Here is a 55,306-nt window from a genome sequence, read left to right on the forward strand (position 1 = left end):
CCCGGGCCGGTGCGGCGGTCCTCGTCACCGACATCAACGGCGACGCGGCCGCCGCGGTGGCCGAACGCATCCGCACCGCGGGGGGCAAAGCCGACAGCGCCGCGCTGGACGTCGCCGACCGCGCGTCCGCCGACGCCGCTGCCGAGCAGGCGGCCGGCCTCGGCGGGGGGACGCTGCACATCCTGGTGAACAACGCGGGTGTCACGGCCCCCGCGATGTTCCCCAAGCTGACCGACGAGACGTTCCGCCTGACCTTCGACATCCATGTGATGGGGACCTTCCATTGCACGCAGGCGGCGCTGCCGTACCTGCCGACCGACGGCACCGGCCGCGTCATCAACGTGACATCGTCGGCAGGCATCACCGGCACGCTCGGCCAGGTGAACTATTCCGCGGCCAAGGCGGGCATCATCGGCTTCACCAAGTCGCTGGCCCGCGAGCTCGCGGGCAAGAACATCCTCGTCAACGCCCTCGCGCCGCTGGCCGCCACGCCGATGACCGAGACCATCCGCACCAACGAGAAGTTCGCGGCCAACATGATGGCGCGAATCCCGTTGAAGCGCTGGGCGGAACCCGACGAGGTCGCGGGTGCGTTCGTCTTCCTGGCATCCGACGCCGCGTCCTACATCACGGGCCAGGTGCTGCCGGTCGACGGCGGCATGGTGATTTGACGTCCTCCGCTGAGCGGCCAGCAGATTACGACCCGGCTGCCTACCTATGCAGCAGGAGAGCTGAGTTGAGGTTCACGGTTCGTAGACCGGCTAGCGCCAAGGTCTCCCCGTGCTGTCACCGCCCGTCCGGCGGCGATGTTGCGTGCGGCGTTCACGTCAGCATTGCATGGCCCTGCGTCGCAGGAATCACACTCGAAAACCGCTTGGCTCTCGCGGTTCCCGGGTGCGACGTGCCCGCACGCCGAGCATCGTTGCGACGTGTACGCGGCCGGAACCTGCTCGACCCGACCCGAAGCTTTGTGCTGCAACCGCTCGGCCAACAGGCCCCATCCGCTTCGTCTGATGCCACGGTTGAGGCTGCGCTTGTTAGCCACGTGCACACCAGGGTGCTCGACCGTTCCGCGCGCTGCCCGGGTCATAGACCGCACGTCAAGTGCTTCGAGGCGGATCGTATCGAAGCGGCGCGCAATGTCCGTGGTTGCCTTTTCGACCCAGTCCTTGCGCCGATCGCTTTCACGCGCATTGAGCTTCGCGATCGCGAGCCTCGTGCGTACCCGTCGCTTGGAGCCGCGCTCGGCGCGCGCGAGGCGTCGCTGCAACACCTTCAACCGCTTCGACTCACCTGGGGTAAGACTGGGGGCGTGCAACAGTTCACCGGTCGACAATGCCGCCGACACCACAACACCACGGTCAATACCCACCACACTGCCCAGGCCCGGACCCGCGATCGGATCGGGGATGTGGGCGAAGGATATAAACCAGCGGCCGGCCCGATCTCGGGTAACCCGGTACGACTTAGCATCCGGTGGGACCGGCCGCGAAAGACGGAAACGCACCCAGCCGATCTTGGGCACCCGTACGCGACCGAACCTGCGATTAAGGCGCTCGATGTGGTGCGGTTTCACCGCGACCTGCCGGAATCCTTCGTGTACAACGGCTTTACGCCATGTCGGGCGGCGGTGTGTTCCGGCGAAAAAGTTTCTCATCGCCTGGGCGAAGTCACGCAACGCCTGCTGCTGCACGGTGTGCGACCCGGCTGCGAGCCAGTCGTACTCGGCACGGATAGAGGTCAGCTGAGCGCATTGCTCGTTAAAGCCTGGCGCGCGGCGTCCGGGCTGCCAGTACCGTTGCTGCTCGACGGCCAGGTTCCATATGTAGCGGGCTTGGCGACAATACTCGGTCAACACCACAGCCTGCTCGTCGGAAGGAAGCAGTCGATATCGCGTCATGTCAGCAACATAAACGCCACCTCTGACAAGTCGCCGGAGGTCGAGGTAGCCCTTTCTCGACCGGCTAGAGCCAGGTCTTTCTCTGTCGAGGTAACCCGATGACTCATTCATCGCAGGCCCCCCTGTCCGGCGTCACCGTCGTCGCCATGGAACAGGCCGTCGCCGCGCCGATGTGCACCAGGGTGCTCGCCGACTTCGGTGCCCGCGTCATCAAGGTGGAGAACCCCAACGGGGGGGACTTCGCGCGTGACTACGACGACGTCGTCAACGGCCCCGGCGGTCTCGCGGCGCACTTCGTGTGGTGCAACCGCGGCAAGGAGTCGGTGACGTTGAACACCAAGTCACCCGCGGGAATGGAGTTGCTGCACCGACTGCTGGACCGCGCCGACGCGTTCGTGTCCAACCTCGCTCCTGGCGCGACCGCACGGTTGGGCATCGCTCCGGCCGACCTCGCCGTGCGGCACCCCCAGGTCATCCCCGTCGAGATCGACGGATACGGACCCGGGGGGCCGATATCGCACAAGCGTGCCTACGACCTCCTGGTGCAGGCGGAGTCGGGCTCGTGCGCGATCACCGGTTATCCCGGCATGCCCGCAAAACCCGGGCCCGCGATGGCCGACTTCAGCACGGGTCTGTACGCCGCCATCTCGATACTGGCGCTGTTGTTCGGCCGCAGCAACCGGCCTGCCGGGGCTGGGACTTTCAGGGCACCGGCCGTCGAACTGAGCCTGTTCGACGTGATGACCGACGTGATGGGCTATGCGCTCACCTATACCCAGCATTCCGGGATCGACCAGCAACCGCTCGGCGTCGGCTCGCCTGCCGTGGCGCCGTACGGCGCGTTCCCCACGCGCGACGGTCAGACCGTCGTTCTCGGCACCACGAACGACCGCGAATGGCAACGGGTCGCCCGGGAGATCATCGACCGCCTCGACCTCGCCGACGACCCGCGGTTCGCCACCAACTCCAGCCGCTGCGCGCACCGGGAGATCCTCGACGAGGCCATCGGCGCGTGGTGTGCCCGCCACGATCTTGCCGACATCCAGAAGACCGCCGACGAAGCAGGGATCGGCAACTCCCGCTACAACGTCCCCAGCGAAGTGGTCGTGCATCCGCAACTGACGGCTCGTGACAGATGGCGGACCGTCGCCACCCCCCGCGGCGACATCCAGGCGTTGCGGCCGCCGCCGGTGATCAGCGACTTCGAGCAGCCGATGGGTGCGGTGCCCGGCCTGGGACAGCACACCGACGCCGTGCTGGGCGAACTCGGCGTGACACCAGAGGAATTGGTCCGGCTGCGGGCCGAGGGCGCGATCGGACCGGCCTACTGATGTCCAATTCCTCCTCGCGTCCGGAGATGTCCAATTCCTCCTCGCGTCCGGAGATGGCTCGCGATCAGGTGCTGCTGTCGTCGGACCGCGACGGAGTGCGCACGCTGACGCTCAACCGGCCCCAACGCAAGAATGCCCTGGACGCTCGGCTGTGGGTGGCGCTCGCCGACGCGCTTCGCGACCTCAAACGCGACCGGGACGTGCGCACGGTGGTGCTCACCGGCGCAGGCGGGGCGTTCTGCTCCGGTGCCGACATCGCCACCGGTGAGGACGTCCACCCGCGCTACAAGCTGGACCGGCTCACCGACGTCGCATTGGCGCTGCACGAACTCGCGGTGCCGACCATCGCCAAGGTCACCGGCGTCGCCGTCGGCGCGGGCTGGAATCTGGCGCTGGGCTGCGACCTCGTCGTGGCCACGCCCGAATCGCGCTTCTGCCAGATCTTCGCCAAGCGGGGCCTGTCGGTGGACCTCGGCGGATCCTGGCTGCTGCCCAAGCTCGTCGGACTGCAGCAGGCCAAGCGGCTGGTGCTGCTGGCCGACATGATCGGCGCCGAGGAGGCGCACGCACTCGGCCTGGTCACCTGGGTGAAGGCCGCTGACGAGATCGACGCCTTCGTCGAGGCCCTGGCCCGCCGGCTGGCATCCGGGCCGCCGTTCGCGCTGGCGCAGAGCAAGGCGCTGCTCAACGACGGAGCCAACGCCACCCTGCGGGAGGCGTTGGCCAACGAGGCCAGGGCGCAGCCGGGTAACTTCGCAACCACAGACTCAGCGGAGGCCTACTCGGCGTTCGCCGCCAAGCGGGACCCGGAGTTCACGGGTCGATGGGCCGTCACGCCCAGATCGGAGCAGAGATAATGCGGGAAACAGTCATCGTCGGAGCCGTGCGCACACCCGTCGGAAAGCGCAACGGCGGCCTCGCCGACCAACACGCCGCGGACCTTTCGGCGGTGGTGCTCAACGAACTCGTCGAACGCACCGGCGTCGACCCCGACATCATCGACGACGTCATCTGGGGATGCGTGTCCCAGGTGGGGGACCAGTCGAGCAACATCGGCCGGTACTCCGTGCTCGCCGCAGGCTGGCCCGAACACATCCCCGGCACCACGGTGAACCGGGCCTGCGGATCGAGTCAGCAGGCGCTCGACTTCGCCGTGCAGGCAGTCATGTCAGGGCAGCAGGACGTGGTGGTGGCCGGGGGAGTGGAGGTGATGAGCAGGGTGCCGCTGGGAGCGGCACGCGCCACCGGGATGCCGTACGGGCCGAAAGTCCTTGCCCGCTATGACGACTTCTCGTTCAATCAGGGCATCTCGGCCGAGATGATCTCTAAAAAGTGGGGTTTCTCGCGGACCCGGCTCGACGAATACTCCGCGCAGTCGCACGAGCGCGCGGCCGCCGCCCAGGACGCCGGCGCGTTCAAGGACCAGATCGTGCCGGTCTTCACTCAGGCTGCGGACGCGAGGAGCAATTCAGGCGGAAGTGTGGTCACCGACGACGAGGGGATCCGTCGTGGCACGACACCGGAGAAGCTCGCCGCACTCAAGCCGGCGTTCACCGAGGACGGCGTGATCCACGCGGGCAATTCGTCGCAGATCTCCGACGGCGCCGCGGCCCTGCTCGTCATGACCGCAGAGAACGCGGTGACGCTCGGCGTGACCCCACTGGCGCGCTACCGCGCCGGCGCCGTCACGGGCGCCGATCCGAAGCTGATGCTGACCGGGCCCATCCCGGCGACCGAGAAGGTCCTGCACAAGGCCGGCGTCGGCCTGTCCGAGGTCGGCGTGTTCGAGGTGAACGAGGCGTTCGCTCCCGTCCCGCTGGCGTGGCTGGCCGACACCGGCGCCGACGAAGCCAAGCTCAACCCGCTCGGTGGTGCCATCGCGCTGGGCCACCCGCTCGGTGCGTCGGGCGCGGTGCTCATGACGCGGATGATTCATCACATGCGGGACAACGGAATTCGCTTCGGGTTGCAGACCATGTGCGAGGGCGGCGGCACCGCCAACGCCACGCTGGTCGAGCTCATCGCTTAACGAGGAGATTGCAGTGCGCCGAGATCTGTTCACCGAAGACCACGAGGCATTCCGCGAACTCGCCCGCGACTTCGTCGAGAAGGAGGTCGTTCCCCACTATCCGCAGTGGGAGAAGGGCGGCCGGATGCCGCGCGAGGTCTTCGAGCAGATGGGCTCGCTCGGGATGCTCGGGATGGCCATCCCCGAGGAGTACGGCGGCGCGGGCATGCCCGACTACCGCTACAACGTGGTGCTGCAGGAAGAAGCGGCCCGCGCGCTGGTCACCCTGTCGACGGTGCGCACGCAACTCGAGGTGATCCTGCCGTACTTCCTGCACTACGCCGACGCGGAGCAGCGCGAGCGTTGGTTCCCCGGGTTGGCGGCGGGCACGTTGCTGACCGCCATCGCGATGACCGAACCCGGCACCGGATCCGACCTCGCCGGAATGCGGACCACCGCGGTGCGTGACGGCTCGGGGGACGACGCAGACTGGATCGTCAACGGCGCCAAGACATTCATCACCGGCGGTATGCAGGCCGACCTGGTGATCGTCGTCGCCCGGACGTCCACCGACCCCGAAAACCGCCGCAAGGGCTTGACGCTTCTTGTCGTCGAGGACGGCATGGAGGGTTTCACCCGCGGCCGTGAACTGGAGAAGATGGGCTGCAAGGTGCAGGACACCGCGGAGCTGTCGTTCGTCGACGTGCGGGTCCCCGCCTCGAATGTGCTGGGGGAGGTGGACGAGGCGTTCGGCTATCTCGGCCACAACCTCTCGCAGGAGAGGCTGACCGTCGCGGTCGGGTCGGTCGCCCAGGCCCGCTCGGCGATCGCTGCGGCGATCGACTACACGAAGGACCGCAAGGCCTTCGGCACGCCGGTGGCATCGTTCCAGAACACCAAGTTCGAGCTCGCCGCCTGCTCGACGGATGTCGAGGCCGGGCAGGCGATGCTGGACCGGGCGATTGCGCTGCACGTCGAGGGCGAGCTCTCCGGCGCCGACGCGGCCAGGGTCAAGCTGTTCTGCACCGAGATGCAGCAGCGGGTCGTCGACCGGTGCCTGCAGCTGTTCGGCGGCTACGGCTACATGATGGAGTATCCGATCGCCCGGCTGTACACCGATGCCCGGGTGGCCCGCATCTATGCGGGTACCAGCGAGGTGATGAAGGTGATGATCGCGAAGTCGCTCGGCCTGTAGCGACGGGCGTCGATTTCGCAGTGCCAAGCCCGCGGGTGCTGCAGTATCAACCCCGCGGGTGTTTAGGGCTGACCCGGAGGTGGCACACCCGCTGCGGCGATCCGTGCGGATCGCATCGTGGCGTTAGGGGTGCTGGGTGTGACTGCAACAGGACGCACGACGGCCGTGGCCGCGGTCCTCATGCTCTTCCTGTCCTTCGGCCATGCCTCGGCGTCGGCGCTTCCCGGCGGTGACTTTCCCGATGCGGTGACGGTCGCCGGACTTCAGCGCAGCTACCTCGTCCATGTCCCCGCCGGAATCGAACAACCGAACGGTCTGGTGATCAACCTGCACGGCGCCGGCATGACCGGAGGGCAGCAGGCGGCGGCGACGAACTACAACGCCATCGCCGACCAGCACGGGTTCGTTGTTGCCTATCCCGACGGCATCGACCTGAGCTGGGCCGACGGGCGCGGTGCCTCGGTACCCGACCGTCAGGGAGTCGACGACGTCGGCTTCCTCGTGGCGCTCGTCGATCGGCTCACCCACGATTTCGGCATCGACCGCGGCCGGGTCTTCGCCACGGGGATGTCGGCGGGTGCGTTCATGGCCAACCGGCTGGCTTGCGAGCGGGCCGATGTCGTGGCCGCGATCGCGCCGATCGCGGGGACACTGGGATCCACGTTCCCGTGTGCCCCGTCGCGACCCGTTTCGGTCCTCGCCGTGCACGGGACCGGCGATCAGGTGGTGCCATTCGTCGGTGGGCCGATGCTCGGTCGCGGCGGACCAAGTGACATCGTGGGTGCGCCGGCGCTGGCCCAGCGGTGGCGCGAACTCGACGCATGCCCGGCGCCCATCGAGGATTCCCCGGCGCCCGCGGTGCGCCGCTTCACCGCGTCGGGTTGCGCTGACGGTACCGAGGTCGCCCTCGTTCAGGTCGACGGCGGAGGTCACACCTGGCTCGACGCGTCGCCGGCCAGCGCGCAGTTCTTCGCCACCCACGGCAGGTGAAGACGCGCTCCGGCGGCGCCTACATCACGAACCGGTATGGCTTTCGGCACCGGGGGCTGCAGGCCCTGCCCGGCAGGCCTGTCCTGCCCGATTCGGTTACGGAGCGAATATTTCCTGGGCCGCATCGAGCAGCAGGCTCGGGGTGCGCTCGATCCGTCTCTGCCACGTCCGCCAATTTTCATGCATTCCTGTATTTGAAATACAAAGACGTATATTCTCGGCAGGGGGTTGTGACGTCGCTGCGCACCAACCCCGGTCATCGTTTCTCCCAAACCGCCGATCATGAAGTGTCTCAATGGATCAGAAGGAGTCTCCTGCAATGAAGCTGGAAGATCGCATCGCCAAACACCGCCGGATGGCCGAGAGCTACCGAGACAAATATGTGCTGCAGAAGGTCCAGGACGGTGAAGCCTATGACGAGTGGGTGTTCACCGACGATGCTGTGTACACCTCGCCGTACTTCGTCGCCGAACAGGAGCTGGTCCTCAAAGACGTGGCGACGCACTGGGATACCGCCGCCACGGTGGAGGCCAAGGCGTACGGCATCACCTTCCCCGACTGGAAGCCCGTCGGCCACAAGTTCTGGCCGGCCGAGAACGGCTTCGTCATGCGTTATCGCTGGGAGGGGACCAACGTCAACGACGGCAAGGTCATGGGCTTCTACTCAATCAGCTTCGTCGAGACCAACGAGGAAGCCGAGATCGTGCACTGGTCGACCTACGTCAACGACGAGGAGTACGGCCCGTTCCTGGAGGCGGCCATCGGGGCGCGGGGTCCATTCCACGGAGATGAGTACATGCAGGCTCTGGCAAAGCACTTCGAGAAGCACGGACTCAGTTTCTGAGGACACGACGATGACAACAGCGCCACCGGCAAGCTCCGCACGCCAACACCTCCTCGTGGTGAATCAACAGACCTCCGGATGACTCGCGTTCGACACCGGGCGTGGGCGTGCGTCGGCGCCAAACCCGCAGGTGAGATGGCCGTCAAAAGATAACCTCGTTGAGACCCTTGTCACATGCCGCAAACCTACCTACTGTGTGTTCACTAGGTTGGTTGAACAAGGGAGCTCAGTGAGTACGCCGGACGCCGCAGTGCGGCCCTACGCCACGCTGCTCGCGAAGGGAGAGGACCGCAAACAGCGGATTCTCCAGGTCGCAGAGCGGTTGCTGGCGCGTCACGGATGGCGCAACACCTCGCTGTCGCAGATCGCCAGGGCAGCGGGCGTCACCCCCGCGGGCCTGCTTCACCACTTCGAATCCAAGGAACAGCTGCTCAACGCGGTGCTCGACGCGCGCGATGCGGACGACGACACGCACGCCGACCGTTCCGGAGACCTGGTGACCGAGATCTGCCGGGTTGCGGAGCGGTTCGATCGGGCCCCGGAACTGGTCGGTACCTTCACCGTGCTGCTGATCGAGAACATCGCGCCCGACGCGCCGCTCCACGACCGTCTGCTGACAAGGCAGCGCGAGGCCGTCAAGATCGTCACCCAGCTGATCGAGAACGGTCAGCGTGCGGGCCGTTATCGCACCGACTTCGACTCGGCCATCAAGGCCGTCGAGATTCTCGCCTTCATCAATGGAATGGAGACCGCATGGTTGCTCGATCCTTCGATACCCCTGGCGGAAGTGTTCAAGGGGTACGCCGAAACACTCGCCTGGGACTTCATGCCGCGGACGGAAGACCATCCGGAGGAAGCAACCTCGATCGGATCCCCGAGATGAGGTACCGGCTCGACGTAGTCGCGCGAGACGTCTCCGAGGTGGTCAGGTTCGCCGGCGGGTGGCTCGTCGACCGGGTGATGGCCGGGTGGGACGTCACGGTGCTGATGTACGACGCCGACGATGTGCGGCCGCTGGAGATCCTCGGCGTGAAAACGCACGACCTCGACGCAGCCCTCGAGGAGTGGGCGGACCGTCCGCACCCCCAGACCGTCGCCGTCGCCGCGGATCTGTTCGCCACCGACGAGCGTGTGCGCCGCGGGGTGCTCACCGCGCTCGATCAGGGCATGACCGAGGTGACGCTGTGGGGCGAGCACTGGCCCGACGAGCTGGACAGCACCATCGGCTCGGTGCGCCACCAGCTGAGCGCAGCGGCCCGCGCGTTCAAGTCCCAGGCACTTGCCGCCACTGCGGACCCGCACGTGGGCACGGTCGATGACGTCGAGACATTCCGGTGCGGACTGGCGGCGTTGCCGTCGGTCGCCGCCGATCTCACCCCGGCGAGCTGAAGCCCTTCCCCTTCCTCACGTCCGCGGTGTCCTTTTTGCTCCTCACGTCCGCGTGTCGATCAGCACCTTTCCGATGGCGCGCCCGTCGGCCACGTGACGCAGCGCCGCGGCGGCCTCGGCCAGCGGGTACACGGCGTTGACGTGGGCGGTCACGCGCCCAGACACCAGCAGATCGCGGAGCTCGGATTCGTTGCGGTCGAACTCCGTCGGCGGCACATCCTGGAACTGAAAGCCCAACACCTGGATCCCCTTGATCAACACCAGGTTCAACGGGATCCGGGGGATGACACCCGACGCGAAGCCGACCGTCACGAACCGGCCGCCACGCCGCAACGCGCGCAGCGCCGGCTCGGACAGCTCGCCACCCACCGGATCCACCACCACATCGGCGCCATCCGGAAGAACCTCACGCAACGCTGCTCGAAGCTCCCCGGTGCGGTGGTTGATCAACCGAGATGCGCCGTAACTGGCTGCCGTATCGAGCTTCTCAGCTGACGACGCGACCGCCGTCACCCTGGCGCCCAACACCACACCGAGCTGCACGGCGGCCAATCCGACGCCGCCACCCGCGCCGAGCACCACGAGTTCGTCCCCGGCGCGCAGCCGGGCCATCGAACGCAGCGTGTGATACGCCGTGCGGTGGGCGACGCCGAACGCCGCAGCGGTGGCGGCGTCGACACCGTCCGGGATGGGCGCCAGGCTCGCCGCGTCGACCACCACCCGCTCGGCGAACGCGCCGGACATCGCCGTGCCGGTCACGCGGTCTCCGACCGCGAAACCAGTTGTCTGCGATCCGACTTCATCGACGACCCCGGCGAACTCGCTGCCCGGCACGAACGGGGTCGGGATGCTGACCTGATACGAATCGGCGACGAGCAGCACATCGGGGAAATTGACCGCCGCCATGTGTACCCGCACGCCGACCTGGCCGATGCCCGCCGTCGGCACCGGGTACTCCTGCACGCGGACGACCTCCGGCGGTCCGTATTCGCCGCAGACCGCGGCACGCGACATTCGCCTAGCCCCGGTAGTCCGTGGACTCGGCCAACTCCGCGGCCGAGGCCATCAGATCGGTCACGACGGGACCGAACGCCAGCAGCTTCTCGTCGTCTCCGGCCCGCTGGAAGCCCTGCTCCAACACAATGGCCAGCTTCCACTTGGCCAGCACCAGGTAGTAGTCGAGGTCGTCGACCTGCCGGCCCGACACGGCGGCGTAATGCGCGACCACCTGGTCGCGCGACGGCATGCCGCGCATGTCGACGTAGCTCATCTCGGACTCGGCCGGGTTCGCCGTGTCCTCTGGCCAGCTCTGCACCATCCAGCCGAGGTCCAGTTTCGGATCGCCGACCGTGCCCATCTCCCAGTCGACGATGGCGGCCAACTGCGCCGGCGCCCCGTGGCGATACATCACGTTGGCGAACTGGTAGTCACCGTGCATCAGGCCCGGGATGAAGTCCAGCGGCCGGTGTGCGCGGAGCCAGTCGGTGGCCACCTCCAGGCCGGGAATGTCCCGCTTCCTGATCCGCTCGAGGAAGCCGATCCACCTGTCGACCTGACGCTCGTGGAATCCGTCCGGGCGGCCCAGGTCCTGTAACCCCCTGGCCTTCCAGTCCACCTTGGACAGCAACGCAATGCCTTCGGCCAATTGGTAACTGAGCTCCGGGCGGGTGTCGAGTTCGCTGTTGAACGGCTCGGGCCACACACCGTGCGTGTCCATCGGGGACCAGCCGTCGACGAAACCCATCAGGTAGAACGGCCGGCCGAGCACGTCGGGGTCCTCGCACACCCCGACCGCCGCGGTGTGCGGCACGTCAGTACCCTCGAGCGCTTCGATGATGCGCCACTCGCGCAGGATGCCCTTGTCCCGGTCGGGGGGAGCGCCGGGCGGTGGCATGCGGACGACGCAGCGCTGCTCGCCCCGGGCGATCTCGTAGATGACGTTCTGTGTCCCGCCGGACAGGAAGCGCGTCCGCACCGGTTCACCCTTGCCAGGCAGGATTGCGGCGTCGTCCAGCCACTCGGCGAGCCGCGCTGTGTTGAGGCCGGTCAACTGTTCCCCACCTCCAGGTCGAGGTACTCGGCGAAGCGTTCCCGGGCCGCATCGCGCTTGCGCGGCAACCACTCCGAGGGCCAGATGTCGTCGCTGGCCCGGTAACCGCGCAGCACCTGCTTGGCGACGGTGGTCTTGTGCACCTCGGTGGGTCCGTCGGCCAGACCCATCACCGCTGCACCGGTGACCATGCCGAGGAACGGCATCTCGTTGGTGACGCCGAGCGCCCCGTGCACCTGCATGGCTCGCCACGCTATGTCGTGCAGCACGGTCGGCATGACGACCTTCACCGCGGCGATGTCCTTGCGAACCTTCTTGTAGTCGTTGTACTTGTCGATCTCCCACGCGGTGTGGAGCACCATCAGCCGGAACTGCTTGAGCTGCGCGTAGGAGTCCGCGATGTACTCCTGCACCGCCTGTTTGTCGGCGAGTCGGCTGCCCGCGGTCTCGCGGCTCAGCGCTCGTTCGCACATCATGTCGATCGCCTTCTGTGCCAACCCGATCGTGCGCATGGCGTGATGGATGCGGCCACCGCCCAGTCGCGTCTGAGCGATGACGAACGCCTGACCCTCACCGCCCAGCAGCGCAGAGTCCGGGACGCGGACGTTGTCGTAGTGGATCAGCGCGTGGCTGCCTTCGCCTTCCCGCTCGCCGTACAGTCCGACGTTGCGCACGATGTTCACCCCGGGGGTGTCCGTCGGCAGCAGGAACATCGACATGCCTTGATAGGGGCTGACGTCGGGGTTGGTCACCACCATGACGATGAGGAATGACGCGGTGTTGGCGTTGGAGGAGAAGTACTTCCAGCCGTTGATCACCCAGTCGTCCCCGTCGCGAACGGCAGCGGTGGTGAACTGGGTGGGGTCGGAGCCGCCCTGCGGTTCGGTCATCGAGTAGCTGGAGAACAGTTCGCCCTCGAGCAGCGGACGCAGATACCGTTCCTTCTGCTCCGGCGTGCCGTAGTGAGCGATGATCTCGGCATTGCCCGTGTCGGGGGCCTGACACCCGAAGATGATCGGCGCCCACTGCGAGCGGCCGAGGATCTCGTTGAGCAGCGCCAGCTTGAGCTGGCCGTACCCCTGACCACCGAGGTCGGGCCCGAGATGCGTGGCCCACAGCCCCTTTTGGCGGACCTGCTCCTTGAGTGGGTCGACGACCTTGCGCCTGGTCTCGTTCAACGGGGTGAACTGTAGATGCGGCCAGATGAGGTCGAGAGGCTCGACCTCGTCGCGCACGAATGCATCGGCCCAGTCCAGGAGTTGCTGGTATTCAGGGTCGGTCTCGAAGTCCCACATGCGGCCTCCTTGCCGGTCAGGGTTTCCTGTGTCGGTATCCGTCGATGAGTGTGGAGATGTCGGAGGTCACGACCTCGGCGAACGAACGTGTCCCGAACGCGCCCGCCGCCCAGTGCCGGGCACCCTCACTGACCATCGTCTGAGCCAGGTAGGCCAGGTGTGTGATCTCTTCATCGTTCAAGTCGGGCAGCTTGCCGTCGACCGTGGCCCGCGCGAACAGCTCGCTGAACATGTCGGCGTCGACGCCGGAGGAAGCGCCTTCGGCCAGGATGCGATGCTCGTGCCGGTAACCCTCGAGGATCGTCTCGATGACGAGTTCCTTCGGGTTGCGTGCCATCGATCGCTCGAAGGTCGTCAGGGCGGCGGCGATGACGGCTTCGATCTCGTAGGGCCCTTGCAGCAGCTTGTGGATCGCTCGGTGCGCCGATCGGGTGGACATGACCCCGACCTCGAAGAGAACGTCCTCTTTGCGCGGGAAGTAGAAGTAGAACAGTGCCTTGGAGACGCCGGCCGCCGTGCAGATGTCGGCAATCGTGGTGGTGGCGTAGCCCTTGGTGCGCCACAGGGCCATCGCCGCCTGGACGAGGACACGCTTGGTCTCGTGAGACCGGGCTCGCTGAAAGGACGCTCGGCGCTGACCGCGGTCAGCAGCGACGACGGCGGCGGTCTTCGGCATTCACCGGACATTATCAGAGCTGCGCAGGACTGCCTATAGCTGACCGGTGTCTAACTAACTCGGAGGCGGTGGCGACATGGTCTGAATCGCGGACAATGGCTTGATGGGATGGCTTCGCGTCGCGGCACTGGCGTTCGCCGCGTTGGCGCTGATCGCAGGTGGGTTGCAGGTGGCGGCCTTCGTCTCATCGGGTTTCGTGCGCCATCTCGTCCTCGGGGTGTTCGCGTGCTCCGTCGGAATCTGCGTTGCCGGTGCCGTCGTCGCATCGGTGATGCGGTCCCGGCGCTGAGGCGCCCCACGCAGGAGCCAGACGTGGGCTACAAAGTTGACCGAATCGATGCCAGGAACTCCTGTGTCCGTCGTCGTGACGCGCGACGCGCTTCGGGGTCGTTCCCGAGCGGCACAATGCGTGCCGCGAAGTCTGTGACGCCGGAGTCCCGGTGACTCCTCAGCCGGTCGGCGACGGTCGTCTCGCTCCCCGCCGCCATCGTGTCGCCGATGTCCTCGGCATCCCCGTGCTCCAGCAGTCGAACGTAGTTGGGGGAGAAGTGGGCATGGCCGAGAACCTCGCTGGCGAGGGCACGGGCCTCGTCGACCTCGGCCTCGGCACACACGGCGACGGGAACACCGGCGACGATGCGGGGCGCGGGCCGTCCGGCCGCCTCGGCGGCCGCGGTGATGCGCGGAGCGACGTGTTCGCCGACCGCGCGCTCGTCGGCCATCCACAGGATGGTGCCGTCGGCCCGCTCTCCCGCGATCCGCAGCATGGTGGGGCCCAGGGCTGCGAGCAGGACGGGGGGAGCGCCGATGTCGGTCACGTCAACGGGGCTGTGGACGCGGAAGCCGTCGTTCTCGACGTCGACGGTGCCCGGCCCGGCGAATGCCGCCGAGATCACCTGTAGGTGGTCGCGCAGCGCGCGTACGGGCCGATCATACGGAAGCCCGAACTGCCCGTTGATGATCCAGTCGTGCGAGAGCCCGAGGCCGAGGGCGAACCGGCCACTGCACGCGGCGGCCGTGGTCAGAGCCTGCTGGGCCAGGGCGAGCGGGTGGCGGGTCTGGATGGGGACCACCGCGGTGCCGAGTTCAATTGTCGTGGTGGCCTGGCCGAGCAGTGCGACGGCCGTCATCGCGTCGAGGTAGCCGGGTACCTGCGGGAACCAGAACGACGCGAAACCCTGACCCTCCGCGGCTTTTCCGTCATCGAGCAGCCCGGTCAACCGGTCGGCGCGCGGGCGCTCCCTGTCCGATCCGACCATTATGCCGATCCGCATCACACCCTCCACTCACGGCACATAGCGGTCCCATTCGTACGGTACGACGGGATGAAACGGCGCTGCGAAGAGCGGTTCGACGCCGTCGTCGCTCCAGCGCTTGTTCAGAACGGGTCGCAGTCGCTCGGCGGTGACGACCGGATCGTCATCCAGGAAGAAGTACGAGATGGTCTGTCCTGCTTGTGCACTCGCCAGGCGGGCCTCGACGGACAGCGACGTCGCCGTCCACACCCCGGCGACGCCGTCGACATCGAGCAGATCCGCCGGCGCCGGTGCGGCCGATTCCAGTAGCAGGTACACGCCTCGGGTTGGCCACCACGGCAGGACGTCGGCGCCGACCTTGACGCGTGGTGCCGCGGTCTTCTCGCCGACGTCGTAGACGCCGCGCTCGACCGGTGGCAGCAGCGGCAGCTTGCGGCCGGCGTCGCCGAGTGCTTTGGACAGCGAAAGGAACGGCTCCATACCGCCGGGATCGGCGAAGAAGTAGGTCATCACATGGTCGATTTCGTCGTAGCGGCCACGACCGCATGCGCGCACAGATCGACACGCGGGAGTCGAGACCAGCCGCAGTGACGCGCGGACCGCGGACAGACGGTGCTGCTCGGGGCGGTGGTCGAGGGTGTGCCAGCGCAGGTAGTCGGCGTCGGCGCCGTCTGGGTGTCGCCTCGCCATGGATACGAACAGGGTGGTGACGTCCCCGTGGCCTTCGGCGAGGACTCCGGGCACCTCGTCGGACGGCGTGCCGGGTAACTGCATCGCGATTCCTTCAGTCCGTCGTCACTCGAAGAAGTTCCGGGTGCCGTGCCTCGATCATCCGCCGGAAGCCCTCGCGCCACGGGACTTTCGTCGAGCCCAGCACCTCGTGCATGTAGGTGACATCGGGCCACAGCGGGGTGTGCGCATCGGGCGTGTAGTCGAACGTCGGCTCGACGCCCACCAACTCACCCATGTACGCGCAGTACTCCTCGACACTGACCGTCTCGCTGCCTGCCCAGTTCACCACGAGGGGCGGGGTGGCCGCGACCTCCATGGCTCGGATACCGAGTTCGACGTAGTCGTCCTCGTAGATCGGGTTGTAGTTGTTCGGCTTGTCGGGATACAGCCGAATCGGCTTTCCCGCCAACATCATCTCCAACCGGTCTGCGGGTGCGCCCCCCTCGGGTCCGTAGGTCGAGCAGATCCGGATGACCGTCAACGGGACGCCGTACTGGTTGGCGACCCACGTACACACGGCCTCCGCCGCGATCTTCGAGAAGCTGTAGTTGGCGCGCAGGGGCACGCCCGGAGGATCGGATTCCCTCAGGGGGCGCCGGCCCTGGTAGCCATAGACCGAACCGGTGGAACAGAGGACGAACCCTTTGGCGGTGCGGCAGTGGTACAACAGGTCGCCGGACCTCTGCGCGTTGGTGTCGACACACCGGCTCCACTCGCCTTGGCCGGTGTCCACCGCCGCATGGAAGACATAGCTGAAGTCCGAAGGCAACGCGGAAAAGTCGCCGGCACTCACGTCGAGTGCGATCGGGGTGATGCCGGCGTCGGCCAACCTGTCTCGGTCCGCAGGGTTTTGAAGGCGCGCCGCACCCCACACCTCGTTGTCCTTCGCGAGCGCGCGGGCGAGGGGGAACGCGATCTTGCCGGTCGCGCCGGTGATGAGGATCTTCTCTGCGTCGAGCATCCCTTCAGTCATAGCGCACCGAACCGCATATGTTAAGTACTTGATAAGCTCAGTTGCGTGCAGCTGACGTTCGATGCCGACGTCGAGACGTTCCGGACGGAATTCGCCCGTTTTCTCGACGAACGCCTGCCCGCCGAGGCCGAGGCGGCGGGCGAAGGATCCCGTTCGACGTCGCACGTGCCGGCGTGGGCGCGGCGCTGGCAGCAGGTCCAGTTCGACCACGGGTGGTTGCTGCCGGGAAACCCCCCGGAGTTCGGCGGGCGAAACGCCGGCATCCTGCAGCAATTCGTTCACCGCGAGGAACTGTCACGGCGCCGCATCTATCACGCATTCAACCCGCAGGGCGTCGGCATCATCGCCGCCTCGCTGCTGTCATTCGGCACCGAAGAGCAGAAGCAGCGCTGGGCGGTGCCGATCCTTCGCGCGGAGATGACCGCCTCGCTCGGCATGAGCGAACCGGGAGCGGGTTCCGACCTGGCCGGTCTGAGCACCCGCGCGACCGTCGACGACGGCGGCTTCGTCGTCAACGGCCAGAAGGTGTGGACGTCCGGTGCTCATGACGCTGACGTCATCCTCGCCTTCGTGCGAACCGACCCGAATGCTCCCAAGCACAAGGGAATAAGCGCGCTGCTCGTCCCGACCGACAGCCCCGGAGTGGTGTGCCGCCCCTTCGCCTCGGTGTACGACCGCGAGGGCCTGGACTTCAACGAGGTGTTCTTCACCGACGTGCGGGTTCCCGCGGAGAACCTGGTCGGAACGCTGCACGAAGGCTGGCGGGTGGCCAACGGTTCCCTTGGGCACGAACGCACGCTGATGTGGATGTCGTTCGCCAACCGGCTGGAACAACTGCTCGAAGACTTCCGGCCCGTCGGAGCGGTGAACCGCGACCGCTATGCGACCATCGCGATGGACTACCAGGCGCTACGGTTGCTCGGTTCGGCGGCGCTCGGGCAGGCCGCACGCGGCGAGCGCGACATCCCTGCCGTGTCAGTGCTCAAGGTGCTCGGCTCGGAGGCCGAGCAGAACGCCATGAGGCACGCGCTCGACGCAGCGGGTGTCGACGGGCTCACCGATCCGGCGCTGACGGCCCCGTACAACCCCTACGCGCCAGACCTTTTCACCGCCAGTTGGTTCGCGCGTTACATCAGCACCTACGCGGGTACCATCGCCGGCGGCACGTCGGAGATCCAGCGCAACATCATCGCCCAGCGGGTCCTGGGTCTGCCCGCGCGCTGACGCCGAGCAGGCGGTCAAGCGGGGCCCGGTGCGGGGATCGCCCTGTCTTGTGCAGTCCGCCGTGGGAGAATATCGGCTATGACTTTGGTTCTCGTGCACGGTAATCCGGAGACCGACGCGGTCTGGGGTCCCCTCGTCGATGTCCTAGGCCGCACGGATGTGGTGCGGTTGTCACCGCCCGGATTCGGTTCCCCGCTGCCCAGCGGATTCCCGGCAACCTTTCTCGCCTACCGTGATTGGCTCGAAGCCGAGCTGGAGAGTATCGGTGGACCCGTCGACCTCGTCGGGCACGACTGGGGCGGATGTCACGTGGTCAACGCGGTGATGCATCGACCCGACCTCGTACGCAGCTGGGCCAGCGACGTCGTCGGCCTGTTCGACCGCGACTACGTGTGGCACGACATGGCTCAGGCGTTCCAGACCCCCAAGACCGGTGAGCAACTGGTCGAGATGATGCAGCACGGTTCGCTACAGGACCGGGCGCAACAGCTGGTGGCCTTCGGCATTCCCACAGACGTCGCGACTTCGTTTGCGGCAGCGCAGGGTACGGACATGGGGCAGGCGATCCTGGCGCTATACCGCTCGGCACGCCAACCGGCTCTGGCCGATGCCGGACGCGCACTCGAGAACGCCGCGGCCCGGCCGGGGCTTTCGCTTTCGGCCACCGAGGACCCGTTTGTCGGCACCGACGAGATGCGGCTGCGGGCCGCCGGCCGGGCCGGCGCTCGGACCGAGGTTCTCGACGGGCTGGGGCATTGGTGGATGGTCGAGAACCCGGCCATCGGGGCCGCTACGCTCACCCGGTTCTGGGAATCTCTCGACAGCTGAGGTGCGTGCGTCGGATCTCAGACCCTCGATGGTTTCGGCGCGGCGAGCTCGGCGAGCGCGGACATGAACAGCTCGTCCATCTGCGGGCTCAGATCGCTCAGGAGCGGCGCGCTGGCGAAGCTGGCGGAACCGAAGACTCGTTCGAGCACATCGGTTTCGGTGGTGGCGCCGATGGCAAGGCACAGGCACGCAACGCCTTCCGATCGGAGCTCTTCAAGGGCCTTGCTGGCGTCGGCTTCCGCGTAACGACCTTCGTACCCGTCGTCGTAGGGGAAGCCGTCCGAAAGTACGAGCAGCAGCCGGTTGGGGGTACCGGCCTGGACCTTGAGAACCTCGCCGGCACCCCGGATTCCGGCGCCGAGACGGGTGTAGCTGCCCGGCTCGAGCTGGTTGAGCCGGGCACGTCCAACGGCGCTGAAACTCTGGTCGAATGTCTTGATGGCCGGCAGATGGACGGCGTGGCGACCTTGCGACCGGAAGGCGTAGACGGCCACGCGGTCGCCGAGCTCTTCAAGCGTGATGGCCAAGGTGGCCGCCGCCCGTCGCTGGTGGTCGTGCACCGCGAGGCCGTCGGAATCGGCATCGACGGCAGACCCGGAGGCGTCGATCAGGATGAGCACACCGAGATTGCGCGCGAGTTTACGGCGCTCCAGGTAGACGTGCTCGGGTGAAGAGAAGCCGGATTGCAGATCGACGAACAGATCGATGAGCGCTTCGATGTCGAGGTCGTCTCCGTCGGCACGGGCGCGCAGCACTTTCGGCCCGAGTCCGACGCGAGCCAGGCGGCGTCGCAGTACGTCGTCGCGCGCGACACCGGCATCGGCGACGTCGGCGTCGACGGTCAGCGGAAAGTCGATGACCCGGCACCAGTCGGGCTTGTACCGGTCGTTGAAGACATCCCACTCTGGATACAAGGCGCCGCCCACCCCCACCGCAGCCCCGGGCTTGCCGTCGTCGGTGAACTGGATTCGGGTGGGCAACGGGCGGGCATCCGGCCCGATCTCCTGGACCCGCCGGGTGGAGCGGACGGTCATCTCCGCGCCCGCGGCGCCCTCTCCCGGGGAACGTGAACCCCCGAACATCTTGCGCATGTAGTCCGACATCGACTGGTTGTTGAAGATGGGACTCTCGAACAACTTGAGGATTTTGCTGTCCCCGGACTTCCCGCCGTCATCGTCGTCGTCTTCGTCGTCCTCGTCCGATTCCGGCATGTCGATCGGATCGAACTGCAATTGGAGGTCTTTGTCGGTGGCCTTCCCACCGGGACCGGGCGGGGCCGCCATCAACTGGGAAGGTTTGATGGCGCCGAACCACGCCGGCGGATCGGCGATCACGGTTCGGCTCTTGGCCACTTCGAGCGACTCGTCGGCGGTCGAAGTGCTCGGCTGTCCGCCGTCCAGGAGCGCGGCGTCGAGCGGAATACGGACGGCGAGTTCTGCGAGGACGCGACGACCTTCGAGCGCCAGGTAGCGGCGGGCCAACGTGGCCCGCGCCCGCAAGCCCTTCACCAATCGCGGGTCAAGACTTCCTGCGCCGAGAAGTGCGGCCTGAAGCAGCATCTCTCGGCGCTGCTCCGCCACGGTGCCACTGGCCGAGACGAAGATGAACTGGCCGTTGGTGTATGCCGGCCGGCCGGCCGGAGCCTCGGTGACATCGACAGACCTGCCTGCGATGTAGGTGGCGAGGAACCGGAACCGGTCAGGATCTCCCGGCGAAGCGACGGGGACGGGCACAGTGCCGGAAGCGTCGGTCACTTGTCGGGCAGGACCGTGTTGACGAGTTCATCGAGAGCGCGGATGACGTCGGCGTCGTCGGAGAGCACCTGGACGACGGCTGCGTGAACAGCGCTGCGCAGGTTCAGCCCTTCAGCGGCGAGGCCGCCGGCGAGAATCAACATGCGGGTGGATGACACTTCGCGCAACGGTGAGCCGTCGAGGTTGCGAATGGCGTACGCCAGCTTGACCAACGAACGTGCGGTCTCGATGTCGATCCCGGCCTCGTAGGCAACCACCTCGGTCTCGACCTCGGGGGAGGGATAGCCGAGCTCGATGGCGATGAACCGTTGGCGGGTCGACTCCTTGAGGTTCTTCAGGACGCTCTGATAGCCGGGGTTGTAGGAGATCACCAGCTGGAACCCGGGCGCTGCCTGCAGCGTCGTTCCGAGCCGGTCGACGGGCAACTCACGGCGGTGATCGGCGAGGGGGTGGATGACCACCGTGGTGTCCTGGCGCGCCTCCACCACCTCGTCCAGATAGAAGATGGCGCCCTCACGCACCGCGCGGGTCAACGGCCCGTCCACCCAGACCGTCTCACCACCCTTCAACAGGAACCGGCCGACCAGATCCGCCGACGTCATGTCCTCGTGTCCCGCAACGGTGATCAGATCCCGGTCCAGCTGATGGGCCATCGCCTCGACGAATCGGGTCTTCCCGCAACCTGTGGGGCCTTTCAACAGGACCGGCAGGCCTCGGCGGGCCGCCGCGCGGAAGACCTCCACCTCGTCGCCCACCGCACGGTAGAACGGCGCGGTCGAAACGGGGGTGACCACCGCGGCAGTGCTGTTCAGCATTTACTCTCCTCGCTCGAGCGGAACGTTCTTGGGAAGCTCGACGCCGTCGGGCAGGACGAGCTCACCGTCGTGATTGATGTAGCCGGAATTCGTCAGGGGCATCGGCAGCGCGGGGTCGGGGCATGGCCGATCGGTGTCCTCACCGCAGATGCCCATCAGGAAGTAGGACCGCTTCAGGATGTCCTCAGGCCAGGGATCCTGGTGCATGGCGAAGAACTGTGCCGGAATGTTGTAGAACACGAAGAAGAAGGCGCTGCAGGCGGCGAAGATCGCCAGGAAGCGGGTGAGCTGCTGTTTGACGAAACCGCCTCGGACCTGGTCGAGTCCCCGCTCGACGAACGTCCGGCCACGGTCGTCGGTGAAGTAACGCATGCAGCACAGGCCGGCCTGCACGCCGCCCCACATGAGCCCTTCATAGAGTGGCCACTGGTAGTAGGTGCCGGCATTGACCGACAACGCCTGGATGGCGCCCGGATAGGTGAACAGCCCCATCGGCATCAGGAACAGGCCCTCGATGACGAAATCGAAGAAGAAGGTCCAGGCGATCACGACGCCGATCAGCCCGAGGGTGTTGATGTTGGGAAACCGCTTCTTGGCCAAGCGCATCACCGCGCAGCCGAGCATCGTGCACAGCAGCACGAAGAAGTAACCCGGGGCGTTCATCAGGACGGGCTCTGCCATCATGGCGCCCGGCTCCCCGAACGACACCCAACCCGGAACGTCCTGGACCCATGAGCCCATGTTCCACATCCAGGTGTTGTAGGTGCTCCACGTGCTGAAGTAGTTCAGCAGCGGGTCCTGGAACCACAGCAGGCCGCAGGACACGAAGAGCATGCCGTCCAGGGTGATTCGCCGTTCCCGGCGCCACGGTCGAATGAGGAACCACCAGATGGCAATTGGTAGGCTCACCACGATCACGGCGGTCCAGGTGAACAGGATCGCCTTCATGAACGTCGGCGGGTCGGTGGGGCCTGCGGGCACCCGCTCGAAGTGGGGCCCGGTGACCCATTTGCCCCATACGTACAGCTGGAAGGCGAGGATCAGTCCGCCGACGGTGGCCCACACGCGCACCGGCGTGATCTTCTTCTGAGGCTGCGCACCGAGCGTTGCGTCGCTGAGCGATTCGGTGAGAACTGGCTTCTTCCTGCTCGACAGATCGCTCACGACACCGTCTTCCCTGCACTTTTCGATCTCATGGACCTCAGAGCTCCTCCCGAAGTGGCCGATGCGTCGAAAATATACCAGTGAGTATCTGGATGACCAATAGTCCGAGAAAAAAACTGTGGCAATATTGCCGCATGGTCGAGCCCTGGACGCGGGAGCGGCGCCTCGAGCGCACGCGCTCCCTGCTGCTGGATGCCGCAGAGCAGGTGTTCGCCGAAAAAGGTTTCATCCCGGCCACTCTCGACGACATCGCCAAGGCGGCCGGCTATTCCAAAGGCGCGATCTACAAGTACTTCGCCACCAAGGAAGAACTATTCCTGGCCGCGAGCGACCGCTACTGGCGCCGATACTTCGACAACTTCGCCGAGGTGATGTCCTCGGCGGACCACATCGGGGCACGCGAGCTCGAGGACATCGGCGAGAGGTGGCGCCAGCTCTCTCGAGACCGCGGCGCCGAGCACGCAGCACTGGGCCTCGAGTTCAATCTGTACCTGCTGCGCAACCCGGAGGCGCGGGAACGCGTGGCCGCCAAGCGATCAGAGGTCGTCGACCAGCTCGCCCGCTACATCGTCGAGGGCATCGACAGCCTCGGCGCGACCCTGTTGATCCCGGCTGCGACGTTCGCCCACATCATCATCGCCACGACAGACGCCGTCGAACTGGGTAGCCACCTCAACGACATCGATCTCTACCAGCCGATCGTCGAGATGTACGTCTCGGCCGTCAAGATGCCGTAAGCGGCACGTTCCTGCGGTCATCGCTGCACCCTGATTCTCTCGGCGGCAGTCCGGTCACCGTCGAGTAATGCCCGGTATATCGACGGACGTTCGGCGAGAGCGTCAGGCAGGAAGAAGAAGATCGGGTAGGCGTGCATGTACCCGTTCCGCAGCTCGAAAGTGATGTCGGCGCCTTCGGCTACCGCCCGCTCACGAAGTCGAAGAGTCTGGGGCGACAAGAGATCTAGCGAGCCCGAGTAGACCGTGATCGGCGGTAGCCCATCGAGTGCGCCATTGATCGGGCTCGCCCACCGGTGAGCCGGACCGAGTCCGCCGGCCCACAGCCGTCCATCTCGTCTCAGGCTCGACACATTGAGCAGCGGGTCGAAGAACGATGTGCCGGCACGATCACTGACGGTCGCGTCGAGCCAGGGCGCGATCAGCGCCATCCGGCGCGGAGTGGCCGCGCCACTGGCGACCAGCATCTGTACCGCAGCCAAGGCCAGCCCGCCGCCGGCCGAGTCACCGAGCACATAGGTATGCTCGGCGCCGCGAGTCGCGATCACCTCCGAAATGACCTCTGCGGTCTGCGGTACCACGACGTCTGCCGTGCCGCCCGGCTCGCCGATCAACGGGTAGTCCGGCACGATGACGGTCGCTCCGGTCTTCCGAGCCATGTCTGCGTACATCTCCCAATGGAAGATGCTGGCTTCAGCGACATAGGCGCCGCCGTGCAGGGCGACGACCGTGGCATCCTGCGGCGTGGGCGGCGTCAGGATGTACACCGGCATCCCGGCGATGGTGTCACGCTGAACGTCCAGGCCCGATGTCACAAACCGTGGCGGAACACCATCGGCCAGTATCGGCACCTTCAGGCCTGTGAACGCGAGGATCCCGCCGAATGGACTGAGCACGGCATTGACCGCCCGTAGCACGAACACGACGACCCGCTGGACGGCCGATGGCTGACCGGTGTACACCGCCGGCGCGGCTACATCGGGCCCAGCGGCCGCATCGGCGGCGGTGGTGACCACGGGGGTCGTCGTCCCTTCGCGCTGCGCGATGTCGACAAGGGTCTCGACGGCCGACACCGTCGCCGGGGCGATGGTCAACTCGACCACCGAAGAATTCTCACCGGCGAACTCCGACGGTGACTCCGCCGAGGCGGTGGTGACGCCGGCCGACTCCTCGACCGGTGCCGCCGGTTCCGCGGCCGATGCGGCGTTCACGCTCGCGGGCGCGGGATTCGGACTTCGTTCGATGACCTCTGTGTCGAGTTCGCCGTGCGGCTCCTCGTCCCGGTGGGCGGCCTTCGTCGGCGCCGTCACCACATCCGGGAGCTGACCCGTGGTCGCCGGCGCGGCTGTGGGCCCGAGCTGGGGAACCTCGGCGTCGGCGTCGTCTACCAGTCGTCGGCCCTGCGACTCGGCTAGACCATCACTCATCCGATCGGCGGATTCCGGCTCCGAGTCCGCGCCTTCGCCATCGTCGTCATCCGAGCCTGCGGCGGCACGTTCCGACGCCGACGCCGACGCCGACGCCGACGCCGTCGGCTTCGCGTCGCGCCGTTGTTGATCATCGGTTGTGTCATCGGAAGACTCCGCCCGGTGCGGGCTCGACGAAGACCGGTCGGCCCCTGAAGCACCGTCGCCCGCCGGATCAGCCCAGGCCGTACCGCAGCCGAGGCCACCGACGACCATCACCGAGACGCTCGAAGCGAGAAACCAACTCGCGCGTCGACCGGCAGGCTCGTGGGTGAACTGATGAAGCAAACGCATGTCGCGGTCGGGTCACTGGCCGTGTTCGATGGGAACGACGGGCGGGATCTCGGCGCCGTCCGGGGCGACGAATTCGCCGTCGTGGTTGATGTAGCCCGAGTGCTTGGTCGGATACGGCAGCAGTTCGGGATTCGGGCACGGTCGGTCGGTGCCCTCACCGCAGATGCCGGGATTGAAGTACGAGCGCTTCTGCACGTCTTCGGGCCACGGGTCGCCGTGCATGCCGAGCCAGGTCGCGGGCACGTTGTAGAAGAGGAAGAAGCATGCGCTGACGCCCCCGAAGATCGCCAGGAAGCGGATGAACTGTTGTTTGATGAACCCGCCGCGGATGCTGTCCAGTCCGCGTTCGACCAGGGTGCGTCCTCGGTCATCGGTGAAGAAGCGCAGGCAGCACAGCGCCGTCTGGACGCCGCCCCACATCAGCCCCTCGTAGACGGGCCACTGGTAGTAGGTGCCGGCGTTGAATGACAACGACTGGATGGCGCCGGGGTAGGAATAGAAGCCGACCGGCAGGAGGATGAGCCCCTCCATGATGAAGTCGAAGACGAAGGCGATCGCATAGGTGACCAGGATCAGCCGCAGGTTGCTGATCGTCGGCCAGCGGTTCTTGATCTTGCGCATGATCGCGCACCCGACGATGGTGAGCAGCAGCACGCCGTACATGTAGCCGGGGATATTGGTCAGCAGCGGTTCGGGCACCGTATGGCCGGGTTCCTCGTGTGCCACCCAGCCCGGAAAATGCGGTGCCCAGGAACCCTGGTTCCACAGCCAGGCGTTGTACGTACACCAGGTGCTGTAGTAGTTGAGCATCGGATCCTGGAACATCATCAGGCCCATCGAGACCAGCAGCATGCCGTCGAGCGTGATGCGCTTCTCCCGCACCCAGGGCCGGATGATGAAGAACCAGAGGGCGAATGGCAGGCCGATCCAGAGCACGGCCGCGTTGGCGATCAACGGGATCTTCATGTACAGCGGTGGCTCGCTCGGGCCTCCCGCCACCGACTCGAAGTAGGGTCCGCTGACCCACCGGACGATGACATACACCGTCAGCGCCAGGAACACGGCGCCGACTGTGGCCCAGATCTTGACGGCCGCCGCCTTGGGCTGTACCTGGGAACCGAGTTCGGCCTTCGCGCCGAGTGACTCGGTGACCGCAGACTTCTTGTTCGACAGCTCGCTCAACACGCCCTCCTGGACCGCCGCGTCCGCACGCGGCTCACAGCGAAAGATACCAGTCAGTATCTGAATGTCCAGAGGGTTTCTCAGATTCTGTGGCACACTTTCGGTATGGTCGAGCGCTGGACGAGGGAACGACGCCTCGAGCACACGCGCTCGCTCCTGCTGGATGCAGCCGAGGATGTGTTCGCGGAAAAGGGTTTCGCCCCAGCAACTCTCGATGACATTGCGCACGCCGCGGGCTACACCAAGGGCGCCATCTACAAGCACTTCGCCACCAAGGAAGACCTCTTCCTGGCGGTGAGTGACCGGTACTGGCGCCGCTACTTCGACAACTTCGCCGAAGTGATGTCGTCCTCGGAGCAGGTCGGATCGAGCGAGCTCGACGAAATTGCCGCGCGGTGGCGGCAACTCAGCCGTGACCGCGGCGCCGAGCACGCCGCACTGGGGTACGAATTCGCGCTTTACCTGCTGCGCAACCCCGATGCGCGCGAGCGCGTGGCGGAGAAGCGGTCGGAGGTCGTGGAGGCGCTCGCGAAGTTCATCGTGGAAGGCATCGACAGGCTCGGTGGAGCCTTGCTGATCGCACCGTTGACCTTGGCTCAGGTGCTGGTCGCCACCAGTGATTCCGTCGTGCTGGGAAGCGAACTCGACGATGTCGACCTCTACCGGCCGGTCATCGAGATGTACATGTCCGCGATAAAACTGCCAGAGAACCCCGGTGACAACCGGCGAAAGGAACCTCGGTGACGATCGCCGCAGCAGAGGGCATCTATTACGACCCGTGGAACATCGAGCTGAACGCCGACCCGTATCCGATGTTCGGCCGGATCCGCGAACAGGCGCCGCTGTACTACAACGCCGACCACGACTTCTACGCCTTGAGCCGCTTCGACGACGTGAATCGGGCCCTGGTCGACCACCAGACGTTCAGTTCCGCGCGCGGTGCAGTGCTCGAAATCATCCAATCCGGCATGGAGATCCCGCCCGGGACACTGGTTTTCGAGGACCCCCCACTGCACGACATCCACCGCAACCTGTTGTCCCGAGCGTTCACACCGCGCAAGATCAACGCGATCGAGCCGGAGATCCGGGAGCTCACCCAGCGCTGTCTCGACCCGCTCGTCGGCGCGGACCACTTCGACTTCGTCACGCACCTCGGCTCGGTCATGCCGATGCGTGTCGTCGGGATGTTGTTCGGAATTCCCGAGGACTACCAGGAACTCGTTGCCGAAGACGGCAACAAACACGTGCGGGTCGAGCGCGGCGGATCGATGACCGATAATCCGGACGGCGCCTTCACCGACGGGCAGGTGTTCGCCGAGTTCATCGACTGGCGACTGAAGCACCCCGCCGATGACCTGACCACCGAACTGCTGCACGCCGAGTTCGAGGACGAAACCGGCACCGTCCGTCGGCTTCACCGCGAGGAACTGCTCATGTTCATGAACGTCGTCGCGGTCGCCGGCGCCGAGACGACGACGCGCTTGATCGGTTGGACGGGCAAGCTGTTGTCCGACCATCCCGACCAACGGAGACGGCTCGTGACCGACCGCGCGCTGCTTCCCGGGGCGATCGAGGAGATCCTGCGCTACGAACCGCCCGCGCTGCAGGCGGCGCGCTATGTCACCTGCGACGTTCACTACCACGGGCAGACGGTGCCCGCGGGCTCGGCCATGCTGATGCTCATCGGTGCCGCCAACCGCGATCCCCGTCGCTTCGGCAAGAGCGCCGAGAGCTTCGACATCGCCCGTCCGGCCCGCCAGCACCTGACGTTCGGCGTCGGCGCGCACTACTGCCTGGGCAATGCGCTGGCACGGCTCGAGGGCCGGATCGCCTTGGATGAGATCTTGATTCGCTTTCCCGACTGGGAAGTCGACATCGACAACGCCGTGCTGTCACCGGCCTCGGCAGTGCGCGGCTGGGACAGCATGCCGGCCCGTATCTAGCCGGTCCGAGGTCGGTTTGTCTGCAGATGAATCGCGTAGCGGACCGGCGGCGGCTCCAGCGTCGTCACGCTCCCTTGCCCGCGGCCGCGGTGGCCGGATCCTGTTTCGCCGCAACCGAAGTTGGATTGTGGCCTACGGCCACGGAAATCGATTTGGTGTCGGTGTAGCCGTCGATACCCTCCCGGCCGAGTTCACGCCCGTAGCCGCTGGCCTTCACCCCGCCGAACGGGGCGAACGGATCCATCGTGTAGCCCTGGTTGACGCCGAACGTGCCGGTGCGGATCTTGGCGGCGATCGCCAGTCCGCGGTCGGTGTCTGCGGTGAACACTGATCCGGCCAGGCCGTAGTCCGAGTCGTTGGCGATGGCCACCGCCTCGCCCACATTGTCGTAGGCGATGACAGTCAGCACCGGTCCGAAGATCTCCTCGCGCGCGATGACCATCGAGTTGTCCGCCTGGTCGAACAGCGTCGGTTTGACGTACCAACCCCGATCGCAGCCGTCGGGCATGCCACTGCCGCCGGTGACGACGCGGGCACCCTCGCGGACGCCCCGCTCGAGGTATCCGGCCACGCGCTGCTGTTGCCGCTGGGCCACAAGGGGGCCGACCTGCGTCCCGCTGTCGGTGGGGTCCCCGACGACGAGGGCGCTCACCTCGGCCGCCAGCGCGTCGGTGAATTCCGCTGCGCGTTCGCGTGGGACGAGGATCCGTGTCAGCGCGTTGCAGATCTGCCCGCTGTTGCTCAGGCTGGCCGACCGCACGCCGGTCGCGACGGTAGCGGGATCGGCGTCGTCGAGCACGATCGCGGCCGACTTGCCGCCGAGTTCGAGGCTGACCCGGCGCAGGTTTTCGGCGCAGGCCGCGGCGACAGCCTTGCCCGCGGCCGTCGAACCGGTGAATGACACCTTGTCCACGCCCGGGTGTCTTACCAGATGTTCGCCCACGGCACCGTCGCCTGGCAGCACACTGACGACACCGGGCGGCAGCTCGGAGTGGGCGATGAGCTCCGCGAGCAGCAACGCGTTCAGCGGGGACTCGGGTGCGGGTTTCAGCACGACGGTGCACCCGGCGAGCAGCGCCGGAATGAGCTTGGTGGCGATCAGAAACTGCGGCATGTTCCACGGAACGACTGCGGCGACGACGCCGACCGGCTCACGCAGGATCGTGATGCCGGAGCCGTACAGGCCGGGGCGGGTCTCCTGCCACGGATAGGTCTGGGCCAGATCGCAGAATGCCTTCATCATGGTCCACGGCAACGCCACTTGAGCCCGTTGCGCGAAGCTGATCGGCGCGCCGATCTCGGACGTGATCAGCTCCGCCATGTCGGCACGCCGTGCTCCGTAGATATCGGCGAGCCCACGCACGACGTCGATGCGCTCGGCGGGGGAGGTCCGCGACCATGGTCCACTGTCGAACGCGGTCCGCGCGGCTTCGACCGCCAGGTCCACATCGGCGGGCGCGGCGGCAGCAACGTGCGCGATGGTCGTCTCAGTGTGCGGCGAGACGACCTCGATGCGCCTGTCGGCGCTGGGTCTTTGCCATGCCCCACCGATGAACAGCTCGTCGTAACGCACGCCGCCTGCCTCCGTTCTGACGTCGACACCCGAATATCAACTACTTGCGATTGCTTCTGGAAGCATATACCGTCGGCATTGCCGTCTCCTCCGAAATGGCGAAAAGGCATCTGCGCCTAATTGTTTGCCTGAGGGACTTGTCCCGGCGCTACGCGAGCGGGCGGCCCCGGCAGTGAATGCAGTCAACAGGAGACGATGATGGCCCGATTTCCCAAACCGCCAGAAGGCAGCTGGACTCAGCACTACCCGCAGCTGGGGACGGGGCCGGTGTCCTACGAGGACTCGATCGACCCCGAGTTCTACGAAGTCGAGCGCAAGGCGGTGTTCAAACGCGCGTGGCTGAACGTGGGCCGCGTGGAACAGGTTCCACGCAAGGGCAGCTACTTCACCAAGGAACTCAAGGTCGCCAACACCTCGATCATCGTGGTGCGGACCACCTCCGGCGGGCAGGAGCGAAGCGACGGGGGAATCGGGTCCGGTGAGGTGAAGGCCTACCACAACATCTGCCGGCACCGGGGCAACAAGCTGGTGTGGAACGACATGCCGCTCGAGGAGACCAGCGGCGTCTGCCGCCAGTTCACCTGCAAGTACCACGCATGGCGCTACGACCTCGACGGCAACCTGACCTTCGTGCAGCAGGAGGGCGAGTTCTTCGATCTCGACAAGAGCCGCTACGGACTGGTTCCGGTGCACTGCGACGTCTGGGAAGGCTTCATCTTCGTCAACTTCGCGCCCGAACCGGAGCAGACGCTGCGGGACTTCCTCGGTCCGATGATCACCGATCTCGAGGGCTATCCGTTCGACAAGATGACCTCGCGGTTCCACTACCGCTCGGAGGTGAAGGCCAACTGGAAGCTGTACATGGACGCGTTCCAGGAGTTCTACCACGCACCGGTCCTGCACGCGAACCAGTCGCCCACCGCCTACTCGAAGGCCGCCGCGGAAGCCGGCTTCGAGGCGCCGCACTACCGCATCGAAGGGCCGCACCGCCTGGTCAGCACGTCGGGTGTGCGGGCCTGGGAGATGGCCGCCGAGATGCGCAAGCCGATTGAGGACATCTGTCAGAGTGGGCTGTTCGGACCCTGGGACAAGCCGGATCTGGGGGAGATGCCGGTCGGCCTCAACCCGGCGAAGTGTGACCCGTGGGGCCTGGATTCGTTCCAGCTGTTCCCCAACTTCGTCATCCTGTTCTGGGGCCAGGGCTGGTACCTGACCTACCACTACTGGCCCACATCCCACAACACTCACATCTTCGAGGGCACCGTGTACTTCCCGCAGCCACGCACGCCCCGTGAGCGCATCGCTCAAGAACTCGCCGCGGTGTCCTTCAAGGAGTACGGCTTACAGGACGCCAACACCCTGGAGGCCACCCAGTCGATGGTCGAGTCGCGCGTGCTCGACGAGTTCGTGCTGTGCGACCAGGAGGTGCTGATCCGCCACCTGCACAAGGAGACCGCCGCCTGGGTGGAGGACTACCAGCGCAAGACCCAGCACGTCGGGCAGGGGGTGTGACCGTGGCCGATACCGCGACCGCCAAATTACCGCCCGAATTCGCCGACCTGGAGCCATATTCCGATTGGTGTCTCGGCACCGAGCAGGAACGGTACGCCAAGCGCCTCGGCACGTCGATGCGGGAGATGCAGGCCTTCTACGACGCCATCACCGCGCGCGCCGAGGAGGCCATCGCCTACTGCGACAAGTTCAGCCTCGATGACCTGCCCGAGGACGTCCTGAACTTGATGCATCTGCTCTACTCGATGATCCAGGTGTCGTTTCCGGTGGAGTGCTGGAAGCAACCGAAAGTGCCCGACACGGGGGCGACGACGCTGGACTGCGACGTCGAGCCCGTTCCATGACAGCAGGCCCGACGGGGGACGTGACGATCCTTCGCGCAGCGCGGTGGGCCGACATCGAGGCCGGCGAGGTGCGGTCGCCCGCTGTGGTGGTGATCGGGGGTAACCGGATCACGGCGGTGAATCCCGCTGTCGTGCCGGATGATCCAGCCCTCGACCTCGACCTCGGCGACGTCACACTGCTGCCGGGCCTGATGGACATGGAGCTCAACCTGCTCATCGGCGGCCCCGGTGGTCCGGAAGGACTGCCCAGCCCCATGCACGGCGTGCAAGACGATCCCGCGTATCGCACGCTGCGCGGCGCGGTCAACGCACGAACGACGCTCGAGGCCGGCTTCACGACGGTGCGCAACCTGGGTCTGATGGTCAAGACCGGCGGCTACCTGCTCGACGTGGCGCTGCAGCGCGCGATCGAGCAGGGTTGGCACGTGGGGCCGCGGATCTTCCCGGCCGGGCACGCGGTGACGCCCTACGGCGGGCACCTCGACCCCACGGTGTTCCAGCGGCTCGCCCCGGGAATCATGCCGCTGTCGGTCGCGGAGGGCATCGCCAACGGCGTCGACGATGTGCGCGCATGCGTGCGCTATCAGATCCGGCACGGAGCCAAGCTCATCAAGGTGTCGGCGTCGGGCGGAGTGATGTCACACAGCACCGCGCCCGGCGCTCAGCAGTACTCCGACGACGAGTTCGCCGCCATCGCCGACGAGGCGCACCGGGCGGGTGTGCGGGTGGCCGCGCATGCCGTGGGGGACAGGGCGATTCGCGCGTGCATCCGGGCCGGGATCGACTGTATCGAACACGGCTTCCTGGCGACCGACGACACGATCCAGATGATGGTCGACCACGGCACGTTCCTGGTGTCGACCACCTACCTCACCGAGGCGATGGCCGTCGACCGCATCGCGCCCGAACTGCGGAAGAAGGCCGAGGAGGTCTTCCCGCGGGCACAGGCGATGCTGCCGAAGGCGATCGCGGCGGGTGTGCGGATCGCCTGCGGCACCGACGCGCCCGCCGTACCCCACGGGCAGAACGCCAAGGAACTGCGTGCTCTGGTGGCGCGGGGGATGACGCCGATGCAGGCGTTGCGGGCAGCGACGATCACCAGCGCTGAGCTCATCGAAGCCGATGACGAGCTTGGCCGGCTCGCGCCCGGCTACCTCGCCGACATCATCGCGGTACCGGGCGATCCGTCACACGACATCGAGACCACCCTCGATGTGCGGTTCGTGATGAAGGACGGCGTGGTGTACAAGCGCTAACGTCAAGGAGTGGAGGCGCACATGGACGGCGACGCGGAGTCGGGCATCGAACTGACCGACAACATCTTGTGGCTGCTCAAACAGGCGTTCTATTTCACGCTGACGACGGTGAACGAGGCCGTCAGCGAGCACGGCGTGAGCACGGCCCAGATCGGTGTGTTGCGGCAGCTCTCCAACGAGCCCGGGCTGTCCGGTGCGGAGCTGGCAAGGCGGCTGCTGATCAGCCCTCAGGGTGTGCAGCTGGCCCTGACGGCGCTCGAGCGGCGGAACCTGGTTCAGCGCAAGCAGGACCCGCAGCACGGCAGAATCCTGCAGGCGTTTCTGACCGACCAGGGTCGAAAGGTCGCCGGAGCAGTGGTGAACGACGCGATCGCCGCCCACGACAAGGTCTTCGGTGTGTTGAGCAAAGCCGAGCAGAAGACGTTGCGGGAGCTGCTGGGCCGGGTGGTCGAGCAGGGCACCGGGCACGAGCTGTACGCCGACCACGTTGACAACTGACCGCGACACCGTGGAACCCGCCAGATAACAAGTACTTGATGATAATGACAAGTACTTGATAACATAGACGGTGATGGCTGAGGAGAGCACCACCGACGGATTCGCACCGCTGCGTATCAAGCGGGTGGTGCGGGAGACCGCCGATGCGGTGTCGCTGGTACTCGACGTACCGGAACACTGCTCGCACCGCTTCCGGTATGAGGCCGGTCAGTTTCTGACCGTGCGGGTCACCGTCGACGGCAGGGACCTCCGCCGCTGCTACTCGATGTCCTCGGCGCCGCTCGAGGACGAACTGCAGATCACCGTCAAACGCGACCCCGGTGGCGTGGTGTCGAATTGGATCAACGACACCGTCGTCGCGGGGACCGAGCTGCATGCCGCCCCGCCAGACGGCAGATTCGTTCTGCGCGAGGTTGATTCGGACTCGGCCGACCTGGTCGCATTCGCGGGTGGCAGCGGGATAACGCCGATCATGTCGCTCGTCCGCACGGCGCTGGCCGATTCGTCGCGGCGCATCAAACTGTTCTACGCGAACCGCGCTCGCGATTCGGTCATCTTCTCCGACCGGCTGGCCCGTCTCGCGGAGGCCAACGGCGATCGGTTGGTCGTCGAGTACCACTATGACGAGGACGGCGGCGTGGTCACGCCGGCCGCCGTCGACTCCTTCACCGCGGGTGTGGGCGACGCCGAGTACTACATCTGTGGGCCCGCGCCCTTCATGGCGACGGTCGAGAACGCATTGCAGGCGGCCGGCGTGCCCAGGGCGCGACTGCACCTCGAGCGCTTCACGGTGGCCGAGGTCGTACCGGACCTCACCGCCGATGACGCGCAAGTCACCGAAGAGGTCGTCATCGAGCTCGACCGTCGCGTGACGACGGCCGCCTACCGGAAGGGTGACACCCTGCTGCAGACCGCCCGTATGTCCGGGCTGCGGGCTCCGTCGTCGTGCGAAACGGGTTCGTGTGGAACGTGTATGGCGCGAGTCGTCGACGGTACCGCGCGCATGCTGAACAACGACGCGTTGGATGACGACGAGGTGGAGGAGGGCTGGGTGCTGACCTGTCAGACGCTGCCCACCAGCCGCAGTGTCCGTGTGGTCTACGAGTAGGAGTGTTGGAGCGTATGCGTGTGAAGGGGATGAGCCGATGACCCGTGTGGCGGTGGTGACCGGGGGCGCCTCCGGCATGGGCGAATCGACCTGTCGGGAGCTCGCCCGGCGAGGGCACAAGGTCGCGGTGCTCGACCTGAACGGCGCAGCGGCACAACGGGTCGCCGAGGAACTGCGTGCCGACGGTGGGGTCGCGCTCGGCGTCGCAGTCGACGTCACCGACCGCGCCGCGGTCGAGGAGGCCTTCGCCAAAGTACGGACCGAACTCGGCCCCGTACACATCCTGGTGACCAGCGCCGGGCTGGTGGACTTCGCACCCTTCGTCGAGATCTCGCCGCAGACCTGGCAGCGTCTCATCGACGTGAACCTCAACGGAACCTTCCACTGCGCCCAGGTGGCGGTACCCGACATGCTCGAAGCCGGGTGGGGCCGCATCGTGATGATCTCGTCGTCGAGCGCACAGCGCGGCTCGCCCGGGATGGCCCACTACGCCGCATCGAAGGGTGCGCTGCTGTCGTTGACCAAATCCCTTGCCCGGGAATACGGCCCAGTGGGCATCACGGTCAACAACATCCCACCGTCGGGGATCGAGACGCCGATGCAGCATCAATCCCAGGCCGCGGGCCACCTGCCGCCCAACGAGCAGATGGCCGCCAGCATCCCGGTCGGCCACCTCGGCACCGGAGACGACATCGCCGCGGCCGTCGGGTTCCTGTGTTCGGAAGAGGCGGGTTTCATCACCGGTCAGACGCTCGGTGTCAACGGTGGATCGGTGATGTGATGGGAACGGGTAAATCGAGAAGCGCACCACAACAGGGAGGTTCACATGGCTCGGTGGCCTAAGCCGGCAGAGGGCAGCTGGACGGAACACTATCCCGAACTCGGCACGGGGCCGGTGTCTTTCCGTGACTCGACGTCCCCGGAGTTCTACGAGCTCGAGCGGGAGGCGATCTTCAAGCGGGCGTGGCTCAATGTGGGTCGCGTCGAGGAGGTTCCCCGAGTCGGAAACTACTTCACCAAAGAGATCGAGGTGGCCAAGACGTCGGTCATCGTCGTCAAAGGCCGTGACGAGCAGATCCGAGCCTTCTACAACGTCTGCCGCCACCGCGGGAACAAGCTGGTGTGGAACGACTACCCGAACGAGGAGGTCAAAGGCACCTGTCGTCAGTTCACCTGCAAGTACCACGGCTGGCGTTACGCGCTCGACGGCGAGTTGAAGTTCGTGCAGCAGGCGGGCGAGTTCTTCGATCTCGACCAGCAGCAGTACGGGTTGAGCTCGGTGCACTGTGACGTCTGGAACGGGTTCATCTTCATCAACCTCGACAAGGAACCGCGTCAGAGCCTGCGCGAGTTCCTCGGACCGATGGTGACCGCCCTCGACGACTACCCGTTCGAGATGATGACGGAGCGTTACGATTTCGTCGCGCACAACAACAGCAACTGGAAGATCTTCGCCGACGCGTTCCAGGAGTACTACCACGTGCCGTCGCTGCATTCCCAGCAGGTGCCCGCAGAGGTGCGCCAACCCAACGCATCGTTCGAGTGCGGGCACTTTCAGATCGACGGGCCACACCGGCTGGTGTCGACCGCGGGGACCCGGCGCTGGTTACTCGCGCCCGAGTACATGTACCCGGTCGAGCGCGCCACGCGCAGCGGTCTGGTCGGGCCGTGGCGGACTCCGGAGACTCATCAGTCGGCCGGGTTGAATCCGGGCGGTATCGAGCCATGGGGTATCACCAACTTCCAGATCTTCCCGAACCTCGAGATCCTGATCTACCACGGGTGGTACCTGCTGTACCGGTACTGGCCTACGTCGCACAACACCCACAAGTTCGAGGCCTACAACGCATTTCACCCGGCGAAGACGGTGCGGGAGCGCGTCGAACACGAAGTGGCTTCGGTGGTTCTGAAGGAGTTCGCGCTCCAGGACGCCGGCATGCTGGGCGGTACCCAGGCCGCGCTGGAGTACGGCCTGGACGAGCCGATAGTCGACGACTATCCGCTCAACGACCAGGAAATCCTTGTCCGCCACCTGCACAAGGTGGCCGTCGACTGGGTCGAGCAGTACAAGAACGAGCGCCGTCCGGTGGGAGTATGAGCGTGTCAGGACAACGACTGCCCAGCGCATTCGCCGAACTCGAACCGTTCGCCGAGAAATGGTGCCTGCCAACCGAACCGGAACGGTGGGAGACCCGACTGACCACGCCGATGCCGGAGATCCACCAGTTCTACGACACGTTCTCGCCTCGTTTCGAGGAGGCGATCGACTTCTGCGACAAGTTCCCGCTCGACGATCTGCCCGAGGATGTGCTGAACCTGCTGCACCTGATCTACTCGATGATCATGGTGTCGATGGCCGTCGAGGTCTTCGGCACGCAGAAGCCCGCCGACTCCGCCGACGCCGTGATCGACCGCGTCGGCGCACCGGTGCCGTGATCCCACCTTCATACGCTCCATCGGGAAAGGACGGGCGATGAGCCTGCTGACGATCAACAAATTGACGGAGTCAGTCGGTGCCGAAGTGGTCGGGGTCGACCCCGACCGCCTCGTGAGTGACGACTCGCTCGCGGAGGCGGTGCTCGATGCGCTCGAGCGCAACGGGGTGCTGGTCTTTCCGAACCTGCACCTGGATCCTGAGGCCCAGGTCGCGTTCTGCCGGCGACTCGGCGATGTCGACCACTCCTCAGACGGGCACCACCCGGTCGCCGGCATCTACCCGATCACGCTGGACAAGTCGAAGAACGCGTCCGCCGCCTACCTGCGAGCGACGTTCGACTGGCATATCGACGGGTGCACCCCGACCGGTGACGAGTGCCCGCAGAAGGCCACCGTGCTGTCCGCGGTCCAGGTGGCCGAGCGGGGCGGGGAGACGGAGTTCGCCAATTCCTACGCCGCTTACGACGCGTTCAGCGACGAGGAGAAGGAGCGGTTCGGTGCGCTTCGTGTGGTGCATTCGCTGGAGGCATCGCAGAGCCGGGTCAACCCGGACCCCTCGCCGGAGGAGCTGGCGCGGTGGCGGTCCCGCCCCACGCATGAACATCCGTTGGTCTGGACACACCGCAGCGGCCGCAGGTCCCTCGTGCTGGGGGCTTCGGCGCACTACGTCGTCGGCATGGATCGCGACGAGGGACGGGCGCTCCTGGCCGAATTGCTCGAACGTGCCACCCAGCCGCACCTGGTGTACAGCCATCGGTGGTCGGTCGGCGACACGGTGATCTGGGATAACAACGGCGTCCTTCACCGCGCGGCGCCGTACGACCCCGATTCGCCGCGAGAGATGGTGCGCACCACAGTGCTCGGCGACGAGCCGATCCAGTAGGGATGGCATCCATCCCGCGTCTGGAGCCGCTGCCCGCCGAGGAGTGGGACGACGACGTCCGCAGCGCGTTGAGCCCGCTGTTGCCGACCGAGCGGGCCAACCCCCGCGACGCCGGCAACATCGTAAGCACGCTCGTTCGTAACAAGGGACTCACGCGCGCGTACCTCGAGTTCAACGCGCACCTTCTGCTGCACTCGACAGTGTCCGCCCGGGTGCGCGAGGTGGCGCTGCTGCGCGCGGTGCATCTGCGTGGGTCCGAGTACCTCTGGGATCACCACGTGCCCATCGCGCAGCGCGCCGGCCTGACGGTCGCCGAGATCCAGGCCGTCCGCACCGGTGAGGTGATCGACCAGGTCGACGCAGTCGTCGTGCGCGCCGTCGACGAACTGGAGGGCTCGAGCACACTGACCGATGCCACCTGGTCGCACCTGCGCGAGCAGTTCGACGAACAGCAGGTCCTGGATCTCGTTTTCACCGTCGGCTGTTACCAACTGCTGGCCGTCGCGGTGCGTGTCTTCGGCATCCAGCCCGAGGAGCATTGAGACCGGTCTTCGTTGACGGCGCGCAGCCGGTGTGAAAACCTGATACCCAGGAATGAGAATCGCGTTCTCGTATCGAGAGATCGTCGGAACGGAGCAAGCATGTCGGAAGACCTCACAACGGTCGACTTCTTCAGGGACAGTCGGCTGACGGACGACCCCTATACGTTCTACGAGGCGCTCCGCAACAAGTGTCCCGTCAGCCGCGAGGACCACTACGGTGTCACGATGGTCACCGGCTGGCAGGAGGCCGTGGACGTCTACAACGACGCGGACACGTTCTCGTCGTGCATCTCGGTCACCGGGCCGTTCCCTGGCTTTCCCGTGTCCCTGGAGGGTATGGAAGACGGGGACATCACCGACCTGATCATCGAGCACCGCGACGAGATCCCGTTCAGCGACCAGCTGCCCACGCTGGACCCGCCGACGCACACCAATCACCGCGCCTTGCTGATGCGGCTGATCACGCCCAAGCGCCTCAAGGAGAACGAGGACGCGATGTGGCAGCTGGCCGACGACATCCTCGACGACTTCCTCGCCCCGGGTGAGGGCGAGTTCATCAAGGGCTTCGCCGGTCCGTTCACGCTGCGCATCATCGCCGACCTCCTCGGCGTGCCCGAAGAGGATCGGCCCGAGTTGCTCGAACGCCTCGCGCGGGGAACTCATGGCAGCGGCCTGGGCAACGCGGACAAGGAGCTCACCAAGACGCCGCTGGAGTACCTGTACGACGTCTTCGCGACCTATGTCGAGGAGCGTCGCGCCGAGCCTCGCGCCGACGTGCTGACCGGACTGGCGACAGCGACGTTCCCGGACGGAACCATGCCTGAGGTCGGTGACGTGGTGCGCGTGGCCACCAATGTCTTCTCCGCAGGCCAGGAGACGACGGTTCGACTGCTCAGCACGGCGCTGAAGGTGCTGGGGGAGCGCCCCGACGTCCAGGCCAGGCTGCGGGAGGATCGCAGCTTGATGCCGAACTTCATCGAGGAGTGCCTGCGCATCGAGAGCCCGGTGAAGGGCGACTTCCGGCTGTCGCGGGTCCCGACGACCGTCGGCGATGAGGCGCTGGCCGCCGGCTGCACCGTGATGGTGATCAACGGCGCTGCCAACCGCGACCCGCGCCGCTTCGAGAATCCCGACACGTTCGATCCCGAGCGCAAGAACGCGCGCCAACACCTGGCATTCGGCCGTGGGATCCACAGCTGCCCCGGCGCACCGCTGGCGCGCGCGGAAACTCGGGTCGGGCTGGAGCGACTCCTCGACCGCACGACCGACATCCGGATTTCGGAGAGCAAGCACGGCCCGGCCGGCGACCGCCGCTATCAGTACATCCCGACCTATATCCTGCGCGGGCTCACCGAACTGCATCTGGAGTTCGACGTCAAATGAAGGTCGCGGTAGACGAAAACCGTTGCGCCGGCCACGGAATGTGCCTGACGCTGTGCCCCGAGGTCTTCGAGCTGACCGACGACGGATGGGCCGTCGCCGACCCTGCGGAGGTCCCCGCCGGTCTGGAGACTGCCGCCCGCGAGGCCATCGACAACTGCCCCGAACATGCGATCGCCGAGATCGACTGAGAAGAAGGAGATTCGAGTGCCCAAGGGCTATGTGATCATCACCGAGGACGTCAAGGACGCGGCAGGCATGGCCGAGTACGGCAAGCTGGCCAGCCAGACGATGGGCAACGCGAAGGTACTGGCGTTCGGCCCGGCGGCCGACACGCTCGAGGGGGAGTGGCACGGCACCCAGACCGTGCTCCTGGAGTTCGAATCGGTCGAGGCGGCGAAGGAGTGGTACTACTCCGACGAGTACCAGGCGGCCGCGAAGCTGCGCCAGGCAGCGGCGGACTGCAATGGGGTCATCGTCTCCGGCTTCTGACGGGCATCCCCTTGGGTTCCGCGCAGGGAATTCAGTGAGGGGTGAGCGGGGCAACGGGCGTCGTCGTGGTCGCGTGCACCAGCAGCTCGGCGAGTTCGCGTGGCCGCGACAGAAACGGCGAGTGTGAGGCGTCGATCGACAGCTGCTCAACACCGAGCCTGCGGGCGACGGTATCGGCGAGCCAGCGGGGCATCGACCGGTCCTGCTCGCACACGATGAAGCTGCGGGGCAGGTCGGCGTCCCAGAAGCGTGGCACCGACACCGGGGTCACCGTGGTCTCGCCGAACCGCTCGGGTCCCAGCCGTTCGAACGCCCAGCGTGCGGTCGCTTCGTCACAGTCGTGGTAGAAGTACTTCCAGGCGCCGTCGAAATCCGCGAAGGTCATGGCGCCGTCGGCGTCGAAGTGCAAGTGGCTCAACATCTCTCCGACGTCACCGTCGAATTCCTCGCCGAGCTCGTCGTCCGGGTCGCGCATCGCCATCGCCTCGGGATACGTGCGGCCCTCGCGGGGTAGCGCCGCGGCGAGGTAGACGATGTGTGTCACCAGGTCCGGCCGCGCATCGGCGGCCAGGGTCGCGTCGAAGCCCCCGCCCGAGTGCCCGACCAGCACGCTCCTGGTGTCGCCCGCATCCTGCATCGCCGCGACGATGGCGTCGCGCCGATTGGCCAGCGTCGACTCCTGATCGACCAGCGCGCCGTGCCCGGGGAGGTCGACGGCGACGCCGTCATGCCCCAGTGATTCGATCTCGGCGATCGTGCGTTCCCAGCACCAGGCGGCATGAAATCCGCCGTGCACGAACACGAATCGCACGGGTTAGCCCATCACCCGCACCGGGACGTGGGACCAGCCCGCGACGTTCTGCATCGCCACCCGCTGGCATTCGTCCCAGAGCACCTCGTAGCGCGGCATGGTGTCGAGCAGTCTGTCCAGCGCGATCGCGGTCTCCATCCGGGCCAGCGCCGCCCCGAGGCAACTGTGCACGCCGTAGCCGAATCCAAGGTTCTGCGCCTCGGTGCGGTCTCGGTCGATGTCGAACGCGTCGGGGTCGGTGAACGCCTCAGGATCTCGATGCGCCGAGCCGCCCAGCAGGAACACGGGCTTGCCCTCGGGGATGGTGACGCCGTGCAGTTGCACCTCGCGCATGGATCGTCGGACGTTGTAATGCACGGGCGGCTCGTACCGAAGCAGCTCCTCGACCGCAGCCGGAATCTTGCTCCGGTCCTCGAGCAGCTTCTGCCACTGGTCCGGGAAGCGCGCGAACGTCACCGCCGCATTGCCAACCAGCTTGGTGACCGTTTCGGCACCCGCCCCACCCAGAAGCGTTGCGAAACCGGCGATCTCGAAGTCGTCGAGCGACTCCATCTCACCGTCCTCGCGCTCGATCTCGGCGGCGACGAGACGACTGAACATGTCGTCGCGGGGCTCGGCCCGCCGCTCCTGAATAAGGCTGTAATAGAGCCCCATGGATTCCGCGATCGCCTGCATGCCTTCCTCGGACATGTCGATCTGGCCGGGTTCGCGGTGCAGGGAGGTGTCCACCCATTCGCGCACCTTTTGCCGGTATTCCTCTGGCACCCCGAGCATCTGGGTGATGACCTCGACCGGGAAGAACGCCGAGAAGTCTTGCACGACATCGAATCGACCCGAGTCGACCTGCGCGAGGTAGCGGTCGATGGTTTCGGTGACCATCGACCGCATCGCCTCGATGGCCCGCGGAGTGAACACCTTGTTGACCAGGCTGCGCATCTGCCGGTGCTCGGGCGGGTCCATCAGGATGATCATCTTTGCGGCCATCGGCTCTTCTGACCGTATCGTCGCGAGGTCCAGGCCGTAGGCCGACGAGTAGGTCGCGAAGTCCTTGTAGGCGGCGGCGACGTCCTCATGCCGCGACAGCGCGTAGAAGTCCTGCTCGGCGTTGTAGTACACCGGCGCCTCCTCACGCATGCGCCGGTAGATTTCCCAGGGCCCGTTGAAGAACTCCTCGGAGAACGGATCGAAGACCAGCTCGGTTGCCGTCATTCGTCTCTGAGGAATATCGCTTGGCGCGGGCACTGACGGACGGCCTCCTTGACCTGCTGTTCGTTCTCCGGGGTCACCTCGTCCTGCAGTACGTGCAGGTAGTCGTCGTCGTCGAGATCGAAGACCTCAGGGATGATCCCCATGCAGACCCCATTGCTTTCGCAGAGCCCGAAGTCGACCTCGATCTTCTGGGTCATGCGCGATCCCCTTTCGCTTCTCGCTTGGTCATGCGCGATCCCGCTTCGCTTCTCGCTTGGTCATGCGCGATCCCGCTTCGCTTCTCGCTTGGTCATGCGCGATCCCGCTTCGCTTCTCGCTGGGTCATGCGCGATCCCGCTTCGCTTCTCGCTGGGTCATGCGCGATCCCGCTTCGCTTCTCGCTGGTGTCACTTCAGCACCTTCACAGGGACGTGGTGATAGCCGGCCACGTTCTGCATATTGGTCCGCTCCAGTCCGTCGAAGTCGACCTCGAAGCGCGGCATGAAGTCGAGCAGGTACTCGAGGGCGATCGCGCTTTCCATGCGGGCCAGCGCTGCGCCGAGGCAGCTGTGAATGCCATAGCCGAGGCCGAGGTTCTGCGCCTGGCTGCGGTCGCGGTCGATGTCGAACGTCTCGGCGTCGTCGAACGCCCGCGGATCCCGGTTGGCGGAAGCGCCCATCAGGAAGACCGGCTTGTGTGCCGGAATCGTGCCGCTGGGCACTTCGACTTCTTTGAGGCTGTAGCGGACGTTGTATTGCACGGGACCGACGTAACGCAGCAGCTCCTCGACCGCGGCAGGGATCCTGCTGCGGTCGTCGAGCAGCTTCTGCCACTCGTCGGGATGCCGCGCGAACTCCACGACGGCGCTGCCCATCAGCTTGGTCACGGTTTCTGCCCCCGCGCCGCCCAGTAGTGCGGCGAAACCGGTGATCTCGATGTCGTCGAGCATGCGATTGGTGCCGTCGGGACCGGGGATCTCCGCTGCGATGAGCCGGCTGATCATGTCGTCCTGGGGGTTCCTGCGGCGCTCCTGGACCAGACCGTAGTAGTAGATGCCCGACGCGACGTTGGCCTCCATCGCCGTCTCGCTGAGCTCGTTCTGTCCCGGCTCGCACTCCAGGCCCTTGTCGATCCAGTGCCGGACCTGCTGGCGGAACTCCTCGGGTACCCCGGCCATCCGGGTGATCACCTCGACGGGGAAGGGGCCGGAGAAGTCCTGCACGACGTCGAAGTTGTCGGGATCGACCTTGCTGAGATAGTGCTCGACGAGCTCGACCACGGTGTCCCGCTGCGACTGGATGGCGCGGGGGGTGAACGCCTTGTTGAGCAGGCTGCGCATGTGGCGATGGTCCGGCGGGTCCATGAAGATGATCGATTTCTGGGGCGGCTCACCGGCGCGGATCTGAGCCAGATTGCACCCATAGGCGGACGAGAACGACTCATGGTCCTTGAACGCCGCCGCCACGTCGGCGTGCCGGGTCAGCGCGTAGAAGTCCTGTTCCTCGTCGTAGTAGATCGGGGCTTCATCCCGCATCCGCTGATAGATCTCGTACGGATTGTCGAAGTACTCTTGGGCAACCGGGCTGAACACGAGTTTGGGCTTGGTCACTGCGTCCTCCTCGGCGCTGCACACAGGGCCGGATACATTACGGAAACCTGGGAAATTGTAACGCCTATAGTATGCGGCAGATCGTCTCGAAAGTCAGCCGAATCGCAGAGCGGGCATCGGCGCGTCATGCCGACACCGCGCCGTTCACCAGTGCCTCGAGCCGGCCGAGGTCGCCGCCGAGTTCGGCGACGGTGTTGCGCACGACCGCCACGTCCTTGCCGATGAACTCGCCGACGGCGGAGATGAACGCGTCGACCGACCCCGCCGAGGCGATCATGGACAGGACTCGGCTCTGCGCGCTTCCGTGCGTAAGCGCGTTGAGCAGCGGGCCCTCGTCGATTCCGAGCCGCGAGCCCAGCTGAACACCTTCGGCGACCAACCCGATCTGCGCGGCGAACATCGTGTTGTTGACGAGCTTGACCAGTTGTCCGGATCCCGTGCGTCCGGCATGCAGGATCGGGTCGCCGTAGGCGGCGAGCAGTGGCCGAACTCGCTCGACCGCGTCATCGGAACCCCCGACGAACAGCGTCACCGAACCCGCGGCGATGTCGTGGGGGCCCCCGCTGACCGGCGCATCGACGACGTCGACGTGGTCGAACCGTGCGGCGATCGACTGAGCGGTCCTGGGGCTTCCGGTGGTGTGTAGGACAAGGACGGCCCCCGGCCGCATCCGTCCCACCAGATCGCCGTCGAGGCACACTTGTTTGACCTGATCGTCGGTGAACACGCAGATCACCACAGCGTCGGCATCGACGCAGACTTCGTCGGTCGTCGCGACCGGCTGTGCACCGAGGTCTGTGACGGCCGCGCGCTTTTCGTCGGTGCGCCCGAGCACCCGTACCTCGTGGCCGGCATCCGCGAGGCGACGCACCATCGGCGCGCCCATCCGGCCTGCGCCGACGAACCCGATTCTCATGAGGCCCTCACGAGCGGCTGTGGTCCATCAACGTCAGCGCCGTGTCCGCCACCGTGAACACCGTGCCCTCGGGCGCCGAGACGTGCTTGGCCAGGCTCGCGGCGTGGCGCACGTCCTTCTGCAGCAGCGCGCCCGCGATGGGTGCGAGCGCTTCGAGGCTGCCGCCGAACATCGTGATGCTGCCGACCGCCTTGCTGGTGGCAGAGCCGCGGTGAAGGACCTCGCAGAGTCGGTCGCGGGGGATGCCGAGTGCGTCACCCAGCTCCAGAGTGCTCATCGCCGCACCGAGATTCGCGCTGAACAACAGGTTGTTGAGGATCTTCGCGACCTGACCGCTACCCAGCGCACCGAGGTGGACGATCGCATCGGAGTAGGTCGCGAACACCGGGCGAACCTTGTCGACCACGTCGTCCTCGCCACCGACCATGACCATCAACGTGCCCTGCTCGACCGCGGGCGCGCCGCCGCTGACCGGGGCGTCGATCACGGTGACGCCCTGTGCGGCAGCGAGATCGGCCAACTCGCGGCAGGTGTCGGGATGGACGGTGCTGTGGATCGCGACGATCCCGCCGGGCTCGAGCCCCGCCAGCACACCGGACTCTCCCGTCAACACCTCGTGCACGTCGTCGTCGCCGACGACGCACAGGCACACCAGGTCGCTGGCCGCCGCGAGCTCTGCAGGTGTGGACGCCACCTTGGCCGCGGTGTCGGCGTAGGGCTCGACCGAGGCGGGTCTGCGCGCCCACAGCGTCAGCTCGAAACCACCCTCGACGATCCGGCGTGCCATCGGCCCGCCCTGACTGCCCAGCCCGATGAATCCGACCCTCATCAACCCGCCTCCGCTTGCTCTTGATCGCGGCCACGAGCGCCTGCGATGCATTCCTCGATGAACGACATGACGTTCCGGTGGTACGTGTCGGCGCTCAGACCGACGCTGAGATTGTGTCCGCTGTCCGCCATTTCGTTGAGGAGCACGCGGGGTGCGTCGGTGAAGAGCGCCGTCACGGCGCCGAGCGCCTCGGGCGTGGACTCCCAGACGCTCTCGTGGTCGGCGACGCTGAACTGCACGGGCACCTCCACGCGCGCGGCGATCTCGGGAAAATCGCGCCGTGCCCAGTTCGCCGTGACCGCCGCCTCGTAGGCCACCCCAGGTGCCGAGAGCGCCCCGGTCAGCACTTCGGCCGGATACAGCTCGGTGGGTTGCCACAACAGATCTCGCAACCCCGCCGGCCGTGACGTGACAGTGGCCTCGCTGATGATGCTCTTGGCGGTATCGCTGTACCGCAGCCCGGTGCCCGCCAGCTCGATCCCGACGACGTCGGGCCGGGATGTCGCCATCCGCAGCGCGAGCTCGCAGCCCGCGGAGTGGCCGACGAGGAAAAGGCCGGCGCCGCGGTCACCGTCGGCGAGAATCCTGTCCACCGCCGCGAACGCGGCGGCGACGCGGCGGGCGGGGTCGGCGAACTCGCCCGCGTACACCGCCGACGCGCCGTACCCCGGGCGGTCCAGGGCGATCGCGGTGAAACCCCGTGCCGCAGCGGACCGCAGCAGCGACAGGCGCGGATGGCCGGGGCAGTCGAAGTACGCCGACGACGTGGCGCCACCGTGCACCGCGACGATGACCGCACGTGCATCCTGCACCTGCGAGACCAGTCCCGACATCGGCACACCGTCGACGAGCACAACTCGCGGACGGGGGACGGTCGCCGGGACCTCCTCGGGGACCGTCACCCGTCGGCTCGCAGAAGCATCACGCCGCTGGGGGTCAGCCCACCGCTGCTGGCCACCGCGACGCGGGCACCGGGAACCTGCCTGTCACCGGCTTCGCCGCGCAACTGCGTGACCGCCTCGTGGATCAGCCCCATGCCGTGGGTGCGGCCGTGCGACAGCTGGCCGCCGTGCGTGTTCAGCGGGATGATCCCGTCGCGGGCGATGGCCTTGCCGCCGTCGAGGAAGTCCTTCGCCTCGCCGATCCCGCAGAAACCCAGCCCCTCGAGCCAGGACAGGCAATTGAACGTGAACCCGTCGTAGAGTTCTGCGACATCGACATCCTTGGGCCGCAACGATGTTCGCGACCACAGGTGGGCGGACTGGCCCAGCACCTGCGGTTCGTGGGTGAGTGTGGTCTGGTCCCAGTCGAGCCGCTCGATGATCTGGGTTCCGACCGCCTCGAACCGCACCGGCGGCTTGGCCAGATCCTTGGCCACGTCCACCGCCGAGACGATGACCGCGACCGCGCCGTCACAGGGCACGTCGCAGTCGTACAGTCCGAACGGGGTGGTGATCATCCGCGCGGACAGGTAGTCGTCCATCGTCATGGGATCGCGATAGATGGCGGTCGGGTTGAGCGCGGCGTTGGCACGCTGGTTCAGCGCGATCCAGCCCAGCGTCTCGCGGGTGGTGCCGTAGCGGTCGAAGTGCCGACTTGCGTTCTGCGCCAACACGTGTGCTGCCGAGACCGCCCCGAACGGGTGCTGCCAGCTGGAGGTGCGCGCCCCCATCGGAGGGGACATCTTGCCCTCCTTCACCAGCTGGCCGAACGTCGCCTCCCACAGGGTGCGGAAGCACAACACGTGGCGGGCCATACCGGTGGCGACCGCCATCATCGCGGCGATCACCGAGCCGCCGGGGCCGAAGGTGTCCATGCCGCCGTTGATCCAGGTGGGCCGCAGCCCCAGGGCGCCCTCGAGTGCGCTCACCCCGCCTTCGCCCATGCCGGCCATGTCGAGGCCGGGATAGGTGGACAACCCGTCGATGTCGTCGTAGGTGAGCCCCGCGTCCGCCACCGCTTGTTCGCAGGCCGCGATCGTCAGAGACAGGGGTGGAACCATCTGCCTGCGACCGATCGTCGACATGCCGATGCCCGTGATCGCCGAGTGCTCCTCGAACTTCTTCTTGGTGAGCATCGGTCGGACGTACTTGGCGAACTGCTCCGGCGGAATCTCGTCGGTGGGCATCGCGGCGGGCGTGGACTGGTCGGCGGCCGGCTTGAACAGCGGCAGCCACACGTCCTCGGCCTGCTGGAACGTCACCTCGACGGGTTGCCCGAGGGCGAGGTCATCGGGGTCGGCGTCGATGATGTTGGTGGTCAACCGAACTCGGGGGTCCTCGGCGAGTGCGACCTCGGCCACGACATAGGGCGGTGGCATGTCGGGGAAGCCGAAGCGGTGGTTGACGGTCAGTCCGGCGAGCGTCGCCCTGCCCGAGACGACACGCACGCCCATCTTGGTGTCGCGGCAGTAACGGCACACCGGCACGGGTGGATGGATCAGCGACTGGCAGCTCAGACACTCCTGGATGCGCAGCCGGCCATCGGCCCCCGAGGTCCAGAAGAACTCGTTCTGCGCGGTGAGCTGGGGTAGTGGTCTGGTCACCGAACGAACTCCGAGATCGCTTCGCTGTGTTCGCTGTTCAAGTGGGGCTCGATGGCTTCCTCGGAAGCGGCGCCCGGCGCCGGCTGGCCGAGCGGTCCGTGCTCACCCAGTTCGATTATGGCGTGCACCGGACAGTCCATCAGCGCCCGCATCACCGCGTCACGATCGGCCTCGCGGACGCTGCCGTCGCCGATGAGCGACGCGTAGCCCCAGTCGTCGAGTGAGAAGTACTCCGGAGCATGTCTGGCACAGATGCCGAACCCGTCGCACATCGTGCGGTCCAGTTTGATCTTCATCGGCTCGCTCACGAAACCGCCTCCACCTCGTAGGGTCGCAGAGCCTTGTACGCGTCGGCGCGGCACGCATCGCAGTCCCCGGCCAGATGCCGGGCGACATCGGTCGGGAAGGCCCTCAGCAGGCTGGCCGCGACGTTCGTGGCCGCGTCCAGCGTCGCGCACGCACCGCGGCCCCGGAGCACCACCGACCACCGTTCCAGACGGGTCAGGTCGTCCTGGGCGGCTGCGCCATCGCGCAGCGCGGAGGTCACCGCGGACATCGCCGCGGTGCCGTTGAAGCACGAGCCGCACTGGTCGGCGTTCTCGCGGTCGAAGTACGCCATCACCGACGCGGCGATCGCGACCGGGCAGTCGTCGGTGATGAGCGAGACGGCGCCGCAACCGAGTCCGCTGTTGAGCCGGCGCATGGACTCGTGGTCGAGCGTCGCGTCCAGCACCTCACGGTTCAGCAGGCCCGCGAAATAGCCGCCCATCAACACGCCCTTGAGGCCGTCAGCGGGAACCTGATGCTGCTCGAGCAACTCGGTGACCGGCGTGCCGTGCGGGAGCTCGTACAGAGCCGGGGGCTTGCCGCCGCCGGTCACGGTGGCCAGGAACGTGCCGGGGGAGGCCGAGGTGCCGCGCGCCCGGAAGGCGTCGCTCCCGTGGCGCAGGATGAATGGCAGGTTCGCCAGCGTCTCCACGTTGCCGACCAGAGTGGGCCGTTTGCCGATGCCCTCCTCGAACGGGCGCGGAGGTTTGTCGGTGGGCTTGGCGGGACCGCCGTTGACTGCGCGTACCGCGGCGGTCTCCTCGCCGGCGACGTAACCGGGCTCGACTGCAACCACCCTCACCGCGAGGTCATCCGAGGGTGCGCTGTCCAGCGCGGTGGTGAGTGCGTGGACCGCGTGTGTGTCGGAGACGTAGACGTAGGCCTGGTCCGCGCCGACGATTCGCGCGGCCAACCGGACACCGTCGAGAACGAGGTGCGGCCGGTTGCGCAGCAACCACTTGTCCTTGACGGAGGCGGGTTCGCCCTCCTCGCCGTTGGCGAGCACCACCGTCGGAATGCCGGCACGGCCCGCGTCGCGCACCGTGCGCAGCTTCACCGCAAGCGGAAACGCGGCGCCGCCGCGGCCGAGTAGCCCACTGCGATCGACCTCCTCGAGCAGCGCGTCCGGATCATCGAGCGCTTGATAGCCACCCGACTGCACGTACGCGACGTGATCCTCGATCTCGGCGCCGTCGGAGACCCGCAGCAGGCGCGGGGTCAGGCCGGGCCAAACGGTGACGGTCAGCCGGGTGGCCAACCCATTGTCTGTGGTGGTCATGATCGGGCCTTCCTGCCCGCGGATAGGCTGGCGGGCATGAGAACTGCGGTGGTGCGAGTCGACGTCGACCCGTTGGCGCTGCTGGCGCCGGACCAACTACGCGAGGGCATGGCAACGCTCGGCGGGTTGGCTGCGGAGCACGGCGCGGAAGTCGTCGACGCCGACCTCGCGGTGATGCCGACGAACCGCAGGCAGGTCGAAGTGCTCATCGCCGGTGATGACCCCGACGAACTCAAGCGCACCGCGGTGGATTGGTGTGTCACCGCGTTCGGCGGCTTCGGCACCCGGCCGTCGGCGGGTGTTCTGACCTACGTCAGCAGGGGCACCGACGACGATGCGCAGGGGGTGTTGGCGGGCCTCGGCCTGCGCGGTGAGATCGAGCGCACCGCCACCGAGAACGGCTGGGACATCGTCAGGGTGACGCTGCTCAAATCCGACCTGCGGCGGGTCCCCGAGAGCCGGGTGCACACCGCGCTGGAGGCCTCCCTGAATTGCGAGGTCCACATCGTCACCGTCTGAGCGCTGCGTCGTCACGCCATGTCCTCGATCGCCGCGTCCGTCATTTCGATTTTTTCAGGAAGTCGAGGATCGCTGGCGCGGCCTGCACCCAGGTGTCGAACATGTTGAAGCGCTTGACCTTTCCTGAAGCGCGCGCCTCACCGGCGCGTTCCCAGGCGTCTTCGGGCCATGGCGGGTCGATGACCTTCGAGCCCTTGATCAGGCAGCTCACCTCCAGCGAGGTGCGCTTGGGGTGATCGAGGTCGTTCTCCCCACCCCGGATGATGAGTGTGGGCACGGTGATGTTGTCGAACATCTCGTCCTCGACGCCCGGGATGGTCTGGCCCGGCTTCGGCACGAAGGCATTGAGCCAGCGCAGCATCAACTTGAGGAACTGGTCGGGATCCTGGGCCGCGAAACGGGCCTCGTTGTCCGGGATCTCGGCGATGCGTTCCTGCCATTCGGCCACATTGGCGACGGCCTTCATCCCCGCCCCACGCACCGCGAGGATGCTCGGGACGATGTAGTAGGACCCGAGCACGAACGAGCCGTACACGCCGCCGACGATGTTCCATACCACCAGCTTCTTCACCAGCTCGGGGTAGAGCATGGTGGTGAGCATCGAATCCCGTGCGCCCCCTGACCCTCCGGCGATGATGCACGGTCCGATGTCGAGCTTGGTGATCAGCTGCTGCAGGGTCTCGGCACGCATGTGCGATTCGCTCTGGCCGTAGAACTGGACATCGGACTTGCCACAGTTGGGCCTGTCCCACAACAGGACCCGGTAGCCACCATCGACGAGTTTGCGCGCCAGCGGCTTCAGGCCCGGGATGTCCTTGCTGAACCGGCCACCCGGGGTGAGGACGATGAATTCACCCTCTTTGCCCAATATTTCGTAGACGACGTTGCCGCCGTTGATCTCGATCTTCTTGTCGGGCAACTTCTCTCCGATTTTCTCTGTGCTCGAAGTGCGGTCTAGGCCTGTACGAGGACGTCGTTGCCGACGACCCGGACGGGGTAGGTGCGGATGCTCCATTCCGGCTTGACCGCGGTGGTCCCGGTGGCGAGCTCGAAACCCCACTGGTGCCAGGGGCAGAAGATGTACTCCAGGTCGCGGACCATCACCGCGTCACCGGGCACGCTGTCGTCGACGATGTTGAGGCCACGTGCCCGGCCCGAACACAGCGGGCCGCCCTCGTGCGGGCAGTAGTTCGCGATGGCGTAGAACGTGCCGTTGACGTTGTACACGCCGACACCGTGGCGCCCGATGGGCACCAATTTGTGTGTGCCGGGGGGAATCTCGTCGACAGTGGCCACGACGTGTTCACGCCCCTGCGCCAGGCGGGGCGGCTTCGGTTCAGTCATCGGTTAGAAGACCCGGACCTGACCCTCGAGCGCCGGCACGGTGTCCGGCAGCTTGTAGGTCTCGATGCCGTTGCGGAACATGATGGCCTCGCGGGCGTGCTCCGGCAGATGCTTGACCAGCCAGCGCGGGTCGTCGAACGTCCAGTGCGGGTAGTCGCTGCTGAACAGCAGGATCTTCTCGCACTCCATCCACTCGAAGGCCCGGGTCAACTCGGTCTTGTCCTCGGGGTAGTCCAGCGGTTGGGTGGTGAACTTGATGTGGTCCTTGATGTACTCGCTGGGCTTGCGCTTGATGTCCATCCACGACCTGCGGGCCTCGTAGATCGCGTCCATGCGCCACATCAGCGGCAGGATCCAGGTGAACGCGTGCTCGACGAACACGATCTTCAGGTTGGGGTGGCGGTCGAACGTGCCGTCGAAGATCAGGCTCATCACCTGGTTCGCCGCCAGCAGCGAGTACGTGACCATGAAGTCGTGGTTGTAGCTGGGCAGTCCGACCGGCGGCATCGGCAGTTCGTCGTAGTGGCTGCGTGACAGGTGACAACTCACGGTGATGTCGTGCTTGGTGGCGGCGGCCCAGATGGGGTCGTACTTGGGGTCGCCCCAAGAGGGACGGGGTTCGGCCTTGATCAGGATCTGCGCCATGTACGGATGCCCGGCCCAGCGTTCGATCTCGGCCACACTCTTTTCAGGCTCCTCGATGGCCAGGCAGATTGACCCGCGCCACCGCTCGTGCCAGTTGTTGTGGCTGTCGAGCCAGTGGTTGGCCTGCCAATCGTTGAGCGCGCAGTTCATCGCGTGGTTGGCTTCGGGAATCCGCGCCGGGTAGGCCGCGGGTTCCAGAATCGCGATGTCAGAGCCGGCCTCCATTATCAGCTGCTTGAAGGCCAGATCAGGGTCACTGCAGGCGAACTCGCCGTCCGGGGGGAAGGTGTCGAGGCGCATCGCATAGGAGTGCGCGTAGTCGGGTGCGTCGTAGTAGATCTGGTCGCCGACCTTGTGCGTGCCGAAGTACTTGCTGCGCCAGGGTTCGGGAATGTACTGACCAAGATCGCCGCTGCGGGGCGCCGGATGGACGTCGGAATCGACGCACCGGACGGCGATGCGCTCGGCAGCAGGTACCCGTGGATTGGCTGTGGTGGTCATGGTGTTGCCTCCTCGTTCCCTCTACTGTGCCCCAGCGGCGGACGCAATGACCGGGCTTTGGATCCCGTACAGCTCTGCGGCATTTCGCCAGCACAACTTGTCGCGCTGCTCGGCGCTGTACGCGCTGGGCACCGACAGCTCGTTGAGCTGCCAGTGCGGATAGCTCGAGCCGTACATCACCATGTCGTCCTTGCCGGTGAAGCCGGCCCACTCACCGGCGAAGTCGACGTCCCCAGGTCCGTCGAGGCTGCCCTGCACGAAGAAGACGTGGCCGGGCAGGTAGTCACTGGGCATCTTCGGCGCCCACGGCGTCTGCTCGAGGTGCGGCCTGCCGAAGCAGTCCATGCGCCACATGAACGGTGTCAGCAGGTCCGCGGCGCCGTCGGCCCAGACGAACCTCAGCGAGGGCATCCTCTCGAATACCCCCTCCGCGATCATGTTCATCAGGTGGTACAGGAAGTTCATCGCCGTGAAGCCGACGAACTGCTCGTAGGTGCGGGTCAGCCCGTTCGGTGTGGGCGGCAGCATCACGCCGGACCCGACCTCGAAGTGCACGGCGACGGGGAGGTCCGCCTCCACCGCGGCCTCCCACAGCGGCCAGAACTGGGGCTTGCCGTAGAGCTCACGAGACTGCAGGGGCACACCCAACTGAACGACGCGGGGATGGTCCTTGTACTTGTCGATCTCGCGCAATGCGCCTGTTACGTCGTCGGGGTTGACCCGGATGGTGCCGCGGAACCTGTCGCCGAACTCGGCGTGCTCCAGCCAGCGGGTCACCATCATCTCGTTGTGAGCGGCGGCGATCGCGGTGCCGAGGTGCCGGTCGGGCATGATGCCGCGGGTCATCGGGTGCAGGATCGCGACGTCGACGCCGCGGTCGACGAAGAGGTGCTGGGCCGCCACCGCCGGGTCGGATCCCGGGTATTGCCGATCCGGTCCCTCGGTGCCCTTCGCATATTCGCCGCCAGGGGCGCCGTACCAGTCCATCTCGTAGTCCGGGAAGCCGCGGCTGCGGAACGGCTCGCGCATGAAGTTCTGACGCAGGTCCTTGTTGGACTGGGTGAAGATGTGCACGCTGGTGTCGATGACCGGGACCTTCACCCCGTCACTGAGTTCCTTCACAAGGGGTTGTCCTTCACTCGGCGTCCATCCTTCGATCTCCGCACGGCCGAGTGCGCGGCCGTGGACGTCTCCAGTGTAGATCGTTGTTCTTCTAAAGCAAGAATTCTGTTCTCCAGCAGAGTGCTTAACGTCTTCCCTGGTAGACCCCGCTGCTGATCGGTCGCTCAGCTTCTCGATTGTGAAAACGAATACCCCCATCATGAGAATGACGACACCGGATGCGAGAATGCTATTCTCGCATCACAGCCGGTCAGAGGAGGCGTACGGGTGCTACTCGAGTTCGATGCGGATCAGCGGCTGTGGCAGGAGACCGTGCGCGACGCGGTGTCCAAGCAATGCCCGGCCTCGCTGATCCGCGACATCGCGGAGAACGGCGTCGACCCGGCGCCGCTGTGGAACAGCTACGTCGAGGCGGGATGGACCGAGCTCACGGATCAGGAGAACGCCGTCGAGTTGGCGATCGTCCTCGAGGAGCTCGGACGGGCCACCGATCCGACGCCGCTGCTGGCCACCCTGACCCAGTACGCACCTCTGGTGGGTGAGCGTTTCGACCCGCTCTGGGCCGGGGCCGCCGTCTACAGCGGGGTGACCGCCGTCCGGGACGCCGAGGGCTGGGTGCTGACCGGCACCGACCGCTTCGTGCTCGACGGAGACCGTGCGGAGCGCATGGCCGTCGTGACACCCGCCGGTGTCTTCTGCGTGGATCGGCAGACCGACTCCGTCGACAATCCGGCCATCACCACCCGGCGCGTCGACGTGTTCGACCCGGTACTGCACGTCGCAGAGGTGTCGTTCGCCGGCGTGCACCTGGCCGACACCGAACGCCTGCCGGTGGACACCGAGCGCGCCCGCCACGTCGCGCTGATGGGCATGGCGATCACCATGGTCGGGGCGTGCCAGCGCATTCTCGACCTGGCGCTCGAGCATGCCAAGAGCCGTCAGCAGTTCGGCGTCGCGATCGGCACGTTCCAGGCGATCCAGCACAAGGCCACCGACATGTTCATCGCCATCGAGCGGGCCCGCGCACTGTCGTACTTCGCGGCGCTCACCATCGCCGCGGATGACCCGCGTCGGCGCCTCGCGGCCGCCATGGCCAAGGCCGCGGCGGGGGAGTGTCAGGCGCTGGTGTTCCGTCACGGTCTCCAGATGTTCGGCGCGATGGGCTTCACGTGGGAGAACGATGTGCAGTTCGCGCTCAAGCGGGCCAAGGCAGGCGAGCTGATGCTGGGCGGGGCCGCCGAGCATCGCGCGATGATCGCGGAGGAATTTGATGCAACTGACCTTTGACAGCGACGTCGAGGAGTTCCGCGCCGAGTTCTCCGCCTTCCTCGACGAGCACACCCCCTCAGCGGCCCAGACACTGGAGCGTCCACGCTCGGTGTCGCACATGCCGCAGTGGGCGCGCGACTGGCAGCGCAAGCTGTTCGACAACGGCTGGCTGCTGCCCGCGCAGCCGCCCGAGTTCGGTGGGCGCAACGCCTCTGTGCTGCAGACCTTCGTACACGCCGAGGAACTGTGCCGGCGCCGGATCTATCACAGCTTCAACCCGCAGGGCGTCAACATCATTGCGGCATCGCTGCTGACGTTCGGCACCGACGAGCAG

The 55,306-nt window shown here is 66.4% G+C and carries 59 protein-coding genes (1 of these 59 cut by a window edge); 31 read left to right on the plus strand and 28 right to left on the minus strand.

Annotated features, from left to right (window positions below):
- The coding region (locus H7I57_RS21025; RefSeq protein WP_264025792.1) for an SDR family NAD(P)-dependent oxidoreductase at nucleotides 1-671 on the plus strand (671 nt) is incomplete at its 5' end.
- Between the two features lie 44 nt (nucleotides 672-715).
- Here the strand turns inward: H7I57_RS21025 and H7I57_RS21030 are convergent.
- Complete coding sequence (locus H7I57_RS21030; protein ID WP_264025794.1) at nucleotides 716-1,900, minus strand: RNA-guided endonuclease InsQ/TnpB family protein; 1,185 nt, start codon at nucleotides 1,898-1,900, stop codon at nucleotides 716-718.
- Nucleotides 1,901-1,998: 98 nt separating this feature from the next.
- On the opposite strand from H7I57_RS21030, the gene H7I57_RS21035 reads away from it, so the two are divergent.
- From H7I57_RS21035 to H7I57_RS21070, 8 genes are all read left to right on the plus strand, one after another.
- A complete protein-coding gene (locus tag H7I57_RS21035) occupies nucleotides 1,999-3,231 on the plus strand; it encodes a CaiB/BaiF CoA transferase family protein (protein ID WP_264025795.1) in 1,233 nt (410 codons plus the stop codon).
- A gap of 53 nt (nucleotides 3,232-3,284) precedes the next feature.
- Nucleotides 3,285-4,088 carry an enoyl-CoA hydratase/isomerase family protein gene (locus H7I57_RS21040; RefSeq protein WP_264025796.1) on the plus strand — a complete coding sequence of 268 codons (804 nt, stop codon included), beginning with the start codon at nucleotides 3,285-3,287 and terminating at the stop codon, nucleotides 4,086-4,088.
- Entirely contained in the window at nucleotides 4,088-5,260 is a 1,173-nt protein-coding gene (locus H7I57_RS21045; protein ID WP_264025798.1) for a thiolase family protein, read from the plus strand. The genes H7I57_RS21040 and H7I57_RS21045 overlap by 1 nt, the downstream gene beginning before the upstream one ends.
- 13 nt (nucleotides 5,261-5,273) lie before the next feature.
- Nucleotides 5,274-6,434, plus strand: a complete 1,161-nt coding sequence (locus H7I57_RS21050; protein WP_264025799.1) for an acyl-CoA dehydrogenase family protein — start codon at nucleotides 5,274-5,276, stop codon at nucleotides 6,432-6,434.
- 129 nt (nucleotides 6,435-6,563) lie between these two features.
- Entirely contained in the window at nucleotides 6,564-7,424 is an 861-nt protein-coding gene (locus H7I57_RS21055) for an extracellular catalytic domain type 1 short-chain-length polyhydroxyalkanoate depolymerase (RefSeq protein ID WP_264025885.1), read from the plus strand.
- Nucleotides 7,425-7,743: 319 nt separating this feature from the next.
- Complete coding sequence (locus H7I57_RS21060; protein ID WP_264025800.1) at nucleotides 7,744-8,268, plus strand: hypothetical protein; 525 nt, start codon at nucleotides 7,744-7,746, stop codon at nucleotides 8,266-8,268.
- Between the two features lie 229 nt (nucleotides 8,269-8,497).
- Nucleotides 8,498-9,151, plus strand: a complete 654-nt coding sequence (locus tag H7I57_RS21065; protein WP_264025801.1) for a TetR/AcrR family transcriptional regulator — start codon at nucleotides 8,498-8,500, stop codon at nucleotides 9,149-9,151.
- A complete protein-coding gene (locus H7I57_RS21070; protein ID WP_264025803.1) occupies nucleotides 9,148-9,657 on the plus strand; it encodes a hypothetical protein in 510 nt (169 codons plus the stop codon). Before H7I57_RS21065 ends, H7I57_RS21070 begins: the two co-directional genes overlap by 4 nt.
- Nucleotides 9,658-9,699: 42 nt before the next feature.
- Here the strand turns inward: H7I57_RS21070 and H7I57_RS21075 are convergent, their stop codons facing one another.
- Genes H7I57_RS21075 through H7I57_RS21090 form a run of 4 tightly spaced genes read right to left on the minus strand, consistent with a single transcriptional unit; the run spans nucleotide 9,700 to nucleotide 13,678 of the window.
- Nucleotides 9,700-10,671, minus strand: coding sequence for an NADPH:quinone oxidoreductase family protein (locus H7I57_RS21075; protein WP_264025805.1), 972 nt, complete (start codon nucleotides 10,669-10,671; stop codon nucleotides 9,700-9,702).
- 4 nt (nucleotides 10,672-10,675) lie between these two features.
- Nucleotides 10,676-11,707 (minus strand): phosphotransferase family protein, encoded by a 1,032-nt coding sequence (locus H7I57_RS21080; RefSeq protein ID WP_264025806.1) that lies wholly within the window; start codon nucleotides 11,705-11,707, stop codon nucleotides 10,676-10,678.
- On the minus strand, nucleotides 11,704-13,002 hold the full coding sequence (locus tag H7I57_RS21085; RefSeq protein WP_264025807.1) for an acyl-CoA dehydrogenase family protein: 1,299 nt from the start codon (nucleotides 13,000-13,002) through the stop codon (nucleotides 11,704-11,706). The genes H7I57_RS21080 and H7I57_RS21085 overlap by 4 nt, the downstream gene beginning before the upstream one ends.
- 16 nt (nucleotides 13,003-13,018) lie before the next feature.
- Nucleotides 13,019-13,678 carry a TetR/AcrR family transcriptional regulator gene (locus H7I57_RS21090; RefSeq protein ID WP_264025808.1) on the minus strand — a complete coding sequence of 220 codons (660 nt, stop codon included), beginning with the start codon at nucleotides 13,676-13,678 and terminating at the stop codon, nucleotides 13,019-13,021.
- 103 nt (nucleotides 13,679-13,781) lie between these two features.
- Here H7I57_RS21090 and H7I57_RS21095 point away from each other — a divergent pair, with 103 nt between their 5' ends.
- On the plus strand, nucleotides 13,782-13,967 hold the full coding sequence (locus tag H7I57_RS21095) for a hypothetical protein (protein WP_264025809.1): 186 nt from the start codon (nucleotides 13,782-13,784) through the stop codon (nucleotides 13,965-13,967).
- Nucleotides 13,968-13,995: 28 nt separating this feature from the next.
- Here H7I57_RS21095 and H7I57_RS21100 read toward each other — a convergent pair whose 3' ends face one another.
- Genes H7I57_RS21100 through H7I57_RS21110 form a run of 3 tightly spaced genes read right to left on the minus strand, consistent with a single transcriptional unit; the run spans nucleotide 13,996 to nucleotide 16,627 of the window.
- A complete protein-coding gene (locus H7I57_RS21100; protein ID WP_264025810.1) occupies nucleotides 13,996-14,952 on the minus strand; it encodes a TIGR03564 family F420-dependent LLM class oxidoreductase in 957 nt (318 codons plus the stop codon).
- A gap of 12 nt (nucleotides 14,953-14,964) precedes the next feature.
- Nucleotides 14,965-15,708 (minus strand): hypothetical protein, encoded by a 744-nt coding sequence (locus H7I57_RS21105; RefSeq protein ID WP_264025812.1) that lies wholly within the window; start codon nucleotides 15,706-15,708, stop codon nucleotides 14,965-14,967.
- Between the two features lie 10 nt (nucleotides 15,709-15,718).
- Nucleotides 15,719-16,627: an NAD-dependent epimerase/dehydratase family protein gene (locus H7I57_RS21110; RefSeq protein WP_264025887.1), complete on the minus strand. Its 909-nt coding sequence runs from the start codon at nucleotides 16,625-16,627 to the stop codon at nucleotides 15,719-15,721.
- Nucleotides 16,628-16,684: 57 nt separating this feature from the next.
- On the opposite strand from H7I57_RS21110, the gene H7I57_RS21115 reads away from it, so the two are divergent.
- Together H7I57_RS21115 and H7I57_RS21120 are read left to right on the plus strand one after the other, a co-directional pair.
- Entirely contained in the window at nucleotides 16,685-17,863 is a 1,179-nt protein-coding gene (locus tag H7I57_RS21115) for an acyl-CoA dehydrogenase family protein (RefSeq protein ID WP_264025813.1), read from the plus strand.
- Nucleotides 17,864-17,941: 78 nt separating this feature from the next.
- Entirely contained in the window at nucleotides 17,942-18,691 is a 750-nt protein-coding gene (locus H7I57_RS21120) for an alpha/beta fold hydrolase (protein WP_264025814.1), read from the plus strand.
- Nucleotides 18,692-18,708: 17 nt separating this feature from the next.
- On the opposite strand, the gene H7I57_RS21125 is transcribed toward H7I57_RS21120, so the two are convergent.
- The 3 genes from H7I57_RS21125 to H7I57_RS21135 are packed head-to-tail and all read right to left on the minus strand — an operon-like array spanning nucleotide 18,709 to nucleotide 22,424.
- A complete protein-coding gene (locus H7I57_RS21125) occupies nucleotides 18,709-20,445 on the minus strand; it encodes a nitric oxide reductase activation protein NorD (RefSeq protein WP_264025816.1) in 1,737 nt (578 codons plus the stop codon).
- Complete coding sequence (locus tag H7I57_RS21130) at nucleotides 20,442-21,260, minus strand: CbbQ/NirQ/NorQ/GpvN family protein (protein WP_264025817.1); 819 nt, start codon at nucleotides 21,258-21,260, stop codon at nucleotides 20,442-20,444. The genes H7I57_RS21125 and H7I57_RS21130 overlap by 4 nt, the downstream gene beginning before the upstream one ends.
- On the minus strand, nucleotides 21,261-22,424 hold the full coding sequence (locus H7I57_RS21135) for a spirocyclase AveC family protein (RefSeq protein WP_264025818.1): 1,164 nt from the start codon (nucleotides 22,422-22,424) through the stop codon (nucleotides 21,261-21,263).
- 134 nt (nucleotides 22,425-22,558) lie between these two features.
- Here H7I57_RS21135 and H7I57_RS21140 point away from each other — a divergent pair, with 134 nt between their 5' ends.
- Nucleotides 22,559-23,161: a TetR/AcrR family transcriptional regulator gene (locus tag H7I57_RS21140; RefSeq protein ID WP_264025820.1), complete on the plus strand. Its 603-nt coding sequence runs from the start codon at nucleotides 22,559-22,561 to the stop codon at nucleotides 23,159-23,161.
- A gap of 17 nt (nucleotides 23,162-23,178) precedes the next feature.
- Here H7I57_RS21140 and H7I57_RS21145 read toward each other — a convergent pair whose 3' ends face one another.
- Both H7I57_RS21145 and H7I57_RS21150 read right to left on the minus strand, forming a co-directional pair.
- Nucleotides 23,179-24,585: an alpha/beta hydrolase gene (locus tag H7I57_RS21145; RefSeq protein WP_264025821.1), complete on the minus strand. Its 1,407-nt coding sequence runs from the start codon at nucleotides 24,583-24,585 to the stop codon at nucleotides 23,179-23,181.
- A gap of 345 nt (nucleotides 24,586-24,930) precedes the next feature.
- Complete coding sequence (locus H7I57_RS21150; protein ID WP_264025823.1) at nucleotides 24,931-26,100, minus strand: spirocyclase AveC family protein; 1,170 nt, start codon at nucleotides 26,098-26,100, stop codon at nucleotides 24,931-24,933.
- A gap of 105 nt (nucleotides 26,101-26,205) precedes the next feature.
- Between H7I57_RS21150 and H7I57_RS21155 the strand changes: the two genes are divergently transcribed.
- Together H7I57_RS21155 and H7I57_RS21160 are read left to right on the plus strand one after the other, a co-directional pair.
- Nucleotides 26,206-26,844 (plus strand): TetR/AcrR family transcriptional regulator, encoded by a 639-nt coding sequence (locus tag H7I57_RS21155; protein WP_264025825.1) that lies wholly within the window; start codon nucleotides 26,206-26,208, stop codon nucleotides 26,842-26,844.
- Nucleotides 26,845-26,912: 68 nt separating this feature from the next.
- The gene (locus tag H7I57_RS21160; RefSeq protein ID WP_372510312.1) at nucleotides 26,913-28,043 is read left to right on the plus strand and encodes a cytochrome P450; all 1,131 of its coding nucleotides are present in this window, start codon (nucleotides 26,913-26,915) and stop codon (nucleotides 28,041-28,043) included.
- A gap of 64 nt (nucleotides 28,044-28,107) precedes the next feature.
- Here the strand turns inward: H7I57_RS21160 and H7I57_RS21165 are convergent, their stop codons facing one another.
- Nucleotides 28,108-29,616 (minus strand): aldehyde dehydrogenase, encoded by a 1,509-nt coding sequence (locus tag H7I57_RS21165; protein ID WP_264025827.1) that lies wholly within the window; start codon nucleotides 29,614-29,616, stop codon nucleotides 28,108-28,110.
- A 198-nt stretch (nucleotides 29,617-29,814) separates the two neighbouring features.
- On the opposite strand from H7I57_RS21165, the gene H7I57_RS21170 reads away from it, so the two are divergent.
- The 13 genes from H7I57_RS21170 (at nucleotide 29,815) to H7I57_RS21230 (ending at nucleotide 40,067) form a co-directional block, all read left to right on the plus strand.
- Entirely contained in the window at nucleotides 29,815-31,128 is a 1,314-nt protein-coding gene (locus tag H7I57_RS21170; protein ID WP_264025829.1) for an aromatic ring-hydroxylating oxygenase subunit alpha, read from the plus strand.
- Entirely contained in the window at nucleotides 31,125-31,472 is a 348-nt protein-coding gene (locus H7I57_RS21175; protein ID WP_264025831.1) for a hypothetical protein, read from the plus strand. The genes H7I57_RS21170 and H7I57_RS21175 overlap by 4 nt, the downstream gene beginning before the upstream one ends.
- Entirely contained in the window at nucleotides 31,469-32,728 is a 1,260-nt protein-coding gene (locus tag H7I57_RS21180) for a metal-dependent hydrolase family protein (RefSeq protein WP_264025832.1), read from the plus strand. The genes H7I57_RS21175 and H7I57_RS21180 overlap by 4 nt, the downstream gene beginning before the upstream one ends.
- Before the next feature lie 45 nt (nucleotides 32,729-32,773).
- A complete protein-coding gene (locus H7I57_RS21185) occupies nucleotides 32,774-33,226 on the plus strand; it encodes a MarR family winged helix-turn-helix transcriptional regulator (RefSeq protein ID WP_264025888.1) in 453 nt (150 codons plus the stop codon).
- Nucleotides 33,227-33,299: 73 nt separating this feature from the next.
- Entirely contained in the window at nucleotides 33,300-34,334 is a 1,035-nt protein-coding gene (locus H7I57_RS21190) for a ferredoxin--NADP reductase (protein WP_264025834.1), read from the plus strand.
- Nucleotides 34,335-34,371: 37 nt separating this feature from the next.
- Nucleotides 34,372-35,115 (plus strand): SDR family NAD(P)-dependent oxidoreductase, encoded by a 744-nt coding sequence (locus tag H7I57_RS21195; protein WP_264025835.1) that lies wholly within the window; start codon nucleotides 34,372-34,374, stop codon nucleotides 35,113-35,115.
- A 45-nt stretch (nucleotides 35,116-35,160) separates the two neighbouring features.
- Entirely contained in the window at nucleotides 35,161-36,432 is a 1,272-nt protein-coding gene (locus H7I57_RS21200; protein WP_264025836.1) for an aromatic ring-hydroxylating oxygenase subunit alpha, read from the plus strand.
- Nucleotides 36,429-36,770 (plus strand): hypothetical protein, encoded by a 342-nt coding sequence (locus tag H7I57_RS21205; RefSeq protein WP_264025837.1) that lies wholly within the window; start codon nucleotides 36,429-36,431, stop codon nucleotides 36,768-36,770. The genes H7I57_RS21200 and H7I57_RS21205 overlap by 4 nt, the downstream gene beginning before the upstream one ends.
- Nucleotides 36,771-36,807: 37 nt before the next feature.
- On the plus strand, nucleotides 36,808-37,653 hold the full coding sequence (locus tag H7I57_RS21210) for a TauD/TfdA dioxygenase family protein (RefSeq protein ID WP_264025838.1): 846 nt from the start codon (nucleotides 36,808-36,810) through the stop codon (nucleotides 37,651-37,653).
- 2 nt (nucleotides 37,654-37,655) lie between these two features.
- Nucleotides 37,656-38,195 carry a carboxymuconolactone decarboxylase family protein gene (locus H7I57_RS21215; protein WP_264025840.1) on the plus strand — a complete coding sequence of 180 codons (540 nt, stop codon included), beginning with the start codon at nucleotides 37,656-37,658 and terminating at the stop codon, nucleotides 38,193-38,195.
- 99 nt (nucleotides 38,196-38,294) lie between these two features.
- Nucleotides 38,295-39,578 carry a cytochrome P450 gene (locus tag H7I57_RS21220; protein WP_264025841.1) on the plus strand — a complete coding sequence of 428 codons (1,284 nt, stop codon included), beginning with the start codon at nucleotides 38,295-38,297 and terminating at the stop codon, nucleotides 39,576-39,578.
- Nucleotides 39,575-39,766: a ferredoxin gene (locus tag H7I57_RS21225; RefSeq protein WP_264025842.1), complete on the plus strand. Its 192-nt coding sequence runs from the start codon at nucleotides 39,575-39,577 to the stop codon at nucleotides 39,764-39,766. Before H7I57_RS21220 ends, H7I57_RS21225 begins: the two co-directional genes overlap by 4 nt.
- A gap of 16 nt (nucleotides 39,767-39,782) precedes the next feature.
- Nucleotides 39,783-40,067 (plus strand): DUF1330 domain-containing protein, encoded by a 285-nt coding sequence (locus H7I57_RS21230; RefSeq protein ID WP_264025843.1) that lies wholly within the window; start codon nucleotides 39,783-39,785, stop codon nucleotides 40,065-40,067.
- 31 nt (nucleotides 40,068-40,098) lie between these two features.
- Here H7I57_RS21230 and H7I57_RS21235 read toward each other — a convergent pair whose 3' ends face one another.
- The 10 genes from H7I57_RS21235 to H7I57_RS21280 form a co-directional block, all read right to left on the minus strand.
- Nucleotides 40,099-40,878, minus strand: a complete 780-nt coding sequence (locus H7I57_RS21235; RefSeq protein WP_264025844.1) for an alpha/beta fold hydrolase — start codon at nucleotides 40,876-40,878, stop codon at nucleotides 40,099-40,101.
- 3 nt (nucleotides 40,879-40,881) lie between these two features.
- On the minus strand, nucleotides 40,882-42,087 hold the full coding sequence (locus tag H7I57_RS21240) for a cytochrome P450 (protein ID WP_264025845.1): 1,206 nt from the start codon (nucleotides 42,085-42,087) through the stop codon (nucleotides 40,882-40,884).
- Nucleotides 42,084-42,284 carry a ferredoxin gene (locus tag H7I57_RS21245; protein WP_264025846.1) on the minus strand — a complete coding sequence of 67 codons (201 nt, stop codon included), beginning with the start codon at nucleotides 42,282-42,284 and terminating at the stop codon, nucleotides 42,084-42,086. Before H7I57_RS21245 ends, H7I57_RS21240 begins: the two co-directional genes overlap by 4 nt.
- Before the next feature lie 189 nt (nucleotides 42,285-42,473).
- Entirely contained in the window at nucleotides 42,474-43,676 is a 1,203-nt protein-coding gene (locus H7I57_RS21250) for a cytochrome P450 (RefSeq protein WP_264025847.1), read from the minus strand.
- Between the two features lie 124 nt (nucleotides 43,677-43,800).
- Complete coding sequence (locus H7I57_RS21255; protein WP_264025848.1) at nucleotides 43,801-44,592, minus strand: NAD(P)-dependent oxidoreductase; 792 nt, start codon at nucleotides 44,590-44,592, stop codon at nucleotides 43,801-43,803.
- A gap of 7 nt (nucleotides 44,593-44,599) precedes the next feature.
- Nucleotides 44,600-45,421 carry an NAD(P)-dependent oxidoreductase gene (locus tag H7I57_RS21260; protein WP_264025849.1) on the minus strand — a complete coding sequence of 274 codons (822 nt, stop codon included), beginning with the start codon at nucleotides 45,419-45,421 and terminating at the stop codon, nucleotides 44,600-44,602.
- Nucleotides 45,421-46,254, minus strand: a complete 834-nt coding sequence (locus H7I57_RS21265; RefSeq protein ID WP_264025889.1) for an alpha/beta hydrolase — start codon at nucleotides 46,252-46,254, stop codon at nucleotides 45,421-45,423. Before H7I57_RS21265 ends, H7I57_RS21260 begins: the two co-directional genes overlap by 1 nt.
- Nucleotides 46,255-46,319: 65 nt before the next feature.
- Entirely contained in the window at nucleotides 46,320-47,966 is a 1,647-nt protein-coding gene (locus tag H7I57_RS21270) for a thiolase C-terminal domain-containing protein (protein ID WP_264025850.1), read from the minus strand.
- Nucleotides 47,963-48,262: a ferredoxin gene (locus tag H7I57_RS21275; RefSeq protein WP_264025890.1), complete on the minus strand. Its 300-nt coding sequence runs from the start codon at nucleotides 48,260-48,262 to the stop codon at nucleotides 47,963-47,965. Before H7I57_RS21275 ends, H7I57_RS21270 begins: the two co-directional genes overlap by 4 nt.
- An 8-nt stretch (nucleotides 48,263-48,270) precedes the next feature.
- On the minus strand, nucleotides 48,271-49,572 hold the full coding sequence (locus H7I57_RS21280; protein ID WP_264025852.1) for an NADH-ubiquinone oxidoreductase-F iron-sulfur binding region domain-containing protein: 1,302 nt from the start codon (nucleotides 49,570-49,572) through the stop codon (nucleotides 48,271-48,273).
- A gap of 36 nt (nucleotides 49,573-49,608) precedes the next feature.
- Between H7I57_RS21280 and H7I57_RS21285 the strand changes: the two genes are divergently transcribed.
- On the plus strand, nucleotides 49,609-50,091 hold the full coding sequence (locus H7I57_RS21285) for a hypothetical protein (RefSeq protein WP_264025854.1): 483 nt from the start codon (nucleotides 49,609-49,611) through the stop codon (nucleotides 50,089-50,091).
- Between the two features lie 40 nt (nucleotides 50,092-50,131).
- On the opposite strand, the gene H7I57_RS21290 is transcribed toward H7I57_RS21285, so the two are convergent.
- The 4 genes from H7I57_RS21290 to H7I57_RS21305 are packed head-to-tail and all read right to left on the minus strand — an operon-like array spanning nucleotide 50,132 to nucleotide 53,703.
- Nucleotides 50,132-51,010: an alpha/beta fold hydrolase gene (locus H7I57_RS21290; protein WP_264025856.1), complete on the minus strand. Its 879-nt coding sequence runs from the start codon at nucleotides 51,008-51,010 to the stop codon at nucleotides 50,132-50,134.
- A 35-nt stretch (nucleotides 51,011-51,045) separates the two neighbouring features.
- Nucleotides 51,046-51,435 (minus strand): Rieske (2Fe-2S) protein, encoded by a 390-nt coding sequence (locus H7I57_RS21295; protein WP_264025857.1) that lies wholly within the window; start codon nucleotides 51,433-51,435, stop codon nucleotides 51,046-51,048.
- Between the two features lie 3 nt (nucleotides 51,436-51,438).
- A complete protein-coding gene (locus H7I57_RS21300) occupies nucleotides 51,439-52,581 on the minus strand; it encodes an amidohydrolase family protein (protein WP_264025858.1) in 1,143 nt (380 codons plus the stop codon).
- 21 nt (nucleotides 52,582-52,602) lie between these two features.
- Entirely contained in the window at nucleotides 52,603-53,703 is a 1,101-nt protein-coding gene (locus tag H7I57_RS21305) for an amidohydrolase family protein (RefSeq protein WP_264025859.1), read from the minus strand.
- A gap of 267 nt (nucleotides 53,704-53,970) precedes the next feature.
- On the opposite strand from H7I57_RS21305, the gene H7I57_RS21310 reads away from it, so the two are divergent.
- Nucleotides 53,971-54,990: an acyl-CoA dehydrogenase family protein gene (locus H7I57_RS21310; protein ID WP_264025860.1), complete on the plus strand. Its 1,020-nt coding sequence runs from the start codon at nucleotides 53,971-53,973 to the stop codon at nucleotides 54,988-54,990.
- On the plus strand, nucleotides 54,974-55,306 hold the 5' end (the start) of the coding sequence (locus H7I57_RS21315) for an acyl-CoA dehydrogenase family protein (protein ID WP_264025861.1). The gene runs 843 nt beyond the window's last position; 333 of the gene's 1,176 nt are visible here — the first part of the coding sequence; the start codon lies at nucleotides 54,974-54,976; its stop codon lies beyond the right edge, outside the window. The genes H7I57_RS21310 and H7I57_RS21315 overlap by 17 nt, the downstream gene beginning before the upstream one ends.

Origin of the sequence: Mycolicibacterium pyrenivorans (assembly GCF_025821625.1) — a bacterium.
GTDB classification, from domain to species: domain Bacteria; phylum Actinomycetota; class Actinomycetes; order Mycobacteriales; family Mycobacteriaceae; genus Mycobacterium; species Mycobacterium pyrenivorans.

What these genes read in the sequence shown, in the direction of transcription:
- H7I57_RS21210 (WP_264025838.1), top strand. Translation starts at nt 36,808, where the DNA reads ATGAGCCTGCTGACGATCAACAAATTGACGGAGTCAGTCGGTGCCGAA.
- H7I57_RS21095 (WP_264025809.1), top strand. Translation starts at nt 13,782, where the DNA reads ATGGGATGGCTTCGCGTCGCGGCACTGGCGTTCGCCGCGTTGGCGCTG.
- H7I57_RS21225 (WP_264025842.1), top strand. Translation starts at nt 39,575, where the DNA reads ATGAAGGTCGCGGTAGACGAAAACCGTTGCGCCGGCCACGGAATGTGC.
- H7I57_RS21070 (WP_264025803.1), top strand. Translation starts at nt 9,148, where the DNA reads ATGAGGTACCGGCTCGACGTAGTCGCGCGAGACGTCTCCGAGGTGGTC.
- H7I57_RS21170 (WP_264025829.1), top strand. Translation starts at nt 29,815, where the DNA reads ATGGCCCGATTTCCCAAACCGCCAGAAGGCAGCTGGACTCAGCACTAC.
- H7I57_RS21140 (WP_264025820.1), top strand. Translation starts at nt 22,559, where the DNA reads ATGGTCGAGCCCTGGACGCGGGAGCGGCGCCTCGAGCGCACGCGCTCC.
- H7I57_RS21040 (WP_264025796.1), top strand. Translation starts at nt 3,285, where the DNA reads ATGGCTCGCGATCAGGTGCTGCTGTCGTCGGACCGCGACGGAGTGCGC.
- H7I57_RS21280 (WP_264025852.1), bottom strand. Translation starts at nt 49,572, where the DNA reads ATGACCACCACAGACAATGGGTTGGCCACCCGGCTGACCGTCACCGTT.
- H7I57_RS21285 (WP_264025854.1), top strand. Translation starts at nt 49,609, where the DNA reads ATGAGAACTGCGGTGGTGCGAGTCGACGTCGACCCGTTGGCGCTGCTG.
- H7I57_RS21145 (WP_264025821.1), bottom strand. Translation starts at nt 24,585, where the DNA reads ATGAGTGATGGTCTAGCCGAGTCGCAGGGCCGACGACTGGTAGACGAC.
- H7I57_RS21060 (WP_264025800.1), top strand. Translation starts at nt 7,744, where the DNA reads ATGAAGCTGGAAGATCGCATCGCCAAACACCGCCGGATGGCCGAGAGC.
- H7I57_RS21220 (WP_264025841.1), top strand. Translation starts at nt 38,295, where the DNA reads ATGTCGGAAGACCTCACAACGGTCGACTTCTTCAGGGACAGTCGGCTG.
- H7I57_RS21260 (WP_264025849.1), bottom strand. Translation starts at nt 45,421, where the DNA reads ATGAGGGTCGGATTCATCGGGCTGGGCAGTCAGGGCGGGCCGATGGCA.
- H7I57_RS21195 (WP_264025835.1), top strand. Translation starts at nt 34,372, where the DNA reads ATGACCCGTGTGGCGGTGGTGACCGGGGGCGCCTCCGGCATGGGCGAA.
- H7I57_RS21085 (WP_264025807.1), bottom strand. Translation starts at nt 13,002, where the DNA reads ATGTGGGACTTCGAGACCGACCCTGAATACCAGCAACTCCTGGACTGG.
- H7I57_RS21035 (WP_264025795.1), top strand. Translation starts at nt 1,999, where the DNA reads ATGACTCATTCATCGCAGGCCCCCCTGTCCGGCGTCACCGTCGTCGCC.
- H7I57_RS21275 (WP_264025890.1), bottom strand. Translation starts at nt 48,262, where the DNA reads ATGAAGATCAAACTGGACCGCACGATGTGCGACGGGTTCGGCATCTGT.
- H7I57_RS21300 (WP_264025858.1), bottom strand. Translation starts at nt 52,581, where the DNA reads ATGACCACCACAGCCAATCCACGGGTACCTGCTGCCGAGCGCATCGCC.
- H7I57_RS21090 (WP_264025808.1), bottom strand. Translation starts at nt 13,678, where the DNA reads ATGCCGAAGACCGCCGCCGTCGTCGCTGCTGACCGCGGTCAGCGCCGA.
- H7I57_RS21265 (WP_264025889.1), bottom strand. Translation starts at nt 46,254, where the DNA reads ATGTCGGGACTGGTCTCGCAGGTGCAGGATGCACGTGCGGTCATCGTC.
- H7I57_RS21110 (WP_264025887.1), bottom strand. Translation starts at nt 16,627, where the DNA reads ATGCTCGACGCAGAGAAGATCCTCATCACCGGCGCGACCGGCAAGATC.
- H7I57_RS21295 (WP_264025857.1), bottom strand. Translation starts at nt 51,435, where the DNA reads ATGACTGAACCGAAGCCGCCCCGCCTGGCGCAGGGGCGTGAACACGTC.
- H7I57_RS21215 (WP_264025840.1), top strand. Translation starts at nt 37,656, where the DNA reads ATGGCATCCATCCCGCGTCTGGAGCCGCTGCCCGCCGAGGAGTGGGAC.
- H7I57_RS21030 (WP_264025794.1), bottom strand. Translation starts at nt 1,900, where the DNA reads ATGACGCGATATCGACTGCTTCCTTCCGACGAGCAGGCTGTGGTGTTG.
- H7I57_RS21105 (WP_264025812.1), bottom strand. Translation starts at nt 15,708, where the DNA reads ATGCAGTTACCCGGCACGCCGTCCGACGAGGTGCCCGGAGTCCTCGCC.
- H7I57_RS21155 (WP_264025825.1), top strand. Translation starts at nt 26,206, where the DNA reads ATGGTCGAGCGCTGGACGAGGGAACGACGCCTCGAGCACACGCGCTCG.
- H7I57_RS21245 (WP_264025846.1), bottom strand. Translation starts at nt 42,284, where the DNA reads ATGACCCAGAAGATCGAGGTCGACTTCGGGCTCTGCGAAAGCAATGGG.
- H7I57_RS21180 (WP_264025832.1), top strand. Translation starts at nt 31,469, where the DNA reads ATGACAGCAGGCCCGACGGGGGACGTGACGATCCTTCGCGCAGCGCGG.
- H7I57_RS21160 (WP_372510312.1), top strand. Translation starts at nt 26,913, where the DNA reads ATGTTCGGCCGGATCCGCGAACAGGCGCCGCTGTACTACAACGCCGAC.
- H7I57_RS21190 (WP_264025834.1), top strand. Translation starts at nt 33,300, where the DNA reads ATGGCTGAGGAGAGCACCACCGACGGATTCGCACCGCTGCGTATCAAG.
- H7I57_RS21205 (WP_264025837.1), top strand. Translation starts at nt 36,429, where the DNA reads ATGAGCGTGTCAGGACAACGACTGCCCAGCGCATTCGCCGAACTCGAA.
- H7I57_RS21240 (WP_264025845.1), bottom strand. Translation starts at nt 42,087, where the DNA reads ATGACGGCAACCGAGCTGGTCTTCGATCCGTTCTCCGAGGAGTTCTTC.
- H7I57_RS21255 (WP_264025848.1), bottom strand. Translation starts at nt 44,592, where the DNA reads ATGAGAATCGGGTTCGTCGGCGCAGGCCGGATGGGCGCGCCGATGGTG.
- H7I57_RS21075 (WP_264025805.1), bottom strand. Translation starts at nt 10,671, where the DNA reads ATGTCGCGTGCCGCGGTCTGCGGCGAATACGGACCGCCGGAGGTCGTC.
- H7I57_RS21130 (WP_264025817.1), bottom strand. Translation starts at nt 21,260, where the DNA reads ATGCTGAACAGCACTGCCGCGGTGGTCACCCCCGTTTCGACCGCGCCG.
- H7I57_RS21045 (WP_264025798.1), top strand. Translation starts at nt 4,088, where the DNA reads ATGCGGGAAACAGTCATCGTCGGAGCCGTGCGCACACCCGTCGGAAAG.
- H7I57_RS21100 (WP_264025810.1), bottom strand. Translation starts at nt 14,952, where the DNA reads ATGCGGATCGGCATAATGGTCGGATCGGACAGGGAGCGCCCGCGCGCC.
- H7I57_RS21200 (WP_264025836.1), top strand. Translation starts at nt 35,161, where the DNA reads ATGGCTCGGTGGCCTAAGCCGGCAGAGGGCAGCTGGACGGAACACTAT.
- H7I57_RS21120 (WP_264025814.1), top strand. Translation starts at nt 17,942, where the DNA reads ATGACTTTGGTTCTCGTGCACGGTAATCCGGAGACCGACGCGGTCTGG.